The organism is Sphingobium sp. FG58 (assembly GCF_057809055.1).
In genome coordinates this window covers 1-55,198 of record NZ_JBMDJF010000015.1, presented here as the reverse complement: position 1 = coordinate 55,198, position 55,198 = coordinate 1, and the positions used below count along the sequence as shown (strand labels likewise).

General features: G+C 61.3%; 57 protein-coding genes and 1 tRNA gene (1 of these 58 cut by a window edge). 35 read left to right on the top strand and 23 right to left on the bottom strand.

Annotated features, from left to right (window positions below; all coding sequences use genetic code 11):
- From ACODR8_RS15560 to ACODR8_RS15540, 5 genes are all read left to right on the top strand, one after another.
- Nucleotides 1-343, top strand: partial view of a thioredoxin domain-containing protein gene (locus tag ACODR8_RS15560; protein WP_489008106.1) — the 3' portion only. The gene continues 323 nt to the left of window position 1, outside the view; the window shows 343 of its 666 coding nt (coding positions 324-666); its start codon lies beyond the left edge, outside the window; it ends in the stop codon at nucleotides 341-343.
- A gap of 45 nt (nucleotides 344-388) precedes the next feature.
- Nucleotides 389-1,123 carry a thioredoxin domain-containing protein gene (locus tag ACODR8_RS15555; protein ID WP_489008105.1) on the top strand — a complete coding sequence of 245 codons (735 nt, stop codon included), beginning with the start codon at nucleotides 389-391 and terminating at the stop codon, nucleotides 1,121-1,123.
- 77 nt (nucleotides 1,124-1,200) lie between these two features.
- Entirely contained in the window at nucleotides 1,201-4,644 is a 3,444-nt protein-coding gene (gene smc, locus ACODR8_RS15550; protein ID WP_489008104.1) for a chromosome segregation protein SMC, read from the top strand.
- Nucleotides 4,645-4,772: 128 nt separating this feature from the next.
- Nucleotides 4,773-5,045 (top strand): BrnT family toxin, encoded by a 273-nt coding sequence (locus tag ACODR8_RS15545; protein WP_489008103.1) that lies wholly within the window; start codon nucleotides 4,773-4,775, stop codon nucleotides 5,043-5,045.
- Nucleotides 5,026-5,283 (top strand): BrnA antitoxin family protein, encoded by a 258-nt coding sequence (locus ACODR8_RS15540; protein WP_489008132.1) that lies wholly within the window; start codon nucleotides 5,026-5,028, stop codon nucleotides 5,281-5,283. Before ACODR8_RS15545 ends, ACODR8_RS15540 begins: the two co-directional genes overlap by 20 nt.
- On the opposite strand, the gene ACODR8_RS15535 is transcribed toward ACODR8_RS15540, so the two are convergent.
- Complete coding sequence (locus tag ACODR8_RS15535; RefSeq protein WP_489008102.1) at nucleotides 5,280-6,746, bottom strand: phospholipase D-like domain-containing protein; 1,467 nt, start codon at nucleotides 6,744-6,746, stop codon at nucleotides 5,280-5,282. The genes ACODR8_RS15540 and ACODR8_RS15535 overlap by 4 nt on opposite strands.
- A complete protein-coding gene (ubiA, locus tag ACODR8_RS15530; protein WP_489008101.1) occupies nucleotides 6,743-7,645 on the bottom strand; it encodes a 4-hydroxybenzoate octaprenyltransferase in 903 nt (300 codons plus the stop codon). The genes ACODR8_RS15535 and ubiA overlap by 4 nt, the downstream gene beginning before the upstream one ends.
- Before the next feature lie 156 nt (nucleotides 7,646-7,801).
- On the opposite strand from ubiA, the gene ACODR8_RS15525 reads away from it, so the two are divergent.
- Together ACODR8_RS15525 and ACODR8_RS15520 are read left to right on the top strand one after the other, a co-directional pair.
- Nucleotides 7,802-8,548: a 16S rRNA (uracil(1498)-N(3))-methyltransferase gene (locus ACODR8_RS15525; protein ID WP_489008131.1), complete on the top strand. Its 747-nt coding sequence runs from the start codon at nucleotides 7,802-7,804 to the stop codon at nucleotides 8,546-8,548.
- Nucleotides 8,549-8,648: 100 nt separating this feature from the next.
- Nucleotides 8,649-10,022, top strand: a complete 1,374-nt coding sequence (locus ACODR8_RS15520; RefSeq protein WP_489008100.1) for a glutamate--cysteine ligase — start codon at nucleotides 8,649-8,651, stop codon at nucleotides 10,020-10,022.
- Between the two features lie 150 nt (nucleotides 10,023-10,172).
- Here ACODR8_RS15520 and ACODR8_RS15515 read toward each other — a convergent pair whose 3' ends face one another.
- On the bottom strand, nucleotides 10,173-11,474 hold the full coding sequence (locus ACODR8_RS15515) for a methyltransferase family protein (protein WP_489008099.1): 1,302 nt from the start codon (nucleotides 11,472-11,474) through the stop codon (nucleotides 10,173-10,175).
- A gap of 151 nt (nucleotides 11,475-11,625) precedes the next feature.
- On the opposite strand from ACODR8_RS15515, the gene ACODR8_RS15510 reads away from it, so the two are divergent.
- On the top strand, nucleotides 11,626-11,943 hold the full coding sequence (locus tag ACODR8_RS15510) for a hypothetical protein (protein WP_489008098.1): 318 nt from the start codon (nucleotides 11,626-11,628) through the stop codon (nucleotides 11,941-11,943).
- A gap of 6 nt (nucleotides 11,944-11,949) precedes the next feature.
- Here the strand turns inward: ACODR8_RS15510 and ACODR8_RS15505 are convergent, their stop codons facing one another.
- The gene (locus ACODR8_RS15505; RefSeq protein WP_489008097.1) at nucleotides 11,950-12,585 is read right to left on the bottom strand and encodes a DUF1345 domain-containing protein; all 636 of its coding nucleotides are present in this window, start codon (nucleotides 12,583-12,585) and stop codon (nucleotides 11,950-11,952) included.
- 7 nt (nucleotides 12,586-12,592) lie between these two features.
- On the bottom strand, nucleotides 12,593-13,168 hold the full coding sequence (locus tag ACODR8_RS15500; RefSeq protein WP_006955634.1) for a Clp protease/crotonase-like domain-containing protein: 576 nt from the start codon (nucleotides 13,166-13,168) through the stop codon (nucleotides 12,593-12,595).
- A 127-nt stretch (nucleotides 13,169-13,295) separates the two neighbouring features.
- On the opposite strand from ACODR8_RS15500, the gene ruvA reads away from it, so the two are divergent.
- The 5 genes from ruvA to bla all read left to right on the top strand — a co-directional run bounded on the left by ruvA (nucleotide 13,296) and on the right by bla (nucleotide 18,364).
- A complete protein-coding gene (gene ruvA / locus ACODR8_RS15495; protein WP_489008096.1) occupies nucleotides 13,296-13,904 on the top strand; it encodes a Holliday junction branch migration protein RuvA in 609 nt (202 codons plus the stop codon).
- A complete protein-coding gene (locus tag ACODR8_RS15490) occupies nucleotides 13,901-14,410 on the top strand; it encodes a hypothetical protein (protein ID WP_489008095.1) in 510 nt (169 codons plus the stop codon). Before ruvA ends, ACODR8_RS15490 begins: the two co-directional genes overlap by 4 nt.
- Nucleotides 14,407-15,429, top strand: a complete 1,023-nt coding sequence (ruvB, locus tag ACODR8_RS15485; protein ID WP_119743650.1) for a Holliday junction branch migration DNA helicase RuvB — start codon at nucleotides 14,407-14,409, stop codon at nucleotides 15,427-15,429. The genes ACODR8_RS15490 and ruvB overlap by 4 nt, the downstream gene beginning before the upstream one ends.
- Nucleotides 15,430-15,716: 287 nt before the next feature.
- Nucleotides 15,717-17,459, top strand: a complete 1,743-nt coding sequence (locus ACODR8_RS15480) for an AMP-dependent synthetase/ligase (RefSeq protein ID WP_489008130.1) — start codon at nucleotides 15,717-15,719, stop codon at nucleotides 17,457-17,459.
- Nucleotides 17,460-17,467: 8 nt separating this feature from the next.
- The gene (gene bla / locus ACODR8_RS15475) at nucleotides 17,468-18,364 is read left to right on the top strand and encodes a subclass B3 metallo-beta-lactamase (RefSeq protein WP_489008094.1); all 897 of its coding nucleotides are present in this window, start codon (nucleotides 17,468-17,470) and stop codon (nucleotides 18,362-18,364) included.
- 10 nt (nucleotides 18,365-18,374) lie between these two features.
- On the opposite strand, the gene ACODR8_RS15470 is transcribed toward bla, so the two are convergent.
- From ACODR8_RS15470 to ACODR8_RS15460, 3 genes are read right to left on the bottom strand one after another with little or no spacing between them, the layout of a single operon-like run.
- Nucleotides 18,375-18,776 (bottom strand): hypothetical protein, encoded by a 402-nt coding sequence (locus ACODR8_RS15470; protein WP_489008093.1) that lies wholly within the window; start codon nucleotides 18,774-18,776, stop codon nucleotides 18,375-18,377.
- 52 nt (nucleotides 18,777-18,828) lie between these two features.
- A complete protein-coding gene (gene gloB, locus ACODR8_RS15465) occupies nucleotides 18,829-19,551 on the bottom strand; it encodes a hydroxyacylglutathione hydrolase (RefSeq protein ID WP_489008129.1) in 723 nt (240 codons plus the stop codon).
- Between the two features lie 5 nt (nucleotides 19,552-19,556).
- Complete coding sequence (locus ACODR8_RS15460; RefSeq protein WP_489008092.1) at nucleotides 19,557-19,991, bottom strand: VOC family protein; 435 nt, start codon at nucleotides 19,989-19,991, stop codon at nucleotides 19,557-19,559.
- A 102-nt stretch (nucleotides 19,992-20,093) separates the two neighbouring features.
- Between ACODR8_RS15460 and ACODR8_RS15455 the strand changes: the two genes are divergently transcribed.
- Nucleotides 20,094-20,801, top strand: coding sequence for an SIMPL domain-containing protein (locus ACODR8_RS15455; RefSeq protein WP_489008091.1), 708 nt, complete (start codon nucleotides 20,094-20,096; stop codon nucleotides 20,799-20,801).
- Between the two features lie 41 nt (nucleotides 20,802-20,842).
- On the opposite strand, the gene ACODR8_RS15450 is transcribed toward ACODR8_RS15455, so the two are convergent.
- Both ACODR8_RS15450 and ACODR8_RS15445 read right to left on the bottom strand, forming a co-directional pair.
- Nucleotides 20,843-21,721, bottom strand: coding sequence for a tetratricopeptide repeat protein (locus tag ACODR8_RS15450; protein WP_489008090.1), 879 nt, complete (start codon nucleotides 21,719-21,721; stop codon nucleotides 20,843-20,845).
- Entirely contained in the window at nucleotides 21,721-22,476 is a 756-nt protein-coding gene (locus tag ACODR8_RS15445) for an alpha/beta fold hydrolase (protein ID WP_489008089.1), read from the bottom strand. The genes ACODR8_RS15450 and ACODR8_RS15445 overlap by 1 nt, the downstream gene beginning before the upstream one ends.
- Before the next feature lie 130 nt (nucleotides 22,477-22,606).
- On the opposite strand from ACODR8_RS15445, the gene ACODR8_RS15440 reads away from it, so the two are divergent.
- From ACODR8_RS15440 to ACODR8_RS15420, 5 genes are all read left to right on the top strand, one after another.
- Nucleotides 22,607-22,693: transfer RNA gene (locus ACODR8_RS15440), tRNA-Leu, on the top strand.
- Between the two features lie 161 nt (nucleotides 22,694-22,854).
- On the top strand, nucleotides 22,855-24,042 hold the full coding sequence (locus ACODR8_RS15435) for a tyrosine-type recombinase/integrase (protein ID WP_489008088.1): 1,188 nt from the start codon (nucleotides 22,855-22,857) through the stop codon (nucleotides 24,040-24,042).
- 283 nt (nucleotides 24,043-24,325) lie between these two features.
- On the top strand, nucleotides 24,326-24,739 hold the full coding sequence (locus ACODR8_RS15430) for an MbcA/ParS/Xre antitoxin family protein (protein ID WP_489008087.1): 414 nt from the start codon (nucleotides 24,326-24,328) through the stop codon (nucleotides 24,737-24,739).
- Nucleotides 24,733-25,458, top strand: a complete 726-nt coding sequence (locus tag ACODR8_RS15425) for an RES family NAD+ phosphorylase (RefSeq protein ID WP_489008128.1) — start codon at nucleotides 24,733-24,735, stop codon at nucleotides 25,456-25,458. Before ACODR8_RS15430 ends, ACODR8_RS15425 begins: the two co-directional genes overlap by 7 nt.
- 16 nt (nucleotides 25,459-25,474) lie before the next feature.
- Nucleotides 25,475-26,353, top strand: coding sequence for a 3'-5' exonuclease (locus ACODR8_RS15420; protein WP_489008086.1), 879 nt, complete (start codon nucleotides 25,475-25,477; stop codon nucleotides 26,351-26,353).
- A gap of 85 nt (nucleotides 26,354-26,438) precedes the next feature.
- Here ACODR8_RS15420 and ACODR8_RS15415 read toward each other — a convergent pair whose 3' ends face one another.
- A complete protein-coding gene (locus ACODR8_RS15415; protein WP_489008085.1) occupies nucleotides 26,439-26,774 on the bottom strand; it encodes a hypothetical protein in 336 nt (111 codons plus the stop codon).
- Between the two features lie 582 nt (nucleotides 26,775-27,356).
- Nucleotides 27,357-27,680 (bottom strand): polyhydroxyalkanoic acid system family protein, encoded by a 324-nt coding sequence (locus ACODR8_RS15410; protein WP_489008084.1) that lies wholly within the window; start codon nucleotides 27,678-27,680, stop codon nucleotides 27,357-27,359.
- Between the two features lie 200 nt (nucleotides 27,681-27,880).
- Between ACODR8_RS15410 and ACODR8_RS15405 the strand changes: the two genes are divergently transcribed.
- Nucleotides 27,881-30,925 carry a type ISP restriction/modification enzyme gene (locus ACODR8_RS15405; protein ID WP_489008083.1) on the top strand — a complete coding sequence of 1,015 codons (3,045 nt, stop codon included), beginning with the start codon at nucleotides 27,881-27,883 and terminating at the stop codon, nucleotides 30,923-30,925.
- Nucleotides 30,926-31,035: 110 nt separating this feature from the next.
- Nucleotides 31,036-31,467, top strand: a complete 432-nt coding sequence (locus tag ACODR8_RS15400) for a DUF1810 domain-containing protein (RefSeq protein ID WP_489008127.1) — start codon at nucleotides 31,036-31,038, stop codon at nucleotides 31,465-31,467.
- Nucleotides 31,468-31,723: 256 nt separating this feature from the next.
- Here the strand turns inward: ACODR8_RS15400 and ACODR8_RS15395 are convergent, their stop codons facing one another.
- From ACODR8_RS15395 to ACODR8_RS15385, 3 genes are all read right to left on the bottom strand, one after another.
- Nucleotides 31,724-31,909, bottom strand: a complete 186-nt coding sequence (locus ACODR8_RS15395) for an excalibur calcium-binding domain-containing protein (RefSeq protein WP_489008082.1) — start codon at nucleotides 31,907-31,909, stop codon at nucleotides 31,724-31,726.
- 200 nt (nucleotides 31,910-32,109) lie between these two features.
- Complete coding sequence (locus ACODR8_RS15390; RefSeq protein ID WP_489008081.1) at nucleotides 32,110-32,586, bottom strand: Ros/MucR family transcriptional regulator; 477 nt, start codon at nucleotides 32,584-32,586, stop codon at nucleotides 32,110-32,112.
- Nucleotides 32,587-32,686: 100 nt separating this feature from the next.
- Nucleotides 32,687-32,881: a hypothetical protein gene (locus tag ACODR8_RS15385; protein WP_489008080.1), complete on the bottom strand. Its 195-nt coding sequence runs from the start codon at nucleotides 32,879-32,881 to the stop codon at nucleotides 32,687-32,689.
- A 142-nt stretch (nucleotides 32,882-33,023) separates the two neighbouring features.
- Between ACODR8_RS15385 and ACODR8_RS15380 the strand changes: the two genes are divergently transcribed.
- Nucleotides 33,024-33,227: a hypothetical protein gene (locus ACODR8_RS15380; RefSeq protein WP_489008079.1), complete on the top strand. Its 204-nt coding sequence runs from the start codon at nucleotides 33,024-33,026 to the stop codon at nucleotides 33,225-33,227.
- 160 nt (nucleotides 33,228-33,387) lie between these two features.
- Here the strand turns inward: ACODR8_RS15380 and ACODR8_RS15375 are convergent, their stop codons facing one another.
- The 5 genes from ACODR8_RS15375 to ACODR8_RS15355 all read right to left on the bottom strand — a co-directional run bounded on the left by ACODR8_RS15375 (nucleotide 33,388) and on the right by ACODR8_RS15355 (nucleotide 39,167).
- Complete coding sequence (locus ACODR8_RS15375) at nucleotides 33,388-33,753, bottom strand: PilZ domain-containing protein (RefSeq protein WP_489008078.1); 366 nt, start codon at nucleotides 33,751-33,753, stop codon at nucleotides 33,388-33,390.
- 177 nt (nucleotides 33,754-33,930) lie between these two features.
- Nucleotides 33,931-34,131, bottom strand: coding sequence for a DUF5818 domain-containing protein (locus tag ACODR8_RS15370; RefSeq protein ID WP_489008077.1), 201 nt, complete (start codon nucleotides 34,129-34,131; stop codon nucleotides 33,931-33,933).
- Nucleotides 34,132-34,258: 127 nt separating this feature from the next.
- The gene (locus ACODR8_RS15365) at nucleotides 34,259-35,572 is read right to left on the bottom strand and encodes an McrC family protein (protein WP_489008076.1); all 1,314 of its coding nucleotides are present in this window, start codon (nucleotides 35,570-35,572) and stop codon (nucleotides 34,259-34,261) included.
- A complete protein-coding gene (locus ACODR8_RS15360) occupies nucleotides 35,569-38,226 on the bottom strand; it encodes an AAA family ATPase (RefSeq protein WP_489008075.1) in 2,658 nt (885 codons plus the stop codon). The genes ACODR8_RS15365 and ACODR8_RS15360 overlap by 4 nt, the downstream gene beginning before the upstream one ends.
- Nucleotides 38,227-38,270: 44 nt before the next feature.
- A complete protein-coding gene (locus ACODR8_RS15355; RefSeq protein ID WP_489008074.1) occupies nucleotides 38,271-39,167 on the bottom strand; it encodes an HNH endonuclease in 897 nt (298 codons plus the stop codon).
- A 438-nt stretch (nucleotides 39,168-39,605) separates the two neighbouring features.
- Between ACODR8_RS15355 and ACODR8_RS15350 the strand changes: the two genes are divergently transcribed.
- The 4 genes from ACODR8_RS15350 (at nucleotide 39,606) to ACODR8_RS15335 (ending at nucleotide 43,971) form a co-directional block, all read left to right on the top strand.
- The gene (locus ACODR8_RS15350) at nucleotides 39,606-41,429 is read left to right on the top strand and encodes a ParB/RepB/Spo0J family partition protein (RefSeq protein ID WP_489008073.1); all 1,824 of its coding nucleotides are present in this window, start codon (nucleotides 39,606-39,608) and stop codon (nucleotides 41,427-41,429) included.
- Between the two features lie 419 nt (nucleotides 41,430-41,848).
- Nucleotides 41,849-42,766 carry an ArdC family protein gene (locus ACODR8_RS15345; protein ID WP_489008072.1) on the top strand — a complete coding sequence of 306 codons (918 nt, stop codon included), beginning with the start codon at nucleotides 41,849-41,851 and terminating at the stop codon, nucleotides 42,764-42,766.
- Nucleotides 42,759-42,962 carry a sigma factor-like helix-turn-helix DNA-binding protein gene (locus tag ACODR8_RS15340; RefSeq protein WP_489008071.1) on the top strand — a complete coding sequence of 68 codons (204 nt, stop codon included), beginning with the start codon at nucleotides 42,759-42,761 and terminating at the stop codon, nucleotides 42,960-42,962. The genes ACODR8_RS15345 and ACODR8_RS15340 overlap by 8 nt, the downstream gene beginning before the upstream one ends.
- 70 nt (nucleotides 42,963-43,032) lie before the next feature.
- Nucleotides 43,033-43,971, top strand: coding sequence for a HEPN domain-containing protein (locus ACODR8_RS15335; protein ID WP_489008070.1), 939 nt, complete (start codon nucleotides 43,033-43,035; stop codon nucleotides 43,969-43,971).
- On the opposite strand, the gene ACODR8_RS15330 is transcribed toward ACODR8_RS15335, so the two are convergent.
- Nucleotides 43,949-44,344 (bottom strand): polyketide cyclase, encoded by a 396-nt coding sequence (locus tag ACODR8_RS15330; RefSeq protein ID WP_489008069.1) that lies wholly within the window; start codon nucleotides 44,342-44,344, stop codon nucleotides 43,949-43,951. The genes ACODR8_RS15335 and ACODR8_RS15330 overlap by 23 nt on opposite strands.
- A 789-nt stretch (nucleotides 44,345-45,133) precedes the next feature.
- On the opposite strand from ACODR8_RS15330, the gene ACODR8_RS15325 reads away from it, so the two are divergent.
- Genes ACODR8_RS15325 through ACODR8_RS15315 form a run of 3 tightly spaced genes read left to right on the top strand, consistent with a single transcriptional unit; the run spans nucleotide 45,134 to nucleotide 47,705 of the window.
- Nucleotides 45,134-45,481 (top strand): CopG family transcriptional regulator, encoded by a 348-nt coding sequence (locus tag ACODR8_RS15325; protein WP_489008068.1) that lies wholly within the window; start codon nucleotides 45,134-45,136, stop codon nucleotides 45,479-45,481.
- On the top strand, nucleotides 45,478-47,430 hold the full coding sequence (locus tag ACODR8_RS15320) for a type IV secretion system DNA-binding domain-containing protein (protein WP_489008067.1): 1,953 nt from the start codon (nucleotides 45,478-45,480) through the stop codon (nucleotides 47,428-47,430). Before ACODR8_RS15325 ends, ACODR8_RS15320 begins: the two co-directional genes overlap by 4 nt.
- A 26-nt stretch (nucleotides 47,431-47,456) precedes the next feature.
- Nucleotides 47,457-47,705: a helix-turn-helix domain-containing protein gene (locus ACODR8_RS15315; protein WP_489008066.1), complete on the top strand. Its 249-nt coding sequence runs from the start codon at nucleotides 47,457-47,459 to the stop codon at nucleotides 47,703-47,705.
- A 295-nt stretch (nucleotides 47,706-48,000) separates the two neighbouring features.
- Here ACODR8_RS15315 and ACODR8_RS15310 read toward each other — a convergent pair whose 3' ends face one another.
- Nucleotides 48,001-48,267 carry a hypothetical protein gene (locus tag ACODR8_RS15310; RefSeq protein ID WP_489008065.1) on the bottom strand — a complete coding sequence of 89 codons (267 nt, stop codon included), beginning with the start codon at nucleotides 48,265-48,267 and terminating at the stop codon, nucleotides 48,001-48,003.
- Here ACODR8_RS15310 and ACODR8_RS15305 point away from each other — a divergent pair.
- The 6 genes from ACODR8_RS15305 to ACODR8_RS15280 all read left to right on the top strand — a co-directional run bounded on the left by ACODR8_RS15305 (nucleotide 48,256) and on the right by ACODR8_RS15280 (nucleotide 54,823).
- Nucleotides 48,256-49,095 carry an AAA family ATPase gene (locus tag ACODR8_RS15305; RefSeq protein ID WP_489008126.1) on the top strand — a complete coding sequence of 280 codons (840 nt, stop codon included), beginning with the start codon at nucleotides 48,256-48,258 and terminating at the stop codon, nucleotides 49,093-49,095. The genes ACODR8_RS15310 and ACODR8_RS15305 overlap by 12 nt on opposite strands.
- A 1-nt stretch (nucleotide 49,096) precedes the next feature.
- Entirely contained in the window at nucleotides 49,097-51,601 is a 2,505-nt protein-coding gene (locus ACODR8_RS15300) for a S8 family peptidase (protein ID WP_489008064.1), read from the top strand.
- 119 nt (nucleotides 51,602-51,720) lie between these two features.
- Entirely contained in the window at nucleotides 51,721-52,779 is a 1,059-nt protein-coding gene (locus ACODR8_RS15295) for a ComEC/Rec2 family competence protein (protein WP_489008063.1), read from the top strand.
- 143 nt (nucleotides 52,780-52,922) lie between these two features.
- A complete protein-coding gene (locus ACODR8_RS15290) occupies nucleotides 52,923-53,294 on the top strand; it encodes a TIR domain-containing protein (RefSeq protein WP_489008062.1) in 372 nt (123 codons plus the stop codon).
- A gap of 2 nt (nucleotides 53,295-53,296) precedes the next feature.
- Nucleotides 53,297-54,286 (top strand): caspase family protein, encoded by a 990-nt coding sequence (locus tag ACODR8_RS15285; protein WP_489008061.1) that lies wholly within the window; start codon nucleotides 53,297-53,299, stop codon nucleotides 54,284-54,286.
- A gap of 117 nt (nucleotides 54,287-54,403) precedes the next feature.
- Nucleotides 54,404-54,823 (top strand): hypothetical protein, encoded by a 420-nt coding sequence (locus ACODR8_RS15280; protein ID WP_489008060.1) that lies wholly within the window; start codon nucleotides 54,404-54,406, stop codon nucleotides 54,821-54,823.
- Between the two features lie 6 nt (nucleotides 54,824-54,829).
- Here the strand turns inward: ACODR8_RS15280 and ACODR8_RS15275 are convergent.
- A partial coding sequence (locus ACODR8_RS15275) for a hypothetical protein (protein WP_489008059.1) occupies nucleotides 54,830-55,198 on the bottom strand: 369 nt, incomplete at its 5' end.

Sequence of the window (55,198 nt, the reverse complement as noted above, 5' to 3'; positions counted from 1 at the left end):
GGGCAATCATGAGGCATTGTTTGCCAATCAGGATGCCTGGATGGAACAGCTCCAATCCTATGACCGCGACGCCACCAAGCCGACCGACCAGATCGCCGCGCTGCGCGACATCGGCCAGAAAACCGGCCTCTACGCGCTGATGGCCAAGCGCGGCTACACCCCCGCCCAGCTTAACGCCTGCATCGCCAGCCCCATGGCGATGAAGCAGATCATGGCTATGACCGACGAGGCGTGGAACAAGGTGAAGATCAGCGGCACCCCAGGCTTCACCGTCAACGGCACGCTGGTCGCCGGATCGGACTGGGGCAAGCTCCAGGCCGCATTGCCCCCCGCCGCCCGCTGATCTAATACACCCGTCAACCCGCCCATAATCGGAGCCTTGCCCGTCGTGAAAGCCTTGTCCGGTGTTGCCCTTATCGCCCTGTCCCTGACCCTCGCCGCCTGTGGCAAGAGCGAAGAGGGGGCCACGCCCAAGGGCGAAGCCATCGCCGCCGTCGCCCCGCCAGCGGGAGCCACCTGGTCGGAAACTGTCGCGGAAACGCCCGATGGTTATTATCTGATGGGCAATCCGGCGGCCAAATTGAAGCTGGTCGAGTTCGGTTCCTACACCTGCAGCCATTGCAAAGATTTCTCCGCCGAAGCATCGGAAGAGATCAAGAAGCTGGTCGACACCGGCAAGATGAGCTTTGAATTCCGCACCTATGTCCGCGACCCGATCGACATTTCGACCGCGCTGCTGGCCCGCTGCGGCGGCAAGGATATTTTCTATCCCCTGTCCGAACAGTTTTTCGCCAACCAGGGTGCGATGTTCGAAAAGGCGCAGGCACTGGGCGACCAGCCCTATCAGGCGCTGATGAGCGCCCCCCCGGCAGAGCGTTTCGGCAAGCTGGCCACGGCGCTCGGCCTCGTCGATTTTGCCAAGCAGCGCGGCATTGCCGAAGATCAGGCGAAACAATGCCTTGCCGACACCGCATCGGCGGAAAAGCTGGCCAAGGGCGTCGAAGCGGCCAACAGCCAGTATCAGATCACCGGCACCCCCAGCTTCCTTATCAACGGCGTGCTGGTCGACAATGTCGCCAACTGGGCGACGCTCCAGCCCAAGCTCAAGGAAGCAGGCATCTGATTGGGCGTCGGGGGGCGGACATCAGCGCTTAAGCGCATAAAGGCCGGGGCGGCAGGATGCCACCCCGGCACGTCTCCATGCAAATAAAGCGGCTTAAACTCTCCGGCTTCAAAAGCTTTGTCGATGCGACCGAATTGCGCATCGAACCGGGCCTGACCGGCATCGTCGGCCCCAATGGCTGCGGTAAATCCAACCTGCTGGAAGCGATCCGCTGGGTCATGGGCGAATCGAGCGCCAAATCCATGCGCGGCGGCGGCATGGAGGATGTGATCTTCGCAGGCACCGCCACCCGGCCCCAGCGCGATTTTGCCGAAGTCTCGCTGCTCACCGTGCAGGAACAAGGCGAGTTGTTCAGCGCCGTAGATGTCGGCGCGGACGGCGAACTGGAGGTCACCCGCCGGATCGAGCGCGGCGCAGGCAGCGCCTACCGCGCCAATGGCCGCGACGTGCGCGCCAAGGACGTGTCGCTGATCTTCGCCGACGCCGCCACCGGCCCGCACAGCCCGGCCTTGGTCAGCCAGGGCCGCATTGCCGCCGTCATCGCCGCCCGGCCACAGGAACGGCGCGCCATGCTGGAGGAAGCGGCGGGCATCGCCGGGCTGCACGTCCGGCGCAAGGACGCCGAACAGAAGCTCCGCGCCGCCGAAGCCAATCTCGCCCGGCTGGCAGAAATCTTGCTCGACATGGACGCCCGCGCCAATGCGCTGCGCCGTCAGGCCCGCGCCGCCGAACGCTATATCCGCCTGTCCGACCAGATTCGCATCGCCGAAGCGCGCACCCTCTTCGCCCGCTGGCGCGAAGCCCATGCCAGCGCCGAAGCCGCCCGCGCGCAAGCGAAGGAAGCAGAAGCTGCCGTCGCCCAAGCGCAGGAGGCGCAACTGGCCGCCGCCGCCCATGCGCAGGCCGCCCTCGCCACCCTGGCCGACCGCCGCGCCGCTGCCCAGCGCGCGCGCGATGACGCCAGCGAGGCGGGCCACCGCCTGTCCACGCTGCGCACCGAGCGCGACGGCGTGGTCCGGCGGCTGCATGACCTCGCCCAGCAGACCGCCCGGCTGGAAGAGGATCGCGCCCGGGAAGGCACCCTCGCCAACGACGCCGCCGACGCCATCGCCCGCCTCACCGCCGAAATCGCGACATTGAAAGCCCGGATCGCCGAGACCGAAAAGCTGCGCCCGGATTTTGCCAGCCGCATCGCCAGTGCCGAAGATGGCGCGCGCGACGCCGAGCTGGATCTGGCCAAGGCGATGGCCAAACAGGCGGGCGAACAGGCCGAATTGCGGGTCGCTGAGGCCGCGCTGGTCGCCGCCCGCAGCCGGCTGGAACGCGCCGAACGCGAGGTCCAAAAGTTGGCCGACGAAGCCGCCGCCCTGCCGGACCCTGCCCCTTTAGAAATCCAGCGGGCCACCGCGATCACCGCGCAAGAACAGGCCAGCGCCGCCCGCGACACTGCCGAAGCCACAATCAACGCCGCCGAAGCCGCGCGCCAGTCCGCCAGCGAACATCGCGCCGCCGCCGAAGGCGCGCTCTCCGCCGCCCGCGCCACACTGGCCGCGCTCGACAGCGAAGCGGCCGCGCTCCAACGCGCGGTCGATAGCGGCCCCGGCGGCCGCGCACGCGCGCTCGACCTGCTTAAGGCCGCGCCCGGCTATGAACGCGCGCTGGCCGCGGCGCTGGGCGACGATCTGGAAGCGCCGATCGCGCCGGACGGCAAGCGCCGCTGGGGCGGCGCAGCCTCGCTAGCCGGCGATCCCGCCCTGCCCGATGGCTGCGCGCCGCTCGCCGCCCATGTCACCGCCCCGCCCGAACTGGCCCGCCGTCTGGCCCAGATCGCCGTTGCCGACAGCGACGAGGGCCAGCCCCTTGCCGTGGGCCAGCGTCTCGTCACCCGTGATGGCCAGCTGCGCCGCTGGGACGGCTATGTGGCGATCGAAGGCGGCGCGGCGGCGGCGGAGCGGCTGATCCGGCTCAACCGACTGGAGGCCATCGCCGCCGCCCGCCCAGCCGCCCAATCGCACGTCGATGCCGCCAGCACCAATCAGCAGGACGCCAAGGCCCGCGAACAGGCTGCCAGCGAAGCCCTCGCCAGTGGCCGTACCCAGCTCTCCCAGGCCGATCAGAGCCTTCGCACAGCGCTCCGCACCGCTGACGAGGCGACCACTGCGCTGGAACGGCTGGCTGGGCGACGCGAAGGGATAGAGGAACGGCTGGTCGAGGCGCGGCGCGATGCCGACGCCGCCCGCGCCGATCATGACAGCGCCCAATCCGCCCGCGCCGCCATGCCCGACGGGGCTGAAACGCGCACCCTCGTCACCACGCTGGCACAGGCGAGCGAAAAGGCGCGCGCCGCGGTCAGCCAGTTGCAGGCCGATCAGGCCTTGGCCGACCGCGCCTTGTCGAGCGACCGCGAACGACAGGGTGCCGCCGACGCGGAGATCAAGGGCTGGCGCGCCCGTGCAGGCGAAGCGGCCAAGCGCATCGCCGCCATGGTCGCGCGCGGCGAGGAGATCGCCACCGAACGCGCCACGATCGAAGGCCAGCCCGACGCGCTGGCGCAGGCCATCGCATCGCTGGACGATCAGGGCGCAACCCTCATCACCGCCGCCGATGCCGCCCGCCACGCGGAGCAGGACGCCGAAGCCGCCTTGCGCCAGGCCGAACAGCGAGCCGCACATAGTGGCGAGACTTTCGCCGCTGCCCGCGAAGCCCGCGCCACCGCCATCGCCCGCGCCGAATCCGCCGACGAACGGCGGATCGAAACCAACCGGCTGTCGGGCGAACGCTTTGAATGCCCGCCGCCCTTGCTGCCCGAAAAGCTGGGCTTCGCCAGCGCCGACGTCCGGCTCGCCCAGAGCGAACAGGCCGATCATGACCGTTTCAGTGTCGATCGCGAACGCATCGGCCCGGTCAATCTGGTCGCGGCGCAGGAACTGGAGGAACTGGAGCTGGTACAGGCGACCAGTCGCGCCGAAAGCGAAGAACTGACCCAGGCAATCCACCGTCTGCGCGGATCGATCGGCAGCCTCAACCGCGAAGGGCGCCAGCGCCTCCTCGCCGCGTTCGAGGCGGTCGACGGCCATTTCCGCCGCCTCTTCACCACGCTCTTCAACGGCGGGCAGGCGCATCTGGAACTGATCGACAGCGACGATCCGCTGGAGGCGGGGCTGGAGATCATGGCCCAGCCGCCGGGCAAGAAACTCGCGGCGCTCACGCTCCTATCGGGCGGCGAACAGGCGCTGACCGCCGTGGCGCTGATCTTCGGCCTGTTCCTGACCAACCCAGCACCAATCTGCGTACTCGACGAGGTCGATGCGCCGCTCGACGACGCCAATGTCGAGCGCTTCTGCGACCTGCTCGACGCCATGGTCGCGCAGACCCAGACCCGCTACCTCATCGTCACCCACAATGCCGTCAGCATGGCACGAATGCACCGCCTGTTCGGCGTCACCATGGTCGAACGCGGCGTCAGCCGCCTCGTCTCCGTCAACCTCCAGAGCGCTGAAGCGCTGCTAGCGGCCGAGTGATTTTTGTAGTTACGAAAATTCTTGACACTTTGCGTAGTTACAATATTGTAACTGGGTAACTAGACCCAGCCATGTAACGGGACAATTGATCGGCCAAGGCACTGCTGATCGACCGGAGATACTGGGTTATGGAATTGAGCTTCGATCCGGCAAAGCGATTAAAAACCCTGCAGGAGCGGGGACTGGATTTCGCCGATGCCGCGCAGGTTTTTGACAGTCCATCCTACACGGTAGAGGACGATAGATATGACTATATGGAGCCGCGTTTTCAGACTTATGGCCTGATGAACGACAGGCTCATTACGGTGGTCTGGACGCCAGTTGATAATGGTATCCGGGTCATTTCCATGAGGAAGTGCAATGACCGAGAGCAGAAAGCCTTTGCCCGCAGACTGGGATGATGATGACATCCCCGAATGGACAGATGAGATATTTGACCGCGCCGAATTTCGCATCGGCGATAGGGTCATCCGTCCTGCCACTGGCACGCTGACCCGTCCCGGCCGCCCCAAATCGGACGATCCCAAGCAGCAGGTAACCCTCCGCCTCGACGCCGCCGTGCTGGACGGTTTCCGCGCCACCGGGCCGGGCTGGCAAAGCCGGATCAATGCCGAACTGCGCAAGGCGCTCGGCCTTTAATCCTTAACCCGCCCGAACCAACCCTTCATCCGGCGGAACAGGCCGCGTTCGCTCACGGCCTCGAACATTTCGTCCGGGCCTTCGGGGTCCAGCACCTCATGGTCGGCCAGCCACGCCTGCACATCGTTCAGGTCCGGCGTCTCATAGGGGCGCAGCGTCCGCCCCGGCTTCTGGCGCATCTCCTCGATCCCCGCGACCAGCCCGCGCTGCGCGATCACCGCTGCCACCCGCTCCACCGGCAGGTCGAGATGTTCGGCGATCAGATCGTCGCGAATCGCCCTTATCTTGTCCTCCCACCCGGCATTGGCGCGCAGGGCGGTGTCGATCGTCACGTCGCATTCGGTGTCCAGCCGCATCGACCGGTTGTTCATGTTGGACGACCCGACCCGGATCAGCCGGTCATCGACGATCAATATCTTGGCATGGACATAGATGGGTACGCCGCGCATCGTGAAGGGGTGATAGATGCGCAGGCGGCCATGGGCGTCGCGCGCCTTCAATGCCTCGAACAGGCGCGCGCGCGCCGTGTCCATCGCCTGCTGCTCCAGCCAGCCATCGGCCTGGGTCGGATTGATGATGACGATGTCCGGCCCGTCCGGCTCGACCAGCCGTTTGGCGATCGCCTCGGCAATCCGGCGGGACGCGAAATATTGGCTTTCGGCGTAGATGCAGTGCTTGGCCGCGGCGATCTGGTGGCAATAGAGCCGCTCAATCTCGGTCAGTTCGTCCTGATCGTCCATCTTGGGCGCGGTGCGGGCGATCGCCACGTCGACATCGGTAAACTGCACCGGCAGATTGTCGGGCCAGCAATCCTGCACCCCCTCGATCGGCTCCAGCGCGTCGCCACCCGCGCCCACCCAGCGATTGCGCGCATGGTCGCCCAGCGCCGCGGCAACCGGTCCCATCAGCGCCGTGGTCGCATCATGCCAGGGACCATAAGGCGATCCGTCAGGATGCAACCGCCCCGGCTCCTCATCGCGATGATGGCGCGTATCCCACCGGTCGCCCGTCATATCGATGCCGCCGCAAAAGGCGAAACAATCGTCAATCACCACGATCTTCTGATGATGGGAGGCGGCGGGCGGATGATGGCTGTCCAGCTTCACCGTCACGCGCGGATGGGCCATCCATTTGAGCGTCGTGAACAGGTTGGTCGGTCGCACCATCGACTTCATCGCGCCAATGTCCCAGCGCAGCAGAAATATCTCCAGCTCCGGCGTCCGCTCCACCAGCCAGCTGATGAAATCGCCGATCACCACCGGCGCGCCATCATCGGCCTCATCCTCGCGGACCAGCGTGATCGCGGCATCGAAATCCCAGCCGATCAGCATGATCCGCCGCGTCGCCTTGAGCATCGCGGCGCGCGCATGGCGGAAATAGGCGTCGGCGTCGATGATCGTGCTGGCCCGCGTCGCCCGCGCGATCCGCCAGCAATCCTCGCCCGGTTTCGGTCCCGCGCTCATGCGCTGCCGACCACTAGGCATCCCAGGAACATCAACAGGCCGGCGAAACGGTTGGCACGGAATTTGGCCAGCGGATCGACGCCATCCTCGCGCAGCGCGGCGACCTGCCACAGCAGATGCGCCGCCACCGGCAGCAGTGCGGCCAGCGCCAAGGCTTCGGGCCGCACCTGCCAAATCGCCCCGGCCCACAGGCCAAGCGCGCACAGATAGCAGAGCGCCACGCCCGCCCGGACGTGCCGCCCCATGGAGAGCGCGCTGGAACCAATGCCGATCAGCGCGTCGTCCTCCCGATCCTGCAGCGCGTAGATGGTGTCATAGCCCACAACCCAGAAAATGGTTCCGACGTAGAGCGAAATTCCCGCCAGGGTCAGCGCCCCCATCACCTCGCTCCACCCCACCAAAGCCGCCCAGGAAAAGACGAGGCCGAGCCAGATTTGCGGCCAGCCGGTGATCCGCTTCATGAAGGGGTAAGCCGCCACCAGCGCTAGCGACCCCAGCGCCACGATCTGCGCATAGAGGCGCAATTGCAGCAGCACGATCAGTCCGACCAAAGACAGCGCCACCAGCCACAACCACGCCGTGCGCACCCTCATCGCCCCGCTCGCCAGCGGCCGCGCCGCCGTGCGCGCCACTTTGCGGTCCAGATCGCGATCGACAATATCGTTGAACACGCAGCCCGCCCCGCGCATCACGATGCTGCCCAGCATCAGCCAGAGGATGAGCGGCCAGCGCGCAAATCCGCCCCCCGCCAGCGCCACGGCCCAGGCACCGGGCCAGAAGAGCAGCCACCAGCCGATCGGCCGGTCGAACCGCGCCATCTGTACCAGCGCACGCGGCGTGTCCGGCAGCCGCGCCAGCAGCCCGTGCGCCTGGCTGTCGGGGACGATCGTCTGGCTCAACCCTATGCTCCAATCCGGACATGCGTGCTCCCGCGAAAGCGGGAGCCCAGTTCCACCGTCTGGACTGGACTCCCGCTTTCGCGGGAGCACATAGCGCTATAAAGAGGATAAAGGCGCACTCGACAAGTCGTCCTGACCGTGCATGGAGTGACGATGATGACCGCAACCCCCGCCTGGCCGCCGCAAAGCGCGCCGCGCCTCCATGTCGAAACCTTGCTTGGAGACGGCGTGTCGGTGCCGGTCGATGGCAATCCGGCCCATTATCTGATCAGCGTCATGCGGGTGAAGCCCGACGATATCGTCCTGCTGTTCGACGGTCGGTCCGGCGAATGGGCCGCCCGCGCCCGCGACATCCGCAAGCGCGACCTGATCCTTGAATGTGTCAGCCAGACCAGGCCGCCTGAATCCGTCCCCGATTTCTGGCTCTGCTGCGCCCCGATCAAGAAGGGCCGCATCGACCTGATCGCGGAAAAGGCGTGCGAACTGGGGGTCGCAAAGCTCCAGCCGGTCCTCACCCGCCGCGCGGTGGTGGACAAGCTCAACCTGGACCGGTTGCACGCCCATCTGGTCGAAGCCGCCGAACAATGCGGCCGCACCACCCTGCCGGAACTGGCCGCGATGGTGAAACTCGACGCGCTGCTGAAAGGCTGGCCACAGGATCGCCACCTGTTTTTTGCCGACGAAACCGGTGGTGCGCCGCTGACCACGGCCTTTGCCGCCCATCCCGGCCCCGCCGCTTTCCTGATCGGGCCGGAGGGCGGATTCGACCCTGCCGAACGCGAAACGATCCGCGCCCATCCGCGCGCCGTGCCAGTCTCGCTCGGTCCCCGCATCCTGCGCGCCGAAACCGCCGCCATCGCCGCGACGGCCGCGTGGATGACCCTGAACGGCGACTGGCACTAAGTTTCATTTCGCCATTGGATTGAACAGATTATAGACAGAGCCTATCTGATCATCGCCGGTCACTGTTTGACCGGCCGAGGGGAAGCATTAAGGGCGGGGCATGAGCACCAGAACCGACTCAGCGGGTGAAGATCCCGTCATCGAAAGCCGCGACCAGCTGATCGCGGCCTTTGCCAAGGGTGAAAAGCCCAAGGATCGCTGGCGTATCGGCACGGAGCATGAAAAATTCGTCTATAGCCGCAAGGATCATCACGCCCCCTCCTATGAGGAAAAGGGCGGCATCCACACGCTGCTGATCGGCCTGACCCGCTACGGCTGGAACCCGGTGTTTGAGGGCGAAAATATCATCGCCCTGTCCGGCACCGACGGCACGATCAGCCTGGAACCGGCGGGCCAGCTGGAACTGTCCGGCGCGCCGCTCGACAACATCCACCAGACCTGCGCTGAAACCGGCCGCCATCTGGAACAGGTGAAATATGTCGGCGACATGCTGGGGCTGGGCTTTCTGGGCCTTGGCATGTGGCCCGACAAGACGCGCGCGGAATTGCCGATCATGCCCAAAGGCCGGTACGAGATCATGCTACGGCACATGCCGCGCGTCGGGTCCATGGGGCTCGACATGATGCTGCGCACCTGCACCATCCAGACCAATCTGGACTATGGCAGCGAAGCGGACATGGCCAAGAAATTCCGCGTCTCCCTCGCCCTGCAACCCCTTGGCACCGCATTATTCGCCAATTCGCCCTTTACCGAAGGCAAGCCCAACGGCTTCCTCTCCTACCGCAGCCATATCTGGTCGGACACTGATCCGGGGCGCACCGGGATGCTGCCCTTCGTGTTCGAGGACGGCTTTGGCTATGAGCGTTACGCCGACTATGCGCTCGATGTGCCGATGTATTTCGTCTATCGCGACGGCAAATATATCGACGCCTCCGGCCTGTCGTTCCGCGATTTTCTCGAAGGCAAACTGTCCGTCCTGCCGGGCGAAAAGCCGACCGAGAAGGATTGGGAGGATCATCTCTCCACCGCCTTCCCCGAAGTGCGATTGAAGAGCTTTCTGGAAATGCGCGGGTCCGATGGCGGTCCCTGGGGCCGCATCTGCGCCCTGCCCGCTCTGTGGGTCGGCCTGCTCTATGATCAGGGCGCGCTTGATGCGGCCTGGGATCTGGTTAAGGACTGGAGCATGGAGGATCGCCAGATCTTGCGCGATTCCGTGCCGCGTCTCGGCCTCGACGCGCCGATCGGCAAGGGCCGCACCCTGCGCGACATCGCCCGCCCCGCGCTCGACATCGCCCGCTCAGGCCTCGCGGCACGCGGTCGCCTCAACGCGGCTGGCGACAATGAAACCGGCTATCTGTCCGATCTGGAAGAGGTCGTCTCGTCCGGCAAGACCCATGCCGAACGGCTGCTCGATCGCTATCATGGCGAATGGGGCGGCGACGTCAGCAAAGTCTATGCGGAAGAGAGTTTTTAGAGTCGCATTGGATCAAGCAAAATTCCTCCCCTTTAAGGGGAGGGGGACCGCCGCGAAGCGGTGGTGGAGGGGTGTCACCCCATCGAGAGGGTGACACCCCTTCGTCAGGGCTACGCCCTGCCACCTCCCCTTAAAGGGGAGGATTTAGAGTTATTCAGCCGCCTGAATCACCGCTGCCGCCGGTCGCTGCCGCCCCGTCACCCACGCAAAAAAACGCGGCACCGGGGCGTTGCGCTCCATCCAGTCGCTATAGGCGCGATAGTCCGGGTCGGCGGACAGATGCTGTTCCTCGGTCCGCGCGCGCCAATAATAGACCGCGTTGGTGATCCCCAGCATCGCGCAATTGCGCACCATGTCCGCCATGGAGCCGCTGACGCTCAGGAAGGGCAAAGCCGAAAACCACCAGAACAGGTTTTTCGCCAGATAGGCCGGATGCCGGGTCCAGCGATACGGCCCATGCGTCAAAATCCCACGATGGGTCAGGTTGGAAAAGCGCAGGCCGAACGCCACCGTTGCCCAGGCATAAATGCCGGTCAGCAGCACCAGCCAACCGCCCAGCACCCATTGCAGCAACCCGGACCCCTGCGTCCAATAGTCCCACTCCGCGCCGCCCGCATGATAATCGAGCGGCCCCCCGCCGCCCATCAGCACAAAGGGCGGGTAACAGATCAACGCCGCGACCCAGCCCGCCAGATAGGGGTTGGCAGTGCGGATATGCGAATCCAGCGGCTTGAAGGTCAATATGTAGCCGACCGTCGCCAGACAGACGTCGATCATGAACATGACCGCGATCAGGAAACCGGCCAGCGCCACCGGATTGGCAAATGCCTCCTCGATCCGCCAATTGACCACGCTGGCAAAATTGCCCGGCACGATCGAGACCATGAAGGCCAGGAAAAAGCCCTTCACCGTCCAGGCGCGGGCGTGGTGCGCGACCTGTGCCATGTCGGGCGCGCCCGCCGCCCCGCCAATCACCCACTGGCCGAAACTGTAACTGGCATCCTTGGGCTGCACCAACCGCCGATCTATCCAGAGGATATAGGGGATGGACAGCGCCAGCAGCCATGGTGCAGCCGCAGTGAACAGGTCCATCGAAAATCGATAATTGCCGCTCCAGTACCAGCGCGCGACGCAGTAAAAGACCGCGATGGCCAGCCAGGTCGCCCACAGCCCGGCAATCTTGACGATGCTGATGTCGATCACCTCACGCACCCGCCTAGCCGGGCCGCGCCAGTCGATCCCGGTCGATGCGTTGCGATGCACCTTGTCCACCACCAGCGACCATAATATCATCGGCAGGCCACAAGCCACCACGGCGGCAAGTCCCGCGTTGGGACCGTCCATGCCATAATGGCGCGCCACCAGCGTCCACAGGCCAAGGCCGACAAGGCCAGCAATGCCCACGCCATGGCTGACGGCGGATGGGGGGCAGGGATCGGCAGAATCGCGCATGATCCTCGCTCTAGCGCAAAAGGGTAAGCAAGCGGTGAAAGACGTCGCCAGGCCGCGCCGACAGGAATCATCTTAACCTGCAGCAAGCCCATGAACCCTTTTTATCTCAGTGCGTTACCTCCTCCATAACCTTCGAAAATGGAGACAGGAGATGACGATTGCGGTGCGATTTCCCGATGGCAGCGTCCGCAACATCCCTGCCCAGCTGAAGGAAATCCCGAACCCTGCCAGCCCCGATAGCCAGCCCGGCTTTGAGCGCGTCCCGCTCAACTGCGATCCGGTCTGGCGCTTTCAGCGCGTCGGCGACGACTGGTACGCCATGCCCCGCAGCGGCAGCCTCTCGCTGCTCAAGCCCATATTGCCCGAATGGTGGCGGACCGTCCGCCACATGAACATGGACGATGCCGCACCCCGCGCCCGCAAACAGCGCCAGTCGCAAGGTCGCGGCCCCATCGACACCGCCGCCTAGGGCCGATCAGCCGCCCAGCACGTTGATGGTGAAGGCCAATATGCCAAGGTTGAACAGGAACGCCGCGAGACATTGAAACAACACGGTGCGCCGCACCCCGCTGGCCGTGACCGATATGTCCGACGTCTGGAATGTCATCCCCAGCGTGAAGGCGAAATAGAGGAAATCCCAATAGCCCGGCTCTTTCGTTTCCGGGAAATCCAGCCCGCCACAATCGCCCCCGCCCTTATCGGCGCGATAAAAGATATGGGCATAATGCATGGCATAGACGAGGTTGGAGAATAGCCAGGCGATCAGCAGCGTCACCAGCAGTAAGGCGACCACCGCCGTCTTAGGCCCGCCATGCTGGCTCACCGCCACGCCGACCGCGACCAATATGACCAGGCTGACGATCGCGGTCAGCAGCAGCATCAGTTCGCGATTGGCGTCATTGGCCTTCGCCTTCGCCCGCATCGCATCGGGATCGGACCGTATCAGCGGCACGACCGACGCCATGAAGGCCAGCGCGGCGATGTCGAACCCCGCCATCACCGCCTCATGCCAGCGCAGCCACAGCGCCAGCGGCGCTGCCGTCGCCAGCAGCGCCAGAAACATGCCATAGCGCCAGGGGAAGATCGGGTGGCGGGGACGGGTGCGGCTCATGCCCCGATCATAGCACGGCGGCGATCAATCCGCGCGCCTGCGCCTCATTGGCCTCCAGATACCAGTTTTCGGGCGCTTTTTCGAGCAGCTCCTCCATCGTGATGTCAGACCCCAGGATCAGATTCTGGAACCCCTCATTCTGGATCGCGATCGACGACTGAATTTCGTTCAGCGTCGCCTTCAACGTCGCGATGCAGGTGGATAATGGCCCGGCCAGCTGGATATTCTTCGTGATCAGCCGCTCATGGATCATCAGCCGCGTGCCGCGCGTCACATAGCGATTTTCGGTCGCGAAAAAGCTCATGAAGGTCGCGCCCGCCGAATAGACCGCCGTGCGACCCAGAAACACCATCCGCCGCTCAGGATAGAGGTCTGAATGGAAACGGATATCCTCGCCCATCAGCCGGGCGATCTCCGGGTCGCCGCCCAGCGTGGAAATCTCCACCACCACCAGCCCCTGCTGCGGCGCATTGGCCAGGCAATTCTTGAAATGCAGATACATGCCATGATCGACCACGCCCGACAGCATGATCGACGGATATTCAAAATCTCTGGGGCCAAGCATCGGCGCAGTCATCAACATCATCACGTCCCTAAAATTGCGGTTTCGCGCTGCACTACGCATGGGCGGGCAAAAGGTGCCGCGCTTTTGCGCTGGCGCCGCGCGCGGGAGGCTGTAAAGAACAGATCATGACCATGGGGCAGCGGACATGATCGCAAAACTTAAAGGACGGCTCGACAGCACCGGGCTGGACCATGCTATCATCGATGTCGGGGGCGTGGGCTATCTCGTCGGCGCCTCCTCGCGCACGCTCGCGGCGCTGGGGACGATCGGCGAAGCGGTGACGATCCACACCGAAATGCTGGTCGCGGCCGACTCGATCCGCCTTGTCGGCTTCGCCCGCGCGGAGGAACGCGACTGGTATCGGCTGCTCACCCATGTGCAGGGCGTGGGATCGCGGGTGGCGCTGGCGATCCTGTCCGCGCTCGAACCGCTCGAACTCCACCGTGCCGTCGCCATGGGGGACAAGGCGATGATCGCGCGGGCCAACGGCGTCGGCCCCAAACTCGCCCAGCGCATCGTCAATGAACTGAAGGACAAGATCGGCGCGGCCCCGGCTGGCGGCCCGGTCGGCGCAGGCGGCATCGCCATCCTCCCCACCGGCAGCTTCGCCGCCGACGCCCTCTCGGCGCTCCAGAATCTGGGCTTCAAACCCCATGAAGCCAGCACCGCCGTCGCCTCCGCCGAAGCGGAACTGGGCGACGACGCCAGCCTCGACGCACTGGTCCGGCTGGCGCTGCGGAAGGCGGCGAAGTGAGCGAAATTATTGCCGCTCTATTAGGTGCGTTAGCGGTGGGAGGACTGCAAACCATCTTCGCTTTCACGGATCGTCGGCGGATGCGAAAATCAACTTTGATGGCAATAGCAGCAGAAGTCCAAATAATTTGCACTCTCATACGGCATCAAAGATACTTGGAAGGTTTCAAAGAAGCACTTGAAGAAATTGAGGCTAGACAATGGCAAGGTGGCAGCCTGATAATGGATATTCGGAGCCATTATTTTTCGGTTTTTGAATCAAACACTCCGAATTTAGGTACATTAGAAACCGATCATATCGTGAAAATCGTGAGATTTTATGGTTATTGCAAGTCTGCTATCGACTGCACTCGCCCTGATGGTCCTTTTGCTGGTGGCGTTACAGCGGATGAGGCTGAGGGTAACATCCGAAGCGTCGTTGCGATTCTGGAAAATATCTTGCGTCTCGGAGATGCGATAATTCAACTGCCAGAATCACCTACATTGACGGGCGTTGCCCTCCCATGACCGAGCCTGACCGCCTCCTCACCCCCGCCCGCCGCGTCGAGGATGTCGACGCCGCGCTGCGTCCCAAATCGCTCGACGAATTTATCGGGCAAGAGGCCGCGCGCGGCAATCTGCGGGTCTTTATCGAGGCCGCGAAAGCGCGGGGCGAGGCGCTCGACCATGTCCTTTTCTTCGGCCCGCCGGGCCTTGGCAAGACCACGCTGGCGCAGATCGTGGCCAAGGAAATGGGCGTGGGTTTCCGCGCCACGTCCGGCCCGGTGATCGCCAAGTCGGGCGATCTTGCTGCCCTCCTCACCAATCTCGATGAAGGCGACGTCCTGTTCGTGGACGAAATCCATCGCCTGAACCCTGCGGTCGAGGAAGTCCTCTACCCCGCAATGGAGGACCGCGCGCTCGACCTGATGATCGGCGAAGGCCCGTCCGCCCGCTCGGTCCGTATCGACCTGCCGCCCTTCACCCTGGTCGGCGCGACCACGCGGCAGGGCCTGCTCACCACCCCCTTGCGCGATCGTTTCGGCATCCCGGTGCGCCTGCAATTCTATACCGTGGCCGAGCTGGAACTGGTCGTGCGCCGCGCCGCGCGCCTGCTGGACCTCGCCATCACCCCCGACGGCGCGATGGAGATTGCCCGCCGGTCGCGCGGCACCCCGCGTATCGCCGGGCGGCTGCTGCGCCGGGTGCGTGATTTCGCCAATGTCGCGGGCGTGCCCGCCGTGGACGCGAAGGTCGCCGACGCCTCGCTTCGTCGGCTGGAGGTCGATGAGCTGGGCCTGGACCTGATGGATCGCCGCTATCTGATGATGATCGCCGACATTTATCGCGGCGGCCCGGTCGGCGTCGAAACCCTCGCCGCGGGCCTCTCCGAAGCGCGTGACACGATCGAGGAAGTGATCGAACCTTACCTCATCCAGCTCGGCCTCATCGCCCGCACCGCGCGTGGCCGCTGCCTCAATGGGCCGGGCTGGAAGCATCTGGGCCTCAACCCGCCGCAGGACATCCAAAACACGCTTTTCGACTAGTGACCCGAATCTGAAGTTCGTCACCTTGTCTGGCAGGCGTTGAACGAACTTCAGATTCATAAGGGTCACTAGCAAATATTTGATTCTAGTGTGGTTTAGGGATTTGAAATTCGCTCCCCACCTTGCCGAAAAATGTGGCGAATTTCAAATCCACCACACTAGAAAGCCTTGGCCCCTACGGCATGGCGTGGCTATAGCTTTGCCATGAGCCAGGCGCGCGCCAGATGCGCCAAACACCCAGGAGTCGAGCCTTGCGGGCCATCGAGACATTTCCCAACCTCGTCACCATGTTCTTCACCCGCACAGCGGAGCAGGGCGACAAGCCCTTCCTGTGGCGCAAGAGCGGTGGCACATGGCATTCCTTGAGCTGGAACGAAGTGGCCGCGCAGGTCGCAGCCCTCTCCTCCGCGCTTAAGTCACTTGGCCTCAAACCGGGCGATCCGGTCATGCTGGTCAGCGAAAATCGGCCGGAATTCTGCATCGCCGACCTCGCCATCATGGCGGCGGGTTGCATCACCGTGCCGACCTACACCACCAACACCACCCGCGATCACCAGCACATCCTGACCGACAGCGGCGCCCGCGCCGTCATCGTCTCCACCGCCAAGCTGGCGCAGGCGCTGATGCCCGCCGTCGTCCGGTCGCAGGCCAGTTTCGTCATCGGCATGGAGCCATTGCGCGGCGCTCAGGGACAGGCGACCTGCCATCTATGGGATGATCTGATCGCCGCCCACCCTACCGACATCGCCAGCTGCGCCGCCGCCCAGACCGCGACCCGCAATGATCAGGCCTGTATCATCTACACCAGCGGCACCGGCGGCGCGCCGCGCGGGGTGATGCAGCATCATGGCGCGATCCTGCTCAATGCCGAGGGTGCAGGCACCATCGTCGCGGAGGATTTCGGCTGGGGCGAAGAAAGCTTCCTCTCCTTCCTCCCCCTCTCCCACGCCTATGAACATAGCGGCGGCCAGTTCCTCCCCATACTGCTGGGCGGGCAAATCTATTATGCCGAAGGGCTGGAAAAGCTCGCCAGCAATATCGAGGAAACCCGGCCGACCATCATGGTCGTCGTCCCCCGCCTGTTCGAGGTGCTGCGCGCCCGCATCATCAAATCGATCGAGAAACAGGGCAAATTCCCCACCTGGCTGATGGCGCAGGCGCTGCGCATCGGCGCGAAGGAGCAGCAGGGCAAGGCCTCGATCCTCGACCGGCCCTTGAAGGCACTCCTCGCCCGGACCCTCATCCCCAAGATCCGCGCCCGCTTCGGCGGCCGGCTCAAGGCGCTCGTGTCCGGCGGCGCGCCGCTCAACCCCGATGTCGGCCTGTTCTTCGACGCGATGGGCCTCACCCTGCTCCAGGGCTATGGCCAGACCGAGGCGGGACCGGTGGTCAGCTGCAACCGCCCCCGCGCCGGGATCGCGATGGATACGGTCGGCCCGCCGCTCAAAGGGGTGGAGGTCAAGATCGCCGACGATGGCGAAATCCTCGTGCGTGGCGAACTGGTCATGCACGGCTATTGGCGCAACCCGGCCGAAACCGAAAAAGTGCTGAAGGATGGCTGGCTCCACACCGGCGACATTGGCGAATTTGATGGCCAGGGCCGCATCCGCATCACCGACCGCAAGAAAGACCTGATCGTCAATGACAAGGGCGACAATGTCTCCCCGCAAAAGGTCGAAGGGATGCTGACGCTTCAGAATGAGATCGGCCAGGCCATGGTCCATGGCGACCGGCGCCCCTATCTGGTCGGCCTGATCGTCCCGGACGCGGAATGGACCCGCGAATGGGCGCAGGCCAATGGCGTCGCGCCCGCCGATGCCCCGGCAAGCCCGGCCTATATGGCGGCGCTGCGCGCGGCGGTGGACCGGGTCAATGCCGACCTGTCGGTGATCGAACGGGTCCGCCGCTTCATCCTGGCCGACGAACCCTTCACCATCGACAATGAGGAAATGACCCCGTCGATGAAGATCCGCCGCCACATCATCCGCAAACGCTATGCCGATCGGATGGACGCGCTGTACAAAGGGTGAAGCGATTGATGATTGCGCGTCTTGTTTCGATAGCGGCGGCGATGATTGCGACCACGCCTTTGCAAGCCGCGCCATCAGGCCCGGCCAGCATCGCCGAGCATCAGCGCCAATGCGCGGGCAAGGATGGCTGGAGCGACCCCGCCCCGCCCGTCCGCATCTTCGCCAATGTCTATGATGTCGGCAGTTGCGGCATCACCGTGCTGCTCATCACCGGGTCGAAGGGCCACATCCTGATCGACGCGGCCACCGCGCAGGCCGTCCCGTCGATCATCGCGAATATCGAGCGGCTGGGGCTTCGTCCCACAGACGTCAAATATCTGCTCACCACCCATGAACATGTCGATCATGTCGGCGGCCTGCACGCCATCCAGCAACGCACCGGCGCAACCCTGATCGCGTCGGCCGCGGCCCGGCCGATGCTGGAAAGCGGCACTCCGGCCAGCGATGATCCGCAACGCGGCAGCATCCCAGACTTCGCCGGCGCGCGCGTCGGGCGAATCGTCAAGGATGGCGAGACCATCGCGCTGGGGTCGCTCCGCCTGACCGTCCATCTGACGCCGGGCCATTCGCCGGGCGGCACCAGCTGGTCCTGGACCGCCTGCACTGGCAAAAGCTGCCGCAGGATCGTCTATGCCGACAGCCTCAGCGCAGTATCGGCGGACGCCTATCGCTTTGCCGATCACCCCGCCTATGTCGCCCGCCTGCGCGCCACCATCGCCAAGGTCGCGGCCCTGCGCTGCGACCTGCTCATCACCCCGCATCCCGCCTCCAGCAATCTCTACGACCGCCTCGCCGGAAAAGCCCCGCTGATCGACAACAAAGCCTGCGCCACCTACGCCGCCATCGCGCGCAAGTCTCTCGACCAGAGACTGGCTCGCGAGGCGGCTTCCGTAAAACGTCGATAAAGGCGGCGGCCTATTTCCCCGGCGCGCGATAGGGTATGAAATCCCCCAGCGCACAGCTGCCCGTGGTCATCCCCGTCATCAGATTGGCGCTGGTCGCGATGTCGCCGCGACAAAGCTGCGACCCGAAACTGCGGGTAATCATCGTGTCGCCATAAGTCAGGCCGTTGCAGCTGCCGATCAGCTCATTCTTGTAGATCAGCCGCCTGCTGACTCGGTAGAGCAGCACATTATTGCTGATCACCGTCAAATTGGTCTGCGGCTCGCGGTTGATGCAGCTGACCTTCTCGCCCGCGACCTTGCCAGCCAGCGCCTTGTCCAGCGCTGCGGCCTGCTTGTCGGTCAGTGGCGTGGGCGTATAGCTGCCGGTGCAGGCGGCCAGCATCAGGGGCGTCAGGCATATCCAGGCACGCATCACGGCTCTCCTCATTCTCTGCCCACAGGACGGCAGCATAGCGCAGTATCCGTCAGGCCGCATCCTTCGCGGTGCGCCGCTGCGCCAACTCTTCCACGCTCCGCGCCCGCATGAAGATATTGGTCGCCCGCTCCAGCCCGATCGTCGTCGGTACCGTCGCCTCGCCCCGCGCCCGCGCCGCCTCGACCTCCGCTACCCGCACGGTCAGCGCATCATTGTCCGGCTCCACCCCCAGCGCGAAGCGGCCGTTGGAGAGCGTATATTCATGCGCGCAATAGACCGCCGTATCCTCCGGCAATGCGCCCAGCCGGCCCAAATTGGCGAACATCTGCGCCGCCGTTCCCTCGAACAACCGCCCGCAGCCCATCGCAAACAGCGTATCGCCGACAAAGACGATGGCGTCGTCGGCCAGATGATAGGCGATATGCCCGGCAGTATGCGCGGGGACTTCCATCACGGTCGCGACATGTGTCCCGATCCGCACCCTGTCGCCCTCGCCCACCGTCCGATCGAGCGTGCCGATCTTCTCCGCCTCCGCCGCCGGGCCGGTAATCGTGCAGCCAGTCGCCGCCTTGATCGCCGCATTGCCGCCAACATGGTCGCCATGCCAGTGGGTGTTCCAGATCTGCCCGATCGTCCAGCCCCGCGCCGCCGCAGCCGCCAGCACCGGGTCTGCCACAGCCGGGTCGATCACCACCGTCTCGCCACTCGCCGCGTCATGCATCAGCCAGACATAATTGTCGCTCAGCACGGGGATGCGGACCACTTCCAGCATCGCGTTCACCACGCGCCGACATTCGGCATCGACAGCCAGGGTTCGGCCGGGTCCAGCCGCCCGTCCTGCAACAGTTCGATCGAAATGCCGTCCGGCGTGCGCACGAACGCCATATGCCCGTCGCGCGGGGGACGATTGATCGTCACGCCCGCATCCAAAAAGCGCTGGCAGGTCTCGTAAATATTCTCGACCCGATAGGCCAGATGGCCGAAATTGCGCCCGCCATCATAGCTTTCCGCCGGGCTGCCATCGGTCGGCGGCCAGTTGTAGGTCAGCTCGACCTGCGCATCCTCGTCCCCCGGCGCGGCGAGATAAACCAGCGTGAAACGCCCCTGTTCGCTGTCGAACCTTTTGACCTCTTTCAGGCCCAGCAGGTCGAAAAAGGCGATGCTTTTGTCCACGTCGGTCACACGGACCATGCTATGCAGATATTTGGGCAAGGGTCACTCCATTCGTCGCCATAAAGCAACGGTTCATCTCAGGACTGGCACGACTGCCCTATAGATAAGGTCGCGCATCCCCCGAAGGAAGAGGAAAGCATTATGGCATTGGAATTGCGGGACAAGGTTTTACTCGGCAGCGCCGCGCTGCTGGCGTTGGGCGTCATGAGCGGCGGCTATCTGCTGGGCGACGGGCTGAAGCGGGCCAAGGCGGCGGACCGATCGGTCACCGTCCGCGGCCTGGCTGAAAAGGATGTGACGGCGGACCTCGCCACCTGGTCGATCAGCTACTCGGCAACCGGCTTCGACCTGCCCTCGGTACGCGCCGAAATCGACAATAACACCCGCGAACTCAAAGCCTATTTCGCCAGCCTGGGCTTCAAGCCCGAAGCGCTCACCCCGGTCGGCGCGGGGGTGAACCAATATCTCAACAATGGTGTCAACAATATCACCATCACCCAGCGGATGCTGCTGCGCACGACAGACATTGCCCGCGCCCAGCGCGCCGTGGCGCAACAGTTCGACCTCGTGCGTCGCGGCGTGACGCTCCAGGAAGGGTCGGGGATGCGCTACAGCTTTACCAAGCTGAATGACCTCAAGCCGCCCATGGTCGCCGACGCCACCAAGGACGCGCGCAACGCCGCCGAACAATTCGCGCAGGACAGCGGCATCAGCGTCGGCAGCATCAAGAGCGCGACCCAGGGCTATTTCTCGATCGAGGCCCGCGACGGCGAAGGCGGCGACGGATCGAGCGACACCCCCTATAAAAAGGTCCGTGTCGTTACAACTGTAGATTTTTACCTTAAATAACAACGGTTTATATATATGGCGATAAAAACCATTTTATATGTCTAGCTCGGTGTCGGCTTAACCGTGCCAGCGGCGGGCAATCGCGACAGATTGTCCGCCGCCGCCTTCCCTGCCGCTGTCGTCGGTGCCAGCCTGACCGCCCGCTGCCAGGCCGACCGCGCCACATCTGCATGATCGGTCAGGATGGCGATATTGCCCTCCTCCAGCGCCACTGACGCATCATCGGGCGACAGTTGCACCGCACGGGCAATATGCGCCTGCGCCAGCGCCATCTCGCCCGACCGCCGCGCCAGCGTCGCCGACAGCAGCCAGCCCAACGGGTCCTTGGGTGCCTGTGCCAGTGCCACATCAAGCGACTCCCGCGCCGCCGCCCCGTCGCCCAGCGCCACCAGCGCCCGCGCCCGGTCGAGATGCACCTCGCCCTTCTCCATGCCGTCGGGCAGTCCCCGCGCCAGCGCCGCGTCGAAATCCTGCCGCGCCTTGGCCGCATCTCCACTCGCCAGCGCCGCATTGCCCGCCTGCGCCCACAGCCTTGCGCTCTGTGCCATCTCGGCGCTGCGCTCGGCCTCCTCGGCGGCCTGCTCGAACGCGACGATCGCCGGCGCCCAACGCTCCGCCCGCGCATAGGCAAAGCCCATGCAGTGCCGCGCATAGAAGCTCCCGCCCTCGATCCGCCATTTCTGCGCAAAGGCCACTGCCGCATCGGGCGATTCGACCGCCTGATCCAGACAGGCCTGAAAGGGTGCCGCAAATTTGGCCGGGACCGGAATCCGCCCATCCTCCCGCGCCGCCGTCGCCTTGGGTGCAGCAACGGCCGCCGCTGCCGCTTCCTGCTTCTCCTTACGACTGCGGTTCATCACCGCCTCAATCTCCGGGTCATAGGCCTGAGCCAGCAACAGGATCGGCAGGAAAAGGGGCATCACAAATTGTCCAGCAGGCTGGCGACGGTGCGGATCAGCAGGGTGATGTCGCCGTCGCGGGAAAGGCGGTGGTCGCCGTCCTTAACCAGCAGCGTCTGCACATCGGATGAACGCACCAGCCCCGCGGTCCGCAGCGCCGTCTCCCACGGTACATCATCGTCCCGCTGCCCCTGAAGCAGCCGCACCGGGCAATCGATCGCGATCGGCCCATCGAGCAACCGCAGCGCCTGCCCCGATTCCCAGAAACCAAGCGTCGTCACATAGGGCTGGTCGCCATAGGGGGTCGGCTCTTCGATCCGCCCCTCGGTCATCAGCAATGCCTTGTCCGCGTCGGTAAAGCCCCAGTCGGTGAAATCCGGCGCCGCCGCGATCCCGACCAGCCCCGCCACCCGATCCGGCCGCGCCAGCGCCACCAGCAGCGCCAGCCAGCCGCCCATAGACGACCCGACCAGCACCACTGGCCCCACCACCAGCGCGTCGATCAGCAGCAGCACATCGTCCCGCCAACTGGCCAGCGTGCCATCCACGAAGCGCCCCTCGCTCGCCCCGCATCCCGCATAGTCCAGCCGCAGCATCGCTCGCCCGCTCTGCGCCGCCCAAGCATCCAGCGCGACCGCCTTACCCCCCTCCATGTCGGACATATAGCCCGGCAGAAAGACGATCACCGGCCCCACCCCGCTGCGCTGCCGATAGGCCAGACGCAACCCGTCAGGCCGGACAAACAGGACAGGCGGCGCAAAGTCGGCATGGGTCATGGCAGGGCATCCTGTTGGACAAAGGGTGTGATCGCCCATAACCCGGCTTTTTGCCTGAACCACGAAAATTATCCGCTTTCCTGCGTTGACAGCCCCAAGGGCAGCGGCTAGTTGCGCGCTCCTACCCCGTGCCCAGATGGCGGAATTGGTAGACGCACCAGCTTCAGGTGCTGGCGATCGCAAGGTCGTGGAGGTTCGAGTCCTCTTCTGGGCACCATTTGTTCTTCCGGAGAAGTCCGCAGAGATCGAAAAAACCGCTGAATTCAGCGGTTTTTTTGTGTCTGACGTCCATCGGTTTCCGCTGGTGGATTTGGGAATTCAGGGTAGCTGAGGGTATCTTTGCGGGTATCGGCCAACATGGCCGCAGGAGATACCCTCATGGCACTTTCATCCCTCGCATTGTCCAAGGCAAAGCCGAGAGACAAGCCCTACAAGCTCGCGGACGGGCATGGTCTCTATCTGTTGGTGACGCCACAAGGCGGTCGCTACTGGCGCATGAATTATCGCTTCGATGGCAAAGCCAAAACGATGGCGATGGGCGTCTTCCCATTGATCACCTTGGCGGAGGCGCGAGAGAAAAGAGAGGAAGCCCGCAAGCTCTTGGCGGCCGGCTCGGATCCCACCGCAATGCGAAAGGAAATTGAAGCCCAGGAAGCCTTCGAGGCGACCACTGGTTTTCGCACCGTTGCCGAGGAGTGGCTCGCCAAGCGCGAACGGGAAGGACTTGGGGATGTCACCATCGGCAAGATCAAATGGCTTCTCGAATTTGCTTACCCCAGCCTGGGCGATCGCAAAATGAGCGAGATCACGAGTATGGAACTCCTTGCTGTTTTGCGGGAGGTCGAAGGGCGAGGCCGACATGAAACTGCCAGACGACTGAGGAGCGTCTGCGGCAGAGTGTTTCGTTACGCAATCGCAACTGGGAGGGCAGAGCATGATCTGTCCGCCAATCTTCGCGACGCTCTGACAACACCAAGGGTGAAGCATTTGGCTGCCATCACCAACAGCCAGCAGGTCGGGCCGCTGATGCGTGCGATTGATGGTTTTGACGGTCATGCGGTGACGAAAGCCGCCTTGCGGCTGGCTCCGCATGTTTTTGTTCGTCCTGGCGAATTACGCCATGCCGAATGGTTGGAGATCGATTTCGACAAGGCGTTATGGTCGATTCCTGCGGAAAAAATGAAGATGCGGCGCCCACATCGCGTCCCGCTTTCGCGGCAATCCCTTGCCGTCCTGTCTTCCATCAGGGAGGTCACCGGGACGGGTAAATATGTGTTTCCCGGCTTCCAATCCATAAAGCGGCCCATGTCCGAGAATGCGCTGAACGGCGCTCTTCGACGGTTGGGCTATTCAGGCGATGAAATGACGAGTCACGGCTTTCGAGCCATGGCGAGCACATTGCTCAACGAGATGGGCAAGTGGCATCCCGATGCAATCGAACGCCAGTTGGCGCACGCTGAGGCGGACGCGGTTAGGCGCGCTTATGCGCGCGGAGAATATTGGGATGAGCGAGTAGCGATGATGCAGGCCTGGTCGGACTATCTGGATGGCGCTGCCAGAAGCTAGGGAAGCACCACCGTTATGGTCGAGTGCCGAGTTAAACCTGCTTGTCCAAGGAGCGTGGAACCAGCGGGAGAAGATGATGCAATATTGGAACGACTGTTTGGCCTGCTCCCGATGGCTGAAAGGGTGAGCAAGGCGAGGTTAGGACGGCGCTATCGAGACAGGTGTGAGAGAGCGTGCTGGGTGTGATTAAACGCATAATCGGCGCTTTTGCGAAATGGCTCGCTGAATGTTGGTATTGCCATTTGGCATCATTTCTCTATATAATGCCAATTGGAGATGCGTTATGACAATGTTGCAACCCATTGAGACGGTTCCAGCTCCGTTCCGGCCTGAGCCTGTGACGCAGGATGAAGGCGGCGCGATGTTTCGTGCGGTCCTCAATCTTTTTGCCAAATGGGGCGTCACGGACGAGCAGGCTGCTATGCTGACCGATATGCCTTTGCGCAGCTTCCGTCGGTGGAAGGCTGAAGGGGCGGGCCGCATCTCGCGTGACGGCCTTGCGCGCTTGTCCAACCTCATGGGCATCCATAAGGCCTTGCGGATCATCTTTGAGGAGCCGCAGCGCGGCTATGACTGGATCAAGGCGCCCAACGCCGTCTTTGATGGCGCAAGCGCGCTGTCCGTCATGCTGGGCGGCGAATTGACCGACATCATGCGGGTGCGGCGCTATTTGGACGCGGAGCGCGGCGGCTGGTGACGGTGACTGATGGTCCGCCGGTCAACAGGGTCCATTGGGAGGGTGCGGTCAGGATCATCCGCAGCATCTATCCTCCGATAGATCTGTTCGAGGACATTGCGGACCCTGCAGACTGGCCCCTCCTCATCTCCGCCGAGCAGAAGACAAATCCGCGGATCATGACGTCGGTTGGCAATATCGATCTTGTCCCTCCCGCGCGACGGGTCGGCGGCGTTGGCGCCTCCTATCTCATGGCGTCATTCACTCATGTAAGTCCCGATCGACCAAGCCGGTTCTCGGCCGGACATCATGGCGTACTCTATGTCGCGCGCAGCTATGAGACAGCGCTGTTCGAGACGATCCATCATCATGCAAGCTTCATGGCCCGAACGGCCGAGCCTGCCGGATGGACATCGCAGTTTCGGGAGATCATTCTGAAGGTCGATGCCGATTTGCATGATCTCCGAGCGGATGCTGCAGCATTTGGCCTCTGCCTCGATCCTGACAACTACGAAGCGGCGCAACAGCTCGCCGCGACGCTGCGCAGTTCAGGGTCGGACGGTATTGCCTATCCAAGCGTCCGGCAGGCCAGTGGGGAATGCGTCGCGCTTTTCTATCCGGACTGTGCATCGAGCCCCGTTCAGGGTCGGCATCTCGATTATCACTGGAACGGCAAGCGAGTCGATCTTGTTCGGGACGCGGGCAGCGGCGCTGTGTTCAGGGTCGTAGAGAGCGCATGATCGGAGAAGCCGCTAAATGAACGATGCCACAAGGGATCGTCACGCGCAGGCAGCCCGCCTGCTGGGCACGCATCCGGATTATCGAGTGCAGCGGCGCCTTGGCCCCGTCACGCATTTCCACGCAGCAAGTCCTGAGGCCTCCAGCCGTATCGGGGTTGCGATCGATGTGGAGACGACCGGGCTCGACCGTGAGACCGATCGGATCATCGAACTGGCTATCCAGCGTTTCCGGTTCGATGAGCACGGGCGGATAATCCAGGTCGGGATTCCGCGAGTCTGGCGTGAAGATCCCGGTATGTCGATCGATCCGAAAATCACCAGCCTGACCGGCCTTACCGATGCGGACGTCGCCGAGCAGGAGATCGATGAGTCGGTAGCGGTCGATATTCTGTCCTCCGCCGACATCATCGTCGCGCACAATGCCGCCTTCGACAGACCGTTCGTGGATCGTCGCTTGCCTGCGATCGCCGGCAAGCCCTGGGCCTGCTCGATGGCGGAGCTGGATTGGCTCGAGCTTGGGTTCGAGGGGCGGGCCTTGGCGCATCTCGTTTCGCAATGCGGCTGGTTTTATGAAGGGCACAGGGCAGAAAACGACATCCTGGCCCTTCTGTATCTTCTTTCTCACGGCCTTCCGGATGGAGAGACGATCCTGGCAAAGCTGATCGCCTGCTCGGAACAGCAGACCTATAGGGTGAATGCCATCGACGCTCCTTTCGATGCCAAGGACCGGCTGAAATCTCGCGGGTATCGCTGGGACGCCACCATGCGCTTCTGGTGGAGGAGCATCGCAGAGCAGGACCGCGACACTGAACGCACCTGGCTGCAGAGCGACGTCTATGGCGGATATGGGGAACCCGCCTTCCTCCCCATCACGGCTTGTGAGCGGCATCGCTGAGCTTCCCGATCATCAGTAACGCACGGCATCGCGAACCGACCCGGAGCATCTGGATCAGGCTCACTGTCCCTAAGCTTGCCTGCTATCATGCCGCCCAACGGTCAAGCTCGGGAAACAGCGGTACGGCTGGCGGCAGGCCGGGCTCCACTACATTTGCGTCGAACGTCGCGACAGTCAGCCATTCGACGCGCCACTCGACCCGGGCAGCATTGCCGTCGAATCGGACAATGCCAGCGCCGTCACGCGCTACCTCCCAGCGACACTGCATGGCTTCATCATAATAGCCCATGAGTAAAGTGCCATCGCTCAAACCCACCAGAAAGCGCTCATCTTCGTCATAGGGCACCGTCAGCACGGTCTCGACATCGCCGGAGACCCGCAGGCGTACGCTATCTGGAATTGGGGTGATCGAAACGCACATCGCAAAATCCCTCTTTCCTACATCAGAACATATAGCGAACATACTGGGCAGGAAAGGAGTCGGCAATGGTGATAATCGACGGATCATTTCTTCTGGGGATCGCGGCGGTGCTGACCAGCGTCGCGACGTTGTGGCGCAACCTGAAAGGTCGGAGATAAGGAGCCGGAGCGGTCCGATCTCTCGATTCATCGACGAGATCGGGCCGTCGCGGTGCAGGCTATCTTGTTTGATGCGCCTATTGCCGGGCGATGTGGGCTCGGGTGCAACCGCGCCGTCATCGGCGCGTTCGATCCACCCAAGGAGAGAAAATATGACACATCGGCCTTCTGTGCCCCCAGGCAGCACGGCACCCTATCCCGCACACCCAGCGCCGCATGCCGAAAGCATACAAGCAGATGAGCTTTCGACCGATGCGAGCGAGGACGAACAGGACGCCAAGCTATCGGGTCCAGCGAAGATCCTGGGTGCCGCGGTCGGAATCGGGTCTGCCGCTATTGTCGCGGCGCTGCTCTACGCGCGGCAGCGAAAGGCCTGATGAAGGCTGGCGTCGGCCTGACCCGGCCGCTGCTCGAGTCAGGCCATTTAATCGGGCTTTTTGTCGAGCAGCAGCCGCTCACCTTGTTTTTGAACGATCGCTTTAATCGGTCCTGACATGAGGCTGAGCATGACCGGCAATTGCAGGGTCACCCGCAGACGAGTATCTTGCGCATCAACGGTGCAGGGCACCTCCACGCCCATGGTCGTGACGGTCAGAGACAATCGATCCTGGCTTGGCCAGCTGTGGGTGACGGTGGCCGCGCCGCCTGGGATATGGGAGGCCAGCTTGCCTATACCCGCGGCCATGCGGCGCCTTGCTTCGTCGCGGCCGAGATTATGCGGGATTTCGATAATTGTAGGTGTTGCCATTGATTGTGGACTCACTGCCCGTGTGATGGTTCCGTTTTACCGCCCTCATCTCGAATTGTTTGTGTTGGCCCACGCTCTCGGGGCAAATTCTGGCCGGTTGCGGACAAGCTGGTTCGGATCGGCTGCATTGCGTTAGCTGACATAGATATTTCCACCTGCTAACTACACTTCGCGGCCATGCGGTCGCTTAGGGGGATCGCTTGAGCCGACAGCTTATTAACGAATATCGCGCTGATCTCGATCGGTTGCGTGCCGTATCGGGCAGCCGCCGCGAAAGCGTGCTGCGCGAGGCGTTTAAGGATCTGCTCAAACGCTGGGGTCGCACTTACGATCTGCTGTTCGTGCCCGAACACACCATCACCACGCCGCAGAAGAACCGCATCTATCTCGACGGTGCCTTACTCCACGCGCTGCGTGTGCCGTTTGGCTATTGGGAAGCCAAGGACGCGGACGACAATCTCGATGCGGAGATCGTGGCCAAGACGCGCAAGGGCTATCCCCGCGATAACATCATCTATTCCGACGATCACACCGCCATCCTGATCCAGGACGGGCACGAAGTCGCGCGCGTCGCGATGAACGATACCGACGCGCTCTACCCGTTGCTGGTCCGCTTCTTCGCGCATGAACGGCAGGAGATCGCCGACTTCAACAAGGCGGTGAAGCAGTTCAGCCAGGACCTGCCTGCCGTGCTTGAAGCGCTGCGCGGCCTCATCGCCAAGAAGCGCAAGGCGTCAAAGCCCTTCGTGGCCGCCGAAAAAGCTTTCCTCGCGCACGCGCAGGAGGCGATCAACCCGGCGGTCACCGAAGGAGACGTGCAGGAGATGCTGATCCAGCACATCCTGACCGAAGACATCTTCGCCAAGGTGTTCGACAATCCCGATTTCCACCGCCAGAACAACGTCGCGTCGGAACTGTACAAGCTTGAGGAAAAGCTGTTCGCGCGCGGCGAGAAATCGACGCTGCTGCGCGCGCTGTCACCCTATTATTCCGGCATCGCGCAGACCGCCGCGGTCATCCAGAGTCATTCCGAAAAGCAGGGCTTCCTGAAGGGGCTCTACGAGAATTTCTACAAGGTCTACAACGCCAAGGCCGCCGACCGGCTGGGCGTGGTATACACCCCGGGCGAGATCGTCCGCTTCATGATCCGATCGACCGACTGGCTATGCGAAAAGCACTTCGGCAAGAACCTCGTCGATCGCGGCGTCGAGATCCTCGATCCCGCGACCGGCACCGGCACCTTCATCGTCGAACTGCTCGAACATTTCCGCGGGCATCACGACAAGCTGCGCCACAAATATAAGGAAGAGCTGCACGCCAACGAAGTCGCGATCCTGCCCTATTACGTCGCCAATCTGAACATCGAGGCGACCTATCAGGCGATCACTGGCCAGTTCGCCGAGTTCGAGAATCTGTGCTTCGTCGACACGCTCGACAATGTCGATGCGCTCGGCATCCATGCCGGCCACCAGTTCGATCTGCTCGGCAGCCTGACCGACGAGAATATCGAGCGGATCAAGAAGCAGAACCGCCGCAAGATCAGCGTCATCATCGGCAACCCGCCATACAATGTCGGGCAAAAAAGCGAAAACGATAACAATAAAAATCGTGCCTATTCGCATATCGATCAGCGAATTCGATCAACCTACGTTTCTCAGTCAATGGCGCAAAAAACTGCTGCCTACGATATGTATGTTAGGTTCTATCGCTGGGCAACAGATCGATTGGGCGACGAAGGGATGCTAGCCTTTGTTACAAACCGAAGTTTTCTAGATGCGCAAAATCTTGATGGCTTTCGAAAAACCATTGCTCGAGATTTCTCCGCCGCTTGGGTGGTCGATCTCGGTGGTGACATAAGAAGCAATCCGACGTTATCGGGGACAAAACACAATGTCTTCGGCATCCAGACTGGAATTGCCATCTGTTTTCTCGAGAGACGAAAAATCGAGTCAGATTTCGTAATAAACTACATTGCGCGGCCGCTTGATGAGACAGCAGACGACAAGCTGGCGTTCCTTGCTGCCTCTTCAATAAGTGATTTGGGTTTTGATAAAATTCGACCTGATGCACGCGGGGCGTGGCTTCACAGGGAAGATAGCGATTTCGAGAAGCTTCTGCCTGTCTCTGTGATGCCAGGGGGGCGTAATAAATCTTCCGGATATATTTTTGACCTGTCCTCGACGGGCTTAATGAGCGGACGCGACGAATGGGTCTACGATTTTTCAAGCAAGCTTGAAGCAGCAAAGCTTGGAGCCTTTGCGGCGGTTTTCGCCAGTGTCCCAAAGAGGTTTGATCCGGCCCAACTTCCTCTCGATGTAAAATGGTCGCGCAATCTGAAAAGAAAGATCGGAAGCGTGCCCGCTTCTGAAATGGCCCGGCGCGACACTCGCGTGGCCGCGTTTCGCCCCTACGTGACGAAGGCATTGAGCGGCCCGGATTACCTAATTGATGAACTCGGCGCGCTCAATCGCACTTTCTGCGGACCCAACCGTGCGATCGCTTTCCTTTCGGTGGCGTCCTCTCAGCCAGTGGCAGTTCTTGGTGTTGATAAACCGTTTGATTATGGACTTTTGAAAACTGGAAATGGAGGCACTCAAGCGCTGTATCGCTACCGCTTCACCAAATCCGGCGAGCGGATCGACAACATCACCGACTGGGCGCTCAACAAATTCGTCAAGCACTACGGCAAGAAGGGCGTCACCAAGGATGCGATCTTCCACTATGTCTACGCCGTGCTCCACGATCCGATCTACCGCGAAACCTATGCGCAGAACCTCAAGCGCGAATTCCCGCGCATCCCCTTCTACTCCGATTTTGCAGGATGGGCGGCGTGGGGCGAGGCATTGATGGCGCTGCACGTCGGCTATGAGGACGTCGCGCCCTGGCCTGTCGAGCGGATCGACACGCCGGGCAAGCGCGCCGAAGGCACGGACCCCAAGCCGATCCTCAAGTCGCAGCCCGAAGCGGGCGTGGTGGTGATCGACGGCGACACGCAGATCACCGACATTCCGCCCGGGGCGTGGTCCTATCGCCTCGGCAACCGCTCAGCGATCGACTGGGTGCTCGACCAGCATAAGGAAAAGAAGCCCCGCGACCCGACCATCGCCGCCAAGTTCAACACCTATCGGTTCGCCAATTACAAGGAGAGCATGATCGCGCTGCTCGCCAAGGTGGTGCGCGTGAGCGTCGAGACCGTTGCCGTCACAACAGCAATGAAAGAGATTGATCGCAGCACTTGGGCATAAACTGATTTTCCGACGACGGCTTTCGGAGCAAAGAGTGGCTGACGTGGATGACCGAGAATGGCGCATTCCAGATATGGGGAACGACCTGGCCCACACAGCGTCATAGCCGGATGACTACTGAATACCACAACCTGATGCGTTTCATCGAGGCCCAGCGTGACGCCTACGGCATTGCACTGGCTGAACTGCAAAGGGGCAGAAAAACCAGCCATTGGATGTGGTTCATATTTCCGCAGCTTGCCGGTCTGGGCCGCAGTCCTACCGCGCAGCATTACGCTATCGCGTCGCTGGACGAGGCGGTTGCATATTTGGAGCATACCACGCTCGGCGCGCGGCTGCGGGAATGTGTACAAGCTCTACAGGCTTTGCCCCTCGGCAACAGTGCGGCCGGGGTGTTTGGCGAAGTAGACGCCGTGAAGCTGCGATCATCCCTTACTCTTTTCGAATCGGCGGGCGGTAGTGACCTTTTTAGCGCCGCGGTGGACCGCTGGTTTTCCGGTGTACGGGATGATGCTACTCGGAAGTTGCTGGCAGGGCGATAGCCAGTTAGATTCATCGATCAATACTAACATGAAGTCCCTGATGCCGTGGGCCTTCGCCTCGGCATTATGGGCCGCATCGTGCGATATTCATGCCGGATCATATGCCGGTTTAAAGCCCCGAATTATCGATCCATTTTAGCTAAATTCAGCATTTCCGGGCCGGTTCATTACGGATAATGACCAGGGGGTTGCAGGGTATTCTCCTAGACCGTTCCGTCAAACAGGGCCGACGGCGAGTTGCAGCCCGACGTCGCTTTCAGCGTTGCCCAACATAGGGTTCGCAGGCGATGCCGTCGGCATCGCGGTCCAGATGGGGACCATAGCCAGGTTCGCCCGCACGTAGAGGCGTAGCGCCTGCGGCGCGGGCAGCATCGCAATGGGGATAGGACCATCCGCCACCCCGTTCTAGTGCGGGACGATCTTCATGGCGATCGCGCGCCATGAAAGTCCAGCCCCCTACGGCAGCGAAAATCATCGTTCCGGCAGCTATTTTATTGGCAAGCCTTCGCTGCTGGCGCTTGCGCCTCCCTGCCGCATAGTGAGCGCCTTCACGAATGGGCACGGCGCGGAAGGGCTTCTTGAACGACATGGGGCGACAATGATGCCGCCCCATGGTGAAATTTCGGTTTCCTCGCGTTTCGATCAGGCGAGTTCGGGTTCCTTGGCTTTGCGGGTGCGGGTGCTTGGCGCCTTTGCCGCGGGAGCGGCAACCGCTGCCTTGGGCTTGCGGCCCAGGCCGATTTTGAGCGCCAGTTCCTTGCGGGTGGCGGCATAGCTGGGCGCAACCATCGGATAATCGGCGGGCAGGCCCCATTTGGCGCGATAGTCATCCGGGGTCATCTGATAATGGGTCATCAGGTGACGCTTGAGCATCTTGAGCTTCTTACCGTCTTCGAGGCAGACGATATAGTCGGGCTTTACCGAGGCCCGGATCGAGACGGCGGGCTCGAGCTTGGCCGTTTCCGGCTCTTTCGTGCCGAGGCCGTTAAGAGCCTGATGCACGTTGGCGATCAGCTGCGGCAGATCGCCGACGCTGACACTATTGTTGGAGACATGCGCCGCAACAATGTCGGCGGTGAGGGTGATAAGCATATCCTGTGCGACCAGCTGTTCTGACATTTTGTTGCTCCTGAAGGGAGGATAGGAGGATCGCCAGCCTTTTGACGGACAGCGACAGGCGCGAGATAGTGTTACGCATTCATAACATCAAATGACGACTCTAATTTGATGGTCCCGTCCTGCTCAGCATATTGATACAGCAGCCGATTTTCTTGCCCGTCGCGACGCCCTGGTCATCACCGATTGCGGTCAGCTCGGAAATTCTTGTGTCGGCACGCATTTTTGCTTGGCCGCCATGGCTGCTGATGAGCATCAACGCGGCGCCCCATGAAATCTGCGCCTGTGTCAGTGTCATTTGGCCATGATCCAGTCGACGACAACGACAAGTTGGCTTTCCTGTACGCTGTCGGCAGACATGTGGCGACCCAGACGAAAGCCGGGCGGAACATGCTCAACTTCCACCGGTTGGCTGAGTCTATAGCGGACAGGAGAGAGCGATGTTTCCCGAACAGATTCCAGGCGAAAATGACCAGGCCGATATGAAAGGCACGTCCATGGACGATCTGCCCGGCACCGACGGCACCGACGAAGATGTCGACGTCGATGTCGATGCCGAGAAGGAAGAGCAGGACGCCGATGGACTGGAGGACGCCCAAAAGGATGCCGCGGAAAAGCGGGAACAGGAAGGCGGCTATCAATAGCCGCCATGGCCTCGTCAGCGGTCGTTCGCTGACGGGGTCGAGGTTTGGTTGTCGCTTTGCCCACCCTTCTAGTCGGACGTCAAACGCAGCTCTGGCGGCATGGATTTTTGCTTTAGCTGCCTATGCGGTGGACAGCTCAAGGTTTGCGGCGACGTCGCACTCAGCAGGCGCAGATAACGTTCATCTGCGTGATGGTGCCCATTAAGGGCGCTTCATGCCCCAGCGGCCGGATGGAATGCTCGCGAATGAAGGCTGCGGGATCAACATCATGTTCCAGCAGCACCCCGCATGTCTCGCCATCCGCCCAGATGATCGACGCACAGATTTCGACCTGATTGACGATGATCGTCACAGCCGTACCGGCTGGCGGAAATTCGAACCCGTCCAGCTGCGCGCCATAGATCGACATGTTTCTAATCGTAGCAAACTCATAGAGGCCCGACCAGTTGACCGTGCATGGGACGTTGGCGGTCTCGCGGGGGTTTCGACGACGTTCGGGTGTCTGGGCAAGCGCGTTGCGCATCATATCTGTCCTGTCGTCCCCATAGTAAGACCGACAGGCAGTTGGATTGTTCCAGAGTCGGGGATCGCCGAGTCATCGATGCGCTGTCGCGGGGTTCGGCATTGTCCCACCTGTGCGCTATACGCATGCCGTGCAGGAGAGTATTATGCCCTGCCCGCGGTGCCCCCCGATGGTGTCCGGTCACCTGGCGGTGATCTTGTCCACGGCGACAATATCATGGTCTTCCCGCACACCCTCGACGCATACATGGCGGCCCAGAAGATGCTCTTGCCTGCCTAGGGCGAGAAGCCGCCATTGCCCACCGTCGGCCATTTGCAGGATAAGCTGGCGGCCTTCCTGCATCAGCAGGCCTTCCAATATGACGGGGCGGTATCTGGCCATGAGCTGAGGGTTCTTATTTGCCAGATCAGTGCGACCATTATCTCGTCAACCATCTGGTCCGCTAAAAAAGGCAAAGTTGCTTGAGGACGACGGTTGGCGCTACTTCAAAGGACGAGCGCTAAAATCATCAGGAAGGGATGCTTTTTGGCGAAATAAGGTTCAAAAGCTGATTCGCAACCGCAGTATCTGCGCCAGACAGATCGACGCTGGCGATGCGCAATTTCTCACCACCACCACGCATTTCATATGACGCATCCACAGGCGTAGCGGCCAAGTCGGCATGATGTGGATAGAGTAACATTACCTCTGTCGGGCGATAAAGACGGGCGTACGCCATCATTTGATATATGTCCGCCTGACTAACTCCGCGCTTTTTATCGTCGATTTTATTGGAGATTCGCTTCCACTTCGTGTCGATCACCATGACGGTCCTTTGCCCATCGTTGATGCGTATATCCGGTTTGGTTTGGAAGCTTTCCATTCCATTCTCACCTTCTTCTATAAGACAGTTGAGAAATCCGCTTTGAGCATGGACAGTCAGGTTCGTCCCCACAAGCGCCCGTCTTGTGAGCGCTGTGATGTACGCCTCGAACAATTTATTCATCGGAAACAACAGCGAGATGCCGTGCCGCATTGCCGGATCGGCGTGTGTGGCTTGCCATTCACGCTTCAAGAATAGACGAGCAAGATTATAAAGCATTTCCCATCGGCGGTTCGTCCGATCGATCTTCACCTGCTTCCAGGGCAGGACAGTGGGGCTCAAATCGCTGACGTCGGCTAAAAGGAAGCGCAGTTCGTCTAGACGCCGTGCCGTCTCAGAGGCTACAGCGTGCCGCCTTAGGAACAGTACACAGCTCTTCATTATTTGCAGGAGCGGCGTATCAGCGATGAGGATGTCAAATTTGCACGCGAGCCGATCTGGCCGCACAGCATTAAAGGTGAATTGGCGCGTTACGTTAAGACGCCCCCGCAAGGAAGGCAGGTCTTCCTGCTGGGGCATGTAGGCGCGGGGCAAGCCGCGCTTTGCCTCGCCAAATAACCGGTCCGCAAACAGCCGTATCAAGATTTCCAGTAGGCTAAGATTTTGTTTCGCCATGGCGGCGGCTTGCCCATCGCCTATGTTGAGGCCCAGCGCGACGTCCAACATATGCACCAATCTCCGGCGCACACCCTCTTCGTCCTGCGCATCCTCCCGATCGATCTTCGGAAGAATTTCGAGGCTGCATCCGGCAGCAGCAATGACGCCGACCTGCTGCCTTGCTGTTAGATGCCGATGGTGATCGGATAGGATGGCAGTGCCTTCGTTTCCGCCTAGTGGATGGGCTCGCGCCGCCGCCAGCAGGGCATTGGCCTGACGGCGCGAAAAATGTTGTGCGGGTATCAGTCCCTCATCATTATGAACCCCCACGCGGCCCCATTCACGAACGGTAAGATGGGTCATTCCGCAGCTTCGGCCTCAATCGCCATAGGACGCGATTTGCCCAACAGACGGGCGTAGGCGGCGGGCGGGAAACCCATTCGGTTACTATCCGGCTCATCCCAACGAACGAACCAGCTCTTGCGCTCTTCACCTTCGCCAAGCGGGCATTTCAATGCTCGACTACCGATAAAGCCGTCCCCGAGGACTGCGGCAATGCGGCTCCAATCCTCGAAGAAATACTCTTGCAGGAGTGGGATGACCTTATCGCGCATGGCCGTATCTACATCGTCTGCGCTTTTGCAGCCCATGAAGAAGGCATGTCCGATGCGATGTTCGCGATCAATGAAATATTCTATGCGCTGATTGATGGCCGTAAGCGCCGCCACCAGGTCGACACCTGTCCTTTGGGAAGCATCTCGCAGCAAATCCGGGTCAGGCGCCATCTCACGAAATGTGAATCGCCGCCTGAGTGCGGTATCGAGCAAGGCGATCGAACGGTCAGCCGTGTTCATCGTCCCAATGATGTGCAGATTGGCTGGGACGCCAAAATCCTTCTTCTTGGAATAGGGCAGCGTCAAGGTGATGGCATTGGGCATTCCAAGCCGCTTATCCGGCTCGATCAAGGTGATCAGCTCGCCGAACACCTTGGAGATATTGGCGCGGTTGATCTCGTCAATGATGAGCACGAATTGGTCGGGAGCGCCGTGGGCGATATTCTGCGCTTGCGCGTCATCTTCCCCGGCGATCAACCGGCCCAGGGCAGGGAAATTGACGCGTTTATTTTGCACCGAATAAAGCGTGCGCATCGTGAATTTGCCGTCGATGATCGTGTCCAAAGGCAGCGGCTCATCAAGCGTCAACAGCCAGCGCACATCGCGGCGATGCGCATAATGCCCTTCTGCTGATGGCTCGAACCGGTAGTCACCGGTGATTTCAGCGACGGCTCTAAACGCCGTATTGCCGTATGGCACGATGACGATGTCACCAATTTTCATTTCGCAACGGAAGGGCCACATCTGCGTCCAGTGGCTTGGTGTGGAATCTTCGGGATTCTGCGCCTGCCATTCAGCTTTGATCGCATCGAATGTCGAGAAACGATCGGAACTCCAGTCGATGGATCCGCCCCAACCCAGGGTGATGTAATTGTTCGCGACAGCTGCATCATAGACATCGTCTTCACTACCGATGGCGCCCTGTCCCATTTTCCAGAAGCGACGGCCTGTGAAATCATAGCCGTTCAACCCGGTCAATGTCGGCTTGGTCCGAGCCTGATCTGCCAAAGCGCAGATTTCCCGGAATATTCCAGGCTGCGATACCAAACGAAATCCAGCAGTTGCGCCTTCGGCGTCACTCGCTTCGCCGGTTTCCGGGCGCAGGCCTTCGACGAAATTTTCATAGTCGTAATTCTGGTGGAAGGTGACAAACGCGATCCGCTTCTCGGTTTCAAGTTCATGATAGCGCTTCAGAAGCTCTGTTCTGCCTTCCGCGGTTTCGGGATAGTCGGCCTGTCCGTCACAAAGTGTCACTGCCTCCAAGGCGGTGCGATAGGTTTTGCCGGTTCCTGGCGGCCCATAGAGAATGAGGTTTGTAGGTTCCGATTTCACTTGGGCCATGCGGTTGGCTCCCTCCGACAGATCGAACGTTAATTTTCTCGTGGTGCTTTGTTTGGGGCCTTCACCGGTGGGTGGCGGAACGCCCGCCAGTTCTTGGAATTTACGGCCTTCCAGCGCCTGACAGATGTTAGGCCAGGCCATGTTGAGGCCCATCTCATTGTTTAACGGACCCACGACGACTGTCACGCTTGCTTCGCCGCGTTCACGGGCGGGGGTGATGTAACGCGTCAGTACATATTGCCTAATTCGGCTGGCTTGAGATTCGTCTTCGTCGATCGCCGTTTCATCCGGCCATACACCGAGCCGGGACGGCGTTGGTGCTCGCCAACCGTGAATGGCATCATCAGCATTGGCGATGGCTGATACAAATTGCTCAGCCGACTGGTGGTCGAACTGGTAACTGCCGGCGAGGCCAAGGCGCTCATGCTGATGGCTGAATTCGAGAAATCCGCCATCTCGTCTCAGCTGGACAGAACCAAGCGTGCCTTCCGCGCGATCATTTTCTGGCGACCTTCGTCCAAATCGGATCTGTGGAATGCTGGTGTGATACCAATCCAGCCCGGCGGCATTGACTGCGCGGGCCATCTTGCAAAATGATTCTACCTGCTCCTCAGTCCATCGTTGACGCGCAGAATGAAACGGCTCGTTCCCGTCAAAGCGACTCAGCAATTCTTCGTTGGTCATTATGGGGTCCATCGCGTCCGCTTCATCAGTTGAGCCATAGTTGGGATTTTGGCCTTCAAGGAAATAGCCATACTGCTTCAACGCAGCGATCATATTTGAAAGCTGCCCGCTCGGTTCTTCTGCCTGAGGCACTACAGATTTTATGACAGACGGATCGGCAGTTTGATCGTCCTTCAGTTGGATCAGATGGCCGATCAGGTTTTCCCAGAGCCCCAGATTAAAAATCTCTTCGAGAGTTGTCTGTTCGTAACCAAGGCCTCTCAGGCCGCGCTCAGCGCGTGCGCAACGCCTGACGCGATTGTCTTTCGCTTTTTTGGTAAGGGGTTCACCCTTCCAGAGGCGTTTGTCCAACCATGCCCGGAATTCAGCCTCTCGCATACAAAGTCATCCTCAAATATCTTCGTCGAAATTGAACATCCGCATCATTGTTTGAAAACATTGTCGCGATGCCAGGCCAGGAAATGCGGGTGTGGCCGGTCTGCTGCGCGGATTGGAAGAGTGGCGCGGCGGCTCTTGTTGATGAGGCCCGTGATGCTGTCGCTGTCATTGGCCTGACGGGAAATCATGATGTCGAGATCGTCCGAGAGGCTGATAAGCCCCCGGTCGAACATCCAGTGGACGGTGCCGGACAGGGTGATACCATTCTGGACGCTATCGGGGCCATTGGCTTCGACTGGCCGGATGTGGGCAGCCTCCGCTTCCGCGCGGCCACCCCCGTTGATGAGCTTGAGGCCAGTGATGGCGCAGCGCTCGTCATAGGCGCGCAGCACGACACGGCGGAAAACACGGTCGCGCTCGATCCTGGAAACAAGCGTTGTCGTGCGGCGGCGCTCCTGCTCGACGAGGAAGGGCATGGCCTCGTCTTGAAAGAGGGGCGGCGGCAGGTCATCGACGCGTGGCAGGAGCGGGGCACGCTCGTCCAGGCCGAGATCGAGGATATGGTTGAAGTCAGCCGTCGAGATGGGGCGCACCGCTGCCTGGGCGCGACCAGAAACCTTGCCTGCCTCATTGAGAAGGCCGCGCTCCGCTAGGCCATCAGGACCGTTGAAGGGCACGGCATTGGCAAATTCAAGATAGCTGCCCGGTTCGATCATGGCGATATACATGCCGGGTGCCTGGGGATCGGGAATGACCTGGCTGACTTTGGCGACCGCAAAATAGCCGCGGCTGCCGCTGACCTTCACCGGCTCGTAATAAACAATCCAGTCGCTGATGCAGGCTGAGACCCGGCCAAGATATTGGGACGGGAACTGATAGCGTTCGGCTGGGCTGTCGTCGTAGATCGAGTCCGACCGATGAATGAAAACCCCAAAGGCCATGGCCTTGTTATCCCCCCAGATGCGGCATCAACCGCAGTATCGACCATGGCCCGGTTAGTGGGGACCAGGCAAGGGATAGCTGTTTTTCTTAGGGGTTTTCCGGGCGTCCCCTTTGGGCCGCGCTCTATGTCGCTGCTCTCCACCGAGCCTGGCTTCGCCTGTCTCGGCCCTTGCGGGTTTCGATCGCTGACACGCGATCCTTAGCGGATCACTGGCGGACATCGCTTGGGGCGATGGCGTGGGCCGGTCCCGGCCAAGCGGTGTGGGCGTCGCTTCCCTCTAGGCCCGTCGCGGCGGGCAGCAAGCCGGCCGGTGGCGCGGCTCCTCCACTAGTGTTGCGGTCCTGCGGATGCAGCCCGCCGCTTGTCCGGGCCTGCCGGTGCGCTCTTGCCGCCCACCCCGCTTTCCGGGGCCGGTGTTTGGCAAGGAGTAAGGACAATGGAACTCAAGCATATTGATATCGCCTGCCTCTCGATCTCGCCTGCGAACATGCGGGGTGTGAAGAAGACGCCGGACCTGACGAATATCCTGCCATCCGTGCGCGCGCGGGGCATTTTGGTGCCATTGATCGTGCGTCAGAATGGATCGCCCACCACCTATGAGATTGTCGCGGGCAAGCGGCGCTATCATGCCGCGCTGGTCGTGGCGCAGGAGGAAGGGAGCGTCGAGCCGCTGCCTTGCGCGATCATTGAGGCGGGCGACGATGCGGCGGCGCTGGAAGCGTCTCTGATCGAGAATATCGCCCGGCTCGATCCCGACGAGGTGACGCGATGGGAGACCTTCACCCGGCTGGTCAGGGAAGGCCGGTCGCCCGAAGATATCTCGCTGACCTTTGGCCTCACCGCCTTGCAGGTGAAGCGGACGCTGGCGCTGGGCAATCTGCTGCCCCGCATCCGCAATCTCTATCGCAGCGACAAAATCGACGCTGTCACCGTGCGCCATCTGACCTTGGCGTCCAAAGCCCGGCAGCGTGAATGGCTGGCGCTGCTGGACGATGCGGACGCGCGCCCGCCCATGGGGCATTATGTAAAGGCTTGGCTGCTGGGTGGCAGCGCCATTGCGACCGACAAGGCACTCTTCGATACCGCCGATTACAAGGGCGGGATCGTCGCCGACCTGTTTGGCGATCACAGCTATTTCGCGGACGCCGACCTGTTCTGGCAGATGCAGGAGGCGGCGATTGCCGGGAAGGTCGAAGCGCTGCGCGACGCAGGCTGGCAGGATGTTACCGTTATGGCGCGCGGCGAGGCTTTTCATGCATGGGAGCATGAGCGCTGTCCCAAGGCCAAGGGCGGGCGGGTCTATGTCAGCATCGGCCATGGCGGCGATGTCAGCTTTCATGAGGGCTATGTGACGCTTAAGGAAGCGCGGAAGCTGGAACAGGGCGGCAGCGTCGCGAAGGTGGTTCGGCCCGAACTGTCCGCGCCGCTGGCCAGCTATGTCGATCTGCACCGTCATGCCGCCGTGCGGGCGAAGGTCGGCACCGCCCCTGCCATCGCTTTGCGATTGATGGTCGCCCATGCCATTGCTGGATCGTCGCTATGGCGGATCGATGTCGCATCGCAGCGGGGCGCAAGCGATGCGATTACGGAAAGCGTCGAGAATTGCCTTTCGGAAGCGGATTTCGACAAAGAGCGCCGGATCGCGCTCGACCTGCTTGGTCTTGATCCTGACACGCCGACCGTGACCGGCCATGGCTATGACAGGGCGTTGATCCCGCTCTATCTGCGGCTGCTCGACCTTGATGACGCCATGGTGCTGGGTATCCTTGCCATCGTCATGGGCGAAACGCTGGAAGCCGGAACGGCGCTGGTCGAATATCTGGGCGTTCAGATGGATGTGGATATGGCGTCCTGCTGGCAGGCCGATGACGCTTTGCTTGACCTCGTCCGTGATCGTGAAGTGATGGGGCATATCCTTGCCGATGTGGCAGGCAGGGAGGTGGCAGCGGGCAATGCCGGGGCCACCGCCAAGGTGCAGCGGCAGATCGTGCGCGATTGCCTTGCCGGGACCAATGGGCGGGAGAAGCGGGATGGATGGGTGCCGCGCTGGATGGCTTTCCCGCCCTCTGCCTATACCGAGCGGGGCGGGGTTGGCTGCGTCGAGCGTTGGGCGGCGATTGCACCACTGATCGAGGGGGAAGGCGCGGACGACGCCGAAACGCAGGGCGAGAGCGAAGCGCAAGGCGCGGACGCAACGCAGGATGACAGCGCGGTTGTTGCAACAGAACAGGAAGACGAGCCAGTGCAACGGGCAGCCTGATAGATGGGGCGGGCGGCGCAGAGACGTCGCCCGCTTGTTTACCCCAGCCAATGGACAAGCATGGTCGCGCGGAATTTTGCGCCGGTCGGCTTCGCCGCCCGGCGTGGATGTGTGCGGGTATTTCCGGGGCATGCGGAGCGCTGCGATAGGCAGCGCGAAGGGCTTGGCAGCGGACATCGCGCAATCGGCACGATGGCGTTGGATCAATGTCTGATCGGCCTGTCGGCGCGGCGGGGGTGGGCGTCGCTACCCTCTAGTCCCCCCGCGGCGTGCCGCAAGTCGGGCTTCGCGCCAACTCCTCCACATCCGTTGCGGCCCTTGCGGGTGCGGCCCGCCTCTGTCGGGGCGCCTGCCGGTTCGCTCCTGCCGCCCACCCCCGCCACTCCGGCGGCCGGTGCGATGCGGGAAGGAGAAAGGTCATGACATATCAGGACAAGACCACGCGCACCGGCGCGACCCTCTATAGCGAGGTGACCGACCGGATCATCGCGCAACTGGAGGAAGGCACCCTGCCTTGGGTGCGGCCATGGGATAATGGCAAGGCGGCACTGGGCCTGCCGCGCAACGGCGGGACCGGCAGGCGCTATTCGGGCATCAATGTGCTGATCCTGTGGCACCGCCTGTTCGAACAGGGCTATGGTTCGCAACGCTGGCTGACCTATCGACAGGCGCAGGCCTTGGGCGGCAATGTGCGCAAGGGGGAGCAAGGCACGACCGTCTGTTATGCCGACAGGTTCACGCCCAGGGATGGCGACAATGCGCCAACCGGACCGGATGGCGAACCGCGACAGATTGCTTTCCTCAAACGCTTTACCGTCTTCAACATCGACCAGTGCGAGGGTCTGGACGTAGCAGCATCGGCTGACACCATTGCAACGTGGAACCCGGCCATTGCCATCCCCCGCGCGGAGACGCTGATCGAAGCGACCGGCGCGGATATCCGTATCGGCGGCGGGGAAGCCTATTACGCCCCGCAGGACGATTATATTCGCGTGCCCCGGCCCGAACATTTTCATGAACCCATCAACTGGTATCGCACCGCACTGCATGAACTGGGGCACTGGACCGGCCATCGTTCGCGGCTCGACCGTCTCCCTACGACCGGCTTTGGTAGTCCCGCCTATGCCCGCGAGGAACTGATCGCCGAAATGGCCAGCGCCTTCCTCTGTGCGGAACTGGGCATCGTGCCGACCGTGCGCCATGCCGATTATCTGGGCGCATGGCTGGCCGTCCTGCGTGAGGACAGCAAGGCGATCTTCCGCGCCGCCAGTCAAGCCAGCAAGGCCGCCGACTATCTTCTTGATAGCCTCAACGAAGAGGGGGAAGACCATGACTGATCATGATCCCGCGCACCATGCAAAGGCGCTGGCAGCCCTCGAGAAGCTGCCGCCCAATGCATATTTGGTCTTTTTCGCCAGTCAGGTGGAGGGGCTCAGCTATGTCGAGATTGCACAGCGGGAGGGCATGTCGCTCGAACAGGTGCAAAGTCACATGCTCGAGGCCATCCGGATCATCGCCCGCGAAATGCAATAGGAGGCTAAATCGCCTTGCCGACTTTCAGGGCTTGGCAAGGCGATGATTTGCCGCGATTCTGCGCGGCATCATGAAGAGGCTCGACGACCCGGAAATAAAATTGCCCGACGCCAAGCGTCGGGAGCTCGGTCATGTCGTCGACATCATTAGGGAGGGCTTTGCCAAGGCCATCCGCCACCGCACCCAGCCGCGCTTTCGCAATGGACAGATTCTCAAGATCATCCTGTTTGGCAGCTATGCACGCGGCGACTGGGTCGAGGATCCGGTGGGGCGCTATTTCTCCGACTATGACATTCTCGTCATCGTCGATCATGACGACCTGACCGACATTGCGGAATTCTGGACCAAGACCGAGGAGCGGCTGCTGGAGGAACTGGCCGAGGGCAAGGCACTGCGCACTCCGGTCGGGCTGGTCTATCACAGCCTTGACGACGTGAACGAGAAGCTGCGTCTTGGGCGCTACTTCTTCATGGACATTTTGCGCGACGGCATCCTGCTGCATGAAGAACCCGGGCATCCTTTCGTGGAGCCCAAACGGCTATCGGCGGGAGAAGCCCTCAAGGAGACGCGGGACTATTTTGAGGAATGGTTCGAGAGCGCCGGGAAGTTTATTCGCGCCGCTCAATTTTTGCTGAACGACAGTGCGCCAAAGGAAGCCGCTTTCAGCTTCCATCAGGCGACCGAACGGCTTTACCATTGCATCTTTCTGGTCCGCACCCTGTACAGCCCCAAGACCCATAATCTGAACCGGTTGCGCGCCCAGACAGAACAGCTGGAACCCCGGTTGCGCGCCATCTGGCCGACCGACAGCAAGTTTGAAAAGCGCGCCTATAATCTGTTGCGCGAGGCCTATATCAAGGCGCGCTATTCCCGCGAATATGTCATCACCGCCGAGGAACTGGACTGGCTGGCGGAGCGCGTGGCGATGCTACAGGGGTTGGTCCGCGAACTTTGTGGCGCACGGATCGCGGACCTGGAAGCAGCGCTCAGCCCATCACATAGGTCTTGAGCGCCCGCAGGTCGCGGGTGATCCATTTGGCGTCGCGCGCGAAATCCTCGTCGGTCATGCCGGGCTGACGAAACAGGGTTAGCATGACCTCCGCCCCCTCGCCATTGGCAATGACGCGCAGGGGGATATGCACTTCCCGTCCATCCCCTGTCTCGACCACATGGTCCATCACCCCATAGTCATTATGGGGCGTGAAGCGGATCGTGACCGGACCCTCCGGGCCATCGGCGATCCAACCCGTTCCACCCCGGCGAAGATCGGACTCGGTCAGGCCCGATGCCCATTTGGGGAATATCTCAGGTCGCCAGATCGCCTCATACAGGGCCTGCCAGTTGCGATCGATCGATATGCTGTAGGTACGCGCGGCCAGCATGATGCTCTCTCCTGATTGGAGCGGGCGCTGTACCGGCAACATCGCCCTGTGTCATGGCGGGCATGGGAATGTGCGATGGGCATGGATCGAAATCGGGACTGGCCCGTTTCTGATCATACCCCCCGGCGCCGATCCTTCCCCCCCTGGATCGGCGCCATTTTCATGTCCGCCAGCGATTGGCGACTTTTGCCGGGCGGCAATGGTCCGATGGCGAGGACCGATCCCCAGGACATGCGGGGATCCATGATTGCGACAAGGCAGAGGGCATTTCAGGACCCAATGCGGGCGCAAAAACCGATTCGCGACGTTGGGCAGAATCGCCTGATTTAACCGGCCTTTGGGGGCCGCCCGAGGCGATTTTGATGCTGGCGCATTCGCAGGCTCATGCGAAGTCGGGACGCATGCCCTGTGGGCATAATGTAATGCACCGTACGCACGGGTGCTGCGTGTATTTATTGTTCAATATCAATGATTTGTGCAACCAATGGGCAATCTGGCGAAACTTCTCTGCTGCATACATGTATTGCGATGGGGGTGCCAATTTCAGGTAAGCAGCTGAAGTAAGAAGCGATTTTTCCTGAATACATGTAGTCCATAGTTCGAATACATGTATTTTTTCTGGCTTCGGAACAGCGTTTGGTGCGCGATCCAACTGTGTCGAAAAGATCACTGGCCGGTTACAATTTGTCCCGTGGGACAATTTCTTCGATTCACTCGTTCCCTCCCATCCACCTGATGTTATGATTGTCCGTGGCGGGCAGGCCATCCTCTTTGTTTGGAAGATGTGTCATGCCTATTATAACTATCCGCCTCGATGAGGCATTGCATCATAGCGTCAAGCGCCGGGCCGCCGGTGCGCAACTTTCCATCTCCGAATTTCTGCGTCCAGTCATTGAGGATGTCGCCTTTCCGGGAGGGCGATATGCCTATACCGGGCAGGACGAACTGCTCAGCGTCTCGATCCAGACCTTCGCTATCCTCGCTGCCCTTGCGGCGGAAACTTCCCCGCATGTGGTCGAGCGCGGCATGGCCGATGCCCGGCATTTGTTGCGCGAGCGGGGCCTGCTCGATCCCGCCAAGGATCCGTTGAGCGCGGTCGACAAAACCGACGGCCGTGTCATGGGAGATGGTCGATGAGCATCTTCCGCAATGATATGCTGGGGTCCTGGACACGGGGCGGCCAGGCGATCGTCCACAATGTGCGCATGACCACCCAGGTCTTCTTCCAGACCATGGCGGCGGGGCTGGCCATCTGGGTGATGGGCACAATCTGGTATGTCCTTGAGCATCTGGGCAGCTATGAACGGTTCGTGCTGCTCAAGATCGCCGAGGCATCGGTGCGCGGCAATATGCCGGGCGACGCGCCGCTCCTGTTCAGGACACCGGCGGGTAAAATCTACTGGACCAGCGGTGATGCGCTCATGGTATCGGGGGTAGCGCGCCAGGCACTCGCCGCGCTCGAGCATCACGCTGTCTGGGGGGCTGTTCTGGCAGGCGGGTTCACCCTCATCATGCTGCTGGTCGCCTGGTTCATCTTCACCCGAACCGGTCGGGGTCTTGGCTCCAACGAATATCTGCGTGGGGCGCGGCTGGCGAGCCGGACCGACCTGCGTCGCCTGCTCTTCTGGCAGCGCAAGGGACCCTTGCGCATCGGCAAGGTGAAGATACCCGCCGCGTTCGAAGCCGAACATATATTGGTGAGCGGCGCGCCGGGTACGGGCAAGACCAATGTCCTCAACCGCATGCTGAGCGGGATCCGTGCGGAGGGCAAGCGGGCGATCGTCTATGATACCGCCGGAACCTTCGTCGAGCGTTTCTACCGTCCCGGCAAGGACATCATCCTCAATCCGCTCGATGAGCGATCGCATGCCTGGACGCCCTGGGCGGATGTGCCGCGCGACTATCATTATGACCAGATGGCCGAGTCCACGATCCCCGATCAGGGCAAGGATCCCTTCTGGGCGCGCGCCGCGCGCGGCACCATGGTGGCCGTCATGCGCAAGCTGGTGACGCAAAAGCGGATGCTGGTCTCGGCCATGCTCGACATATTGGTGCGTTCCGACCTCAAGGCGCTTTCGGCCTTTGTCGCGGGCACCAACGGGGCTGCCTTCGTGTCGGTCGAAGGGGAGCGAACCTCGGCGGGCATCCAGGCGGAACTGGCCTCCATGCTGCGCAGCTTCGCTTATCTCGACGACACCGAAAAGGGGCTGTCGATCCGCGATTGGGTGAGAGACGAGAAGGATGACAGCTGGCTGTTCATCACCGTGAAGACCGACCAGCTGCCGACCTTGCGGCCCCTCATCACCGTCTGGCTCGACATCGCCATCTCCGCGATCATGAGCATGGAGCCCGATCGCAAGCGGCGTCTCTATTGCGTGATCGACGAATTGCCTTCGCTTCACAAACTGCCGTCGCTTGGGGACTTTCTTGCCCGTGCCCGCAAATATGGCGGCTGTGGCATCTTAGGGTTCCAGAGCTATCCGCAGCTGGAGGCCACCTACGGCGCGCAGGAGGCGGCAGCCATTACCGGCTATTGCTCGACCTGGGTGGCGTTGCGCGCCAATGATCGCGGAACCGCGCGGTTGATCTCCGAGAATCTGGGTCAGGTCGAGCAGATCGAGGCCAATGAAGGCATGTCCTATGGGGTCAACGACATGCGCGACGGGGTCAACCTGTCGCGGGTGCAGGTAACCCGGCCGCTGGTCATGCCGACCGAGGTCATGAACCTGCCCAACCTCACCGGCTATCTTCGGTTCGGCCGCGATCTTCCGGTCATCCGGTTCAGGGATCGCTATCTCAAGGGGGAGACGATCGCGACGGCATTTGTCGAACGTCGCACCCCGGCGGTCAAGCTTGGCGAGATGCTGGAGGACGAAACCATGTCGCTACCCGGCGATGTCGATCTCTCAAACGGTGACGCGGCAGGCGAACCGGTCAGCGACATGGACGACACGCCACCTGTTTCCGACCCGGCCCCCGCCCGCAATCGGAACGATCGGGTGCGTGCGCCTCTCCCCCTCATCGGCATCAGCATCAATTCGGTCAGCAGACCCGGCGGTCCCAGCCGACCTGCCAATCCTGCCTGACATCTCCAGCATCAAGGAACAGCATCATGGTACATGTGATCAGGACGCGGCGGGGATTGCCGCGCGATACCCAGAACGAACCTCAAGCTATTTCTGAGAGCCCGCCAGAACCTCTGACGGTCCGGATACCCGCCGCCATCAGAATGACAGGCATCGGGCGATCGAAGCTTTATGAATTGATCCAGTCGGGCGACATCGAGATCGTAAAGATCGGAACATCTACCCTCATCCCGGTCGAAAGCCTGCGTCAGCTGATCGATCGAAACAGGCGTTGACAGGACGGTCCGGCGCCCAACCGGTTTATGTGAGACCATGCGGCAGGGGTCTTCTCTTGTGGTCAATATCGAACTCGACTTGGGCACCGAATATTTACCACAAGTGGGACATTCGCGACTGTCGGCTTCGGAACGCCGAAGCGGCGATAGCGGACGCAGAGAACAAGCGATCTTACCGTCCTTTGACGCCGCTACACTGACCCTGTCCCGGAAAATGCCAGCTGCAGGGAGAGCGGGAGATGACGGATCTCGTGGAGCTAAAGATTGTTTTATGCGTGGAACAACGATAGGACTGTCAGGAGTTTTTGGGGGCTATTGATTTCCCTGGAGTTTCACGGCGTTGCCGTAACGAGACAGCGCGAGTGTTGATGATGAAATCGTTTGCTACAGTAAGAATTGCGAGAGGGGTGTGACGACAGCCACGCATCTCGTCGCGCTGCTCCAGAGCCATTTCGACGGCGACGACGAACAATTCTATACTGTTGCCATGCAAGCTGCCGCGAACGAAGCGCGTCGCGGCCACGGCAAACTTGCGCAGCAGTTGCGCGACATGCTCGACCAAGCTCGCGAGAGCCAGAAAAGGCCGGTTCGTGGCAAGACGATCCCGCTGGTCCAGCCCAAGGGTGATCTCGCTAATCTGGTTGCGGCCAGATATGTCGATACACGCCTGTCGAGCATGGTGCTCCCGGAAGACTTGTATGAACGGCTGCGCCGTGTGCTGGTGGAGCAGAGGCAGCAGCATAGATTACGCCAGCATGGCCTCCAGCCACGCCGCAAGCTGCTGCTGATCGGCCCGCCTGGTGCTGGTAAGACGATGACGGCCGCTGCCATGGCGGGCGAACTCAAGATGCCGTTGTTCACGGTGCTGCTCGATGGGCTGCTGACTAAGTTTCTGGGTGAGACGGCATCGAAGCTGCGGGTCGTTTTCGAGGCCATGGCCGAAACGCGCGGCGTCTATTTCTTCGATGAGTTCGATGCGATCGGCTCACGTCGCAGCGAGCGCAACGATGTCGGCGAGATTCGCCGCGTGCTCAATTCCTTCCTTCAGTTTCTGGAAGAGGATGAGAGCGAGGGGCTCATTGTCGCAGCCACCAACCATCCCGAATTGCTCGATCCAGCCTTGTATCGCCGGTTCGACGATGTGATCGAATATACCCTGCCGAGCGAAGCCGTGGCCAAGGCCATCCTCGAAAGCCGATTGGCGCTGTTCGATACAACCGAAGTGGAATGGCCCTCGATCGTTGGCGAGGCTGCGGGGCTCAGCCAGGCGGAACTGGCTCGCATCGCCAATGAGGCCGCCAAATATGCGCTGCTCGATGATCGCGAACGGATAACGAACACCGACCTCCTCCTGGCAGTGAGTGAGCGCAAGGCGGCGGCACGCGGATAATATGGCTGACGAGCCGGCAAGGCCTTATTCCCATTTCTATTGGCCTGCGTCGGGAAAGTCGGCGAATTATACGGCTTACCCGCCAAAGGGTAGTAGTTCGGTCGCACCCGAACGAGACCGGGCAACGCATGCCCAGCAACTGACGCAGGCGCTGACCGAAGTGGTTGCGGCAGGCGAGACGCTGCTTGCAAATCGTGATCCGCAAATCGCATCCGGGACACCCGGCTTCTACATCGAGTTCATCCTGCCGTCCGGACAGGCCCAGATGGTCGACAAGCTGGAGCGCAAGGGGAAGTTTCCCATCGAGCTGGTGAGCGTTCAGCCCGCCGATGAGCAGCATGTGGCGGCGACAGTCTTCGTGCCCGAATCCCAGCGCGACTACTATCTCGGCAAGGTTGAGGCTTACGGGACGCAAGACAACGTCAAGGCCAAAACCCTGGACGATGGCAGCGTTGTGGAAACCCGCAGGCCGAAGAATGAGCGGCTGATTGCCTCGATAGAGACCGCCCGACTTGCTGTGGCCCGCTCATTTTACACCGACGCGGCTGACCTATTCCCCGCTGCTAATGTGAGAGCCTGGTGGGAGGTCTGGCTGCGCAAAGGCACGCGCGCGCAATTCGAGGCGGCCGCGCAGACGCTTGGCCTTCCGCTACGGGAAACCGTGCTGGAGTTCGCCGAGCGGGAGGTTCGAATTGTCCATGCCACGGCCGAGGATCTGGGCCGCATCATCGCCAATACCGAAACGGTCGCGGAATTGCGGATGGCGCGCGACACGCCTGCCTTCTTCATGGGCATGGATGGCGGAGACCAGCATCTCTGGTCGGAGGATCTGGCCGGGCGGCTTGATCCCTGCGATGCCGATGCCCCTGCGGTCTGCCTGCTCGATTCCGGTACGACGATCAGCCATGCCATGATCGCTCCGCTGCTCAACCCGGCCGATCAGCAAGCCTGTGAGGCTGGATGGCACGGCGAGGATGTAAGCCTGCAAGGCCATGGCGGGCATGGTACGCAACTGTCGGGCATCGCCCTTTATGGCGATCTCACGGACATATTGGCGAGCGCTGGTCCAGTCACGGTGCGCCACCGCCTCGAATCCGTGAAAATTCTGCCCGATCATGGTGCAAACGACCCGGACCTCTATGGCGCGATCACGGCGCGCGCTATCGCGCGCGCTGAAATCACCGCTCCGAACCGGCCACGCGCTATATGTCTGGCGGTGACAAGCCCTGGCGATCATTGGCGCGGGCGGCCTTCATCATGGTCGGCCAAGCTGGATGCGTTGGCGTTTGGGCGGGACGAAGTGCCCCGGATCATCACCGTATCCGCCGGGAATATTCGCGAAGCTATCAATGCCGCCGACTATCCCGACCGGAACGACCTAATGCCGATCGAGAGCCCGGCGCAGGCATGGAATGCGCTGACCGTTGGTGCATTCACCGAAAAGTCCGTTATCACGGACACCAGTTTCGCTGGTTGGAATGCCTTTGCCGCTGTCGGCGACATTGCCGCTCGAAGCCGTACTTCCGTCTCCTGGCATCGCGACTGGCCGCTCAAGCCGGATGTCATGTTTGAGGGCGGCAATATTGGAATCGATCCTGCCAGCGGTATGGGCGATCATGTCGATGATCTCGCGATGCTGACGACCTATCGCAAACCGACCGAGCGGCCATTTACAACCACGGGCGACACGAGTGCGGCCACCGCGCTGGGCGCTCGAATGGCCGCCCAGATACTCGCCGAAAAGCCAGCTTTGTGGCCAGAGACGGTGCGCGGGCTGATCGTGCATTCAGCCGAATGGACACCGGCCATGACCGGCTATCTAGGTACACTCAACAGAACCAGCCTGGTACGGCGCTACGGCTTCGGGGCGCCATCGCTGGTGCGCGCGCTCGGCAGTCTCGACAATGACGTGACGATGGTCGTCGAGGACAGCCTTATCCCATTCAAGATGGAGAAGGGCAAGGCCGTCACTGATCAACTCATGGTGCATGAGTTGATCTGGCCGAAGAAGGAACTGGCCGAACTGGGCGAGGGTCTGGTGCAGCTGCGCTTGACGCTGAGCTATTTTATCGAGCCAAATCCCGGCGAGCGGGGCCAGTCTCGTCGACACAGCTATGCCAGTCACGGCTTGCGTTTTGCGCTCAAGTCCGCCGACGAAAAACCGGACGTGTTCCTGCGCCGCATTACGTCGGAGGCTGGTCCGCGCCCTCCCGCCCGGCAGGCTTCCGACACAGGGTGGACGATCGGTCCGCAATTGCGCCATCGCGGCTCGCTCCACGCCGATATCTGGGAAGGCACTGCCGCCGATCTCGCGGAGCGCAACAGCATCATCATATACCCTACTGGTGGCTGGTGGCGGGAAAATCTGGCGCAAGACCGGGTAGGAGAACCCGCGCGCTATAGCTTGATCGCCAGCATCCGGGCCGCTGATGGGATCGATCTGCGGACTGAAATTAGCGCCCAGATTACTCCTGAAATTACGGGCGAAGCGGTGATTGAGGTCTGATTTTACACAGCCAACCCGTCAGAGCTGCGGCCCCATGGCGGATCAAGCGAGCTTCTCTGTAGCAGCTGGGGTATCGCCATAGAGTGGCAGCAATGGAGCCCCCTGGGGAGGGAAGCGATATGTCGACGTTACGCCTATTGATGCTGCCAGCTGCCGATGGCGACTGCCTGCTATTGTCTTGGGGAGACGATAGCCATCTACATCACATGGTGGTGGATGGAGGTAGGGCGCCCGCCTATCCGCATCTGAAGAAACGGCTTTCGAGCTTCGCTGATAAAGGAGAGAGCCTCGAGCTATATGTGCTGACACACATTGATGCCGACCACATTGAAGGAGCCCTGGCCTACCTTCGGGATTCAAATCGACCGCTGGTGACGAAGCAGGTTTGGTACAATGGTCGGACAGAGATGACATCGACCGGCATCCGGAGCATGAAGCAGGGTGACGCCTATTCAGCCTCTCTTGCCAAACTTCAGTGGCCTTTAAACACCTCTTTTTCTGACGGGGTTGCGAAGATCGAATCGGCGCCCGGCGTTATCGACATCGCAGGGCTGAAGATCACGATGCTCTCGCCGGACGAGCAGCATCTTGCCGCCCTCGGAAAAAAATGGAGCCAGTGGCATCAGCAGCAGGGTGTTCGGGCGCGAGGTCTTGTCAAAAAGCCGAAACGCCCCCTGCCGCCGAATCCCCTGATCGTAGAGGATCTGATCGCCCCCGGACCGATCGACACCGAACTGCCCAACGGATCTAGTATAGCCTTCATTGCCGAATGGGGCGGAAGGAGAATTCTGTTCGGCGGTGATGCGCATCCCGATCTGCTCGCGGCCTCCCTGGAACCGCTCGCTGCTGGAGAGGGCGGGCGCTACCGCGTCGACGTCCTTAAAGCCTCGCATCACGGCAGCGCGAAAAACACTTATCGCAAGCTGATTGAGATGCTCGACTGCCGCCGGCTGGCAATCTCGACCAATGGTAACATACATTGCCATCCCGACCCGCAATCAATCGCGCTATTTCTTCACTTCGGACCTGAAGGGCGAAAACACCTCTACTTCAACTACCTTACCGAACAGACCCGGCCTTGGGCCAAGCAGGAGGTCGCGGACCGTTACGGATATAGCGCACATTACCCGCCGGACGAGGAAGGCATGATCGCCATCGATGTGCTTGCTGACGATTGATGTCTGCTTGCGATCAAACTGAGATTGTCAGGATGCAGGGCTACCGTTGTGTGATCTAATTTTAAATTTCTCGCTCTTGCGGGAGGGAGGCGTCGTGCCAATATTCTTTCCGACGCATGGTAAATTTTGGGGGACTAACTAAAATGGCCGACAAGAAGGTTGTCTTCGTAGCATTCGCGATCGAGGACGAAGGCCAACGCAACCTGCTAAAAGGGCAGTCGCTCCATACGGATTCACCGTTCGAATATATCGATATGTCAGTGAAGGAGGCATACACAGAGGAGTGGAAGACCAAGGTACGCACTCGGATCAGGCGCTCTGACGGCGTTATCGCGCTTATCAGCAAGGACTCGCTGACCAGCTCTGGTCAGAAATGGGAGATCGCGTGCGCTAAGGAGGAAGGTGTGCCGCTTCTCGCGATGTGGGCTTATTCAACCGACCGCACTGCCGTCGTCGGCCTGTCACCGATGGCTTGGAGTTGGACCACGATCGCCGAATTCATCGACGGTCTCTGAAAGTGGGTAAGGGACGCAAGGCGCTGGTCGTTGGCATCGACTATTATCAGGATCTCGAGCAGCTCTCCGGTTGCGTAGACGATGCCCACAAGGTGAAGGCTGTCCTTGACCGCAATACAGACGCCGGTCAGACTAAGAACTTTCAGACTAACATTCTGACTGGTACGGGCCCTAACGACATCGTCACACGCAAGCAGCTTAAAGAGGAAATCCGTGATCTCTTCTCTGGGGATGAGGAAGTCGCCCTGCTGTACTTCGCGGGACATGGTCACATCGAAGCGACAGGTGGCTATCTCTGCGCGACGGACACGGAGACCGGTGACGACGGCCTTCCGATGGGGGAGGTTCTCAAACTCGCAAACGATTCGAAAGTGTCGAATAAGATCATTCTTCTCGACAGTTGCTATTCGGGAATTGCCGGGACGGCGGAGAACGATCCGCGCTTCGCTGAATTGAGCCACGGGTTGACCATTCTGACTGCCTCATCGGAGAAGCAGTATGCTCTCGAAACGGATGAGGGGGGCGTTTTTACAACGTTGCTGGTTGATGCGCTTGAGGGAGCTGCCGCCAATCTGGTGGGCGAGATCACGCCAGGCAGCGTTTATGCGCACATCGACCAGTCGCTCGGTTCGTGGGGCCGTCAGCGTCCGATCTTCCGGACTAACGTCAACAGCTTCGTGTCGCTCCGGCAGGTGCAGCCGCCGATCTCGCTTGAGGATCTGAGAGCGATCTCAGGGCTCTTTCCAACTGCTGACTTCGAATTCGATCTGGATCCTACTTTCGAGCCGGACCGTCCGATCGAAGGCGTTACAGTTGACCCTATCGAAGAAAACACGCGTCGCTTCGTAATCCTTCAGAACCTGAACCGTGTAAATCTGGTCGTTCCGGTCGGGACCAAGCACATGTATCACGCCGCGATTGAGAGCAGATCGTGTCGGCTAACGATTCTCGGCGAGCATTATCGTCGCCTGGTCGTGAAGGAGCAAATCTGATAGTTGGGCGAAAGGCGCAATAGGGCTGGGGTGGTCGCGATGCACACTGCGGGAAAGATCGGTGTTACTGGCCATCAGGCACGCGAAGGCCTAGATTGGGCTTGGACCCGAACCAAAGTGGCTGCCATTCTTCAGGAGGCGACTGCAGTCGATCAGGCTCTGAGCTGCCTTGCAGTGGGCACCGATCAACTCTTCGCCGAAGAAGCACTCGCGATTGGCATCGCCTTGACCGCCGTCATACCATTCGAGGGATATGATCGCTGCTTCGAGGGTGTCGGCCTCGAAGCCTATCGCAATCTGCTCGCCCGCTCCGCACGCACCGTTATGTTGGAGCGAACGGGAACGGATCAGGAGGCGTTCCTCGCGGCGGGCGTCCGCGTTGCCGACGATAGTGATCTGCTGATCGCTGTCTGGGACGGCGAACCGGCAGCGGGCCTTGGTGGGACAGCCGATGTGGTCGCGCACGCGATCGCATCCGGATGCCAGGTTCTGCAATTGAATCCCTTTTCTCAAACCGTCCGGCAGCTGGCGGGCTGATTTTCTTCAGCGTTGGCCGAGGTCAGCGCGTAATCCGGTAAAGAATTCTTTGGTCGAGCGGATGCGGGCAACACCGGCGGTGACGATGCGGCGCTTTTCGTCAAAGCTTCGCTCAGCGCTCTTTGATCGTCTAGCATATGCATCCAGATCGGCGTCGCTCTGTAAATACGGCCATTTGCGTAAGAATTCGGGTGGCAAGCTTGTGCCCGTTGAGAAGGTAGCCAAGGGGTAGTCCTTTTCAGTCGCGACACCAATCTCCCAAGGCACCCACTGCGAATAGCGCGTAGTGTCGGAAACGATCGCGAGTAGCTGGGTGCATTGTAAGCGCCGACGGAAGGCGGCCTTGTTGCCGGCACCGGAATAGGAAAGCTCGCG

What these genes read in the sequence shown, in the direction of transcription:
- smc (WP_489008104.1), top strand. Translation starts at nt 1,201, where the DNA reads ATGCAAATAAAGCGGCTTAAACTCTCCGGCTTCAAAAGCTTTGTCGAT.
- ACODR8_RS15545 (WP_489008103.1), top strand. Translation starts at nt 4,773, where the DNA reads ATGGAATTGAGCTTCGATCCGGCAAAGCGATTAAAAACCCTGCAGGAG.
- ACODR8_RS15535 (WP_489008102.1), bottom strand. Translation starts at nt 6,746, where the DNA reads ATGAGCGCGGGACCGAAACCGGGCGAGGATTGCTGGCGGATCGCGCGG.
- ACODR8_RS15525 (WP_489008131.1), top strand. Translation starts at nt 7,802, where the DNA reads ATGACCGCAACCCCCGCCTGGCCGCCGCAAAGCGCGCCGCGCCTCCAT.
- ACODR8_RS15520 (WP_489008100.1), top strand. Translation starts at nt 8,649, where the DNA reads ATGAGCACCAGAACCGACTCAGCGGGTGAAGATCCCGTCATCGAAAGC.
- ACODR8_RS15515 (WP_489008099.1), bottom strand. Translation starts at nt 11,474, where the DNA reads ATGCGCGATTCTGCCGATCCCTGCCCCCCATCCGCCGTCAGCCATGGC.
- ACODR8_RS15510 (WP_489008098.1), top strand. Translation starts at nt 11,626, where the DNA reads ATGACGATTGCGGTGCGATTTCCCGATGGCAGCGTCCGCAACATCCCT.
- ACODR8_RS15505 (WP_489008097.1), bottom strand. Translation starts at nt 12,585, where the DNA reads ATGAGCCGCACCCGTCCCCGCCACCCGATCTTCCCCTGGCGCTATGGC.
- ACODR8_RS15500 (WP_006955634.1), bottom strand. Translation starts at nt 13,168, where the DNA reads ATGTTGATGACTGCGCCGATGCTTGGCCCCAGAGATTTTGAATATCCG.
- ruvA (WP_489008096.1), top strand. Translation starts at nt 13,296, where the DNA reads ATGATCGCAAAACTTAAAGGACGGCTCGACAGCACCGGGCTGGACCAT.
- ruvB (WP_119743650.1), top strand. Translation starts at nt 14,407, where the DNA reads ATGACCGAGCCTGACCGCCTCCTCACCCCCGCCCGCCGCGTCGAGGAT.
- ACODR8_RS15480 (WP_489008130.1), top strand. Translation starts at nt 15,717, where the DNA reads ATGTTCTTCACCCGCACAGCGGAGCAGGGCGACAAGCCCTTCCTGTGG.
- bla (WP_489008094.1), top strand. Translation starts at nt 17,468, where the DNA reads ATGATTGCGCGTCTTGTTTCGATAGCGGCGGCGATGATTGCGACCACG.
- ACODR8_RS15470 (WP_489008093.1), bottom strand. Translation starts at nt 18,776, where the DNA reads ATGCGTGCCTGGATATGCCTGACGCCCCTGATGCTGGCCGCCTGCACC.
- gloB (WP_489008129.1), bottom strand. Translation starts at nt 19,551, where the DNA reads ATGCTGGAAGTGGTCCGCATCCCCGTGCTGAGCGACAATTATGTCTGG.
- ACODR8_RS15455 (WP_489008091.1), top strand. Translation starts at nt 20,094, where the DNA reads ATGGCATTGGAATTGCGGGACAAGGTTTTACTCGGCAGCGCCGCGCTG.
- ACODR8_RS15450 (WP_489008090.1), bottom strand. Translation starts at nt 21,721, where the DNA reads ATGCCCCTTTTCCTGCCGATCCTGTTGCTGGCTCAGGCCTATGACCCG.
- ACODR8_RS15445 (WP_489008089.1), bottom strand. Translation starts at nt 22,476, where the DNA reads ATGACCCATGCCGACTTTGCGCCGCCTGTCCTGTTTGTCCGGCCTGAC.
- ACODR8_RS15435 (WP_489008088.1), top strand. Translation starts at nt 22,855, where the DNA reads ATGGCACTTTCATCCCTCGCATTGTCCAAGGCAAAGCCGAGAGACAAG.
- ACODR8_RS15430 (WP_489008087.1), top strand. Translation starts at nt 24,326, where the DNA reads ATGACAATGTTGCAACCCATTGAGACGGTTCCAGCTCCGTTCCGGCCT.
- ACODR8_RS15420 (WP_489008086.1), top strand. Translation starts at nt 25,475, where the DNA reads ATGAACGATGCCACAAGGGATCGTCACGCGCAGGCAGCCCGCCTGCTG.
- ACODR8_RS15415 (WP_489008085.1), bottom strand. Translation starts at nt 26,774, where the DNA reads ATGTGCGTTTCGATCACCCCAATTCCAGATAGCGTACGCCTGCGGGTC.
- ACODR8_RS15410 (WP_489008084.1), bottom strand. Translation starts at nt 27,680, where the DNA reads ATGGCAACACCTACAATTATCGAAATCCCGCATAATCTCGGCCGCGAC.
- ACODR8_RS15400 (WP_489008127.1), top strand. Translation starts at nt 31,036, where the DNA reads ATGACTACTGAATACCACAACCTGATGCGTTTCATCGAGGCCCAGCGT.
- ACODR8_RS15395 (WP_489008082.1), bottom strand. Translation starts at nt 31,909, where the DNA reads ATGGCGCGCGATCGCCATGAAGATCGTCCCGCACTAGAACGGGGTGGC.
- ACODR8_RS15390 (WP_489008081.1), bottom strand. Translation starts at nt 32,586, where the DNA reads ATGTCAGAACAGCTGGTCGCACAGGATATGCTTATCACCCTCACCGCC.
- ACODR8_RS15385 (WP_489008080.1), bottom strand. Translation starts at nt 32,881, where the DNA reads ATGACACTGACACAGGCGCAGATTTCATGGGGCGCCGCGTTGATGCTC.
- ACODR8_RS15380 (WP_489008079.1), top strand. Translation starts at nt 33,024, where the DNA reads ATGTTTCCCGAACAGATTCCAGGCGAAAATGACCAGGCCGATATGAAA.
- ACODR8_RS15375 (WP_489008078.1), bottom strand. Translation starts at nt 33,753, where the DNA reads ATGATGCGCAACGCGCTTGCCCAGACACCCGAACGTCGTCGAAACCCC.
- ACODR8_RS15370 (WP_489008077.1), bottom strand. Translation starts at nt 34,131, where the DNA reads ATGGCCAGATACCGCCCCGTCATATTGGAAGGCCTGCTGATGCAGGAA.
- ACODR8_RS15365 (WP_489008076.1), bottom strand. Translation starts at nt 35,572, where the DNA reads ATGACCCATCTTACCGTTCGTGAATGGGGCCGCGTGGGGGTTCATAAT.
- ACODR8_RS15360 (WP_489008075.1), bottom strand. Translation starts at nt 38,226, where the DNA reads ATGCGAGAGGCTGAATTCCGGGCATGGTTGGACAAACGCCTCTGGAAG.
- ACODR8_RS15355 (WP_489008074.1), bottom strand. Translation starts at nt 39,167, where the DNA reads ATGGCCTTTGGGGTTTTCATTCATCGGTCGGACTCGATCTACGACGAC.
- ACODR8_RS15350 (WP_489008073.1), top strand. Translation starts at nt 39,606, where the DNA reads ATGGAACTCAAGCATATTGATATCGCCTGCCTCTCGATCTCGCCTGCG.
- ACODR8_RS15345 (WP_489008072.1), top strand. Translation starts at nt 41,849, where the DNA reads ATGACATATCAGGACAAGACCACGCGCACCGGCGCGACCCTCTATAGC.
- ACODR8_RS15340 (WP_489008071.1), top strand. Translation starts at nt 42,759, where the DNA reads ATGACTGATCATGATCCCGCGCACCATGCAAAGGCGCTGGCAGCCCTC.
- ACODR8_RS15335 (WP_489008070.1), top strand. Translation starts at nt 43,033, where the DNA reads ATGAAGAGGCTCGACGACCCGGAAATAAAATTGCCCGACGCCAAGCGT.
- ACODR8_RS15330 (WP_489008069.1), bottom strand. Translation starts at nt 44,344, where the DNA reads ATGCTGGCCGCGCGTACCTACAGCATATCGATCGATCGCAACTGGCAG.
- ACODR8_RS15325 (WP_489008068.1), top strand. Translation starts at nt 45,134, where the DNA reads ATGCCTATTATAACTATCCGCCTCGATGAGGCATTGCATCATAGCGTC.
- ACODR8_RS15320 (WP_489008067.1), top strand. Translation starts at nt 45,478, where the DNA reads ATGAGCATCTTCCGCAATGATATGCTGGGGTCCTGGACACGGGGCGGC.
- ACODR8_RS15315 (WP_489008066.1), top strand. Translation starts at nt 47,457, where the DNA reads ATGGTACATGTGATCAGGACGCGGCGGGGATTGCCGCGCGATACCCAG.
- ACODR8_RS15305 (WP_489008126.1), top strand. Translation starts at nt 48,256, where the DNA reads ATGCTCGACCAAGCTCGCGAGAGCCAGAAAAGGCCGGTTCGTGGCAAG.
- ACODR8_RS15300 (WP_489008064.1), top strand. Translation starts at nt 49,097, where the DNA reads ATGGCTGACGAGCCGGCAAGGCCTTATTCCCATTTCTATTGGCCTGCG.
- ACODR8_RS15295 (WP_489008063.1), top strand. Translation starts at nt 51,721, where the DNA reads ATGTCGACGTTACGCCTATTGATGCTGCCAGCTGCCGATGGCGACTGC.
- ACODR8_RS15290 (WP_489008062.1), top strand. Translation starts at nt 52,923, where the DNA reads ATGGCCGACAAGAAGGTTGTCTTCGTAGCATTCGCGATCGAGGACGAA.